This window comes from Paracoccus fontiphilus (assembly GCF_017356265.1).
Taxonomy (GTDB): domain Bacteria; phylum Pseudomonadota; class Alphaproteobacteria; order Rhodobacterales; family Rhodobacteraceae; genus Paracoccus; species Paracoccus fontiphilus.
In genome coordinates, this window is record NZ_JAFNAW010000013.1 from 1 (window position 1) to 55,887 (window position 55,887).

General features: G+C 62.6%; 54 protein-coding genes and 3 pseudogenes (1 of these 57 only partly in view). 19 read left to right on the top strand and 38 right to left on the bottom strand.

Annotated elements, in window-relative coordinates; translation table 11 throughout:
* Both J0F76_RS06780 and J0F76_RS06785 read left to right on the top strand, forming a co-directional pair.
* On the top strand, positions 1-1,043 hold a 1,043-nt coding region (locus J0F76_RS06780), incomplete at its 5' end, for an ISNCY family transposase (protein WP_207467134.1).
* 279 nt (positions 1,044-1,322) lie between these two features.
* Complete coding sequence (locus tag J0F76_RS06785) at positions 1,323-1,694, top strand: VanZ family protein (protein ID WP_207467136.1); 372 nt, start codon at positions 1,323-1,325, stop codon at positions 1,692-1,694.
* 41 nt (positions 1,695-1,735) lie between these two features.
* On the opposite strand, the gene J0F76_RS06790 is transcribed toward J0F76_RS06785, so the two are convergent.
* From J0F76_RS06790 to J0F76_RS06815, 6 genes are all read right to left on the bottom strand, one after another.
* The gene (locus tag J0F76_RS06790) at positions 1,736-2,005 is read right to left on the bottom strand and encodes a hypothetical protein (protein WP_207467253.1); all 270 of its coding nucleotides are present in this window, start codon (positions 2,003-2,005) and stop codon (positions 1,736-1,738) included.
* A 278-nt stretch (positions 2,006-2,283) separates the two neighbouring features.
* A complete protein-coding gene (locus tag J0F76_RS06795; protein WP_207467138.1) occupies positions 2,284-3,009 on the bottom strand; it encodes an aspartate/glutamate racemase family protein in 726 nt (241 codons plus the stop codon).
* Positions 3,010-3,027: 18 nt separating this feature from the next.
* Positions 3,028-4,275, bottom strand: a complete 1,248-nt coding sequence (locus tag J0F76_RS06800; RefSeq protein ID WP_207467140.1) for an NAD(P)/FAD-dependent oxidoreductase — start codon at positions 4,273-4,275, stop codon at positions 3,028-3,030.
* 65 nt (positions 4,276-4,340) lie between these two features.
* On the bottom strand, positions 4,341-5,279 hold the full coding sequence (locus J0F76_RS06805; RefSeq protein ID WP_207467142.1) for a Bug family tripartite tricarboxylate transporter substrate binding protein: 939 nt from the start codon (positions 5,277-5,279) through the stop codon (positions 4,341-4,343).
* A 22-nt stretch (positions 5,280-5,301) separates the two neighbouring features.
* Positions 5,302-6,819: a tripartite tricarboxylate transporter permease gene (locus tag J0F76_RS06810; protein WP_207467144.1), complete on the bottom strand. Its 1,518-nt coding sequence runs from the start codon at positions 6,817-6,819 to the stop codon at positions 5,302-5,304.
* Between the two features lie 7 nt (positions 6,820-6,826).
* Positions 6,827-7,291: a tripartite tricarboxylate transporter TctB family protein gene (locus J0F76_RS06815; RefSeq protein WP_207467146.1), complete on the bottom strand. Its 465-nt coding sequence runs from the start codon at positions 7,289-7,291 to the stop codon at positions 6,827-6,829.
* A 255-nt stretch (positions 7,292-7,546) separates the two neighbouring features.
* Between J0F76_RS06815 and J0F76_RS06820 the strand changes: the two genes are divergently transcribed.
* Positions 7,547-8,479 carry a LysR family transcriptional regulator gene (locus J0F76_RS06820; RefSeq protein ID WP_207467147.1) on the top strand — a complete coding sequence of 311 codons (933 nt, stop codon included), beginning with the start codon at positions 7,547-7,549 and terminating at the stop codon, positions 8,477-8,479.
* A gap of 660 nt (positions 8,480-9,139) precedes the next feature.
* Here the strand turns inward: J0F76_RS06820 and J0F76_RS21350 are convergent.
* The gene (locus J0F76_RS21350; protein ID WP_377707478.1) at positions 9,140-9,436 is read right to left on the bottom strand and encodes an aspartate/glutamate racemase family protein; all 297 of its coding nucleotides are present in this window, start codon (positions 9,434-9,436) and stop codon (positions 9,140-9,142) included.
* On the opposite strand from J0F76_RS21350, the gene tnpA reads away from it, so the two are divergent.
* From tnpA to J0F76_RS06840, 4 genes are read left to right on the top strand one after another with little or no spacing between them, the layout of a single operon-like run.
* Positions 9,368-9,772, top strand: a complete 405-nt coding sequence (gene tnpA, locus J0F76_RS06825; protein WP_207467149.1) for an IS66-like element accessory protein TnpA — start codon at positions 9,368-9,370, stop codon at positions 9,770-9,772. The two genes, J0F76_RS21350 and tnpA, sit on opposite strands and share 69 nt — an antisense overlap.
* Positions 9,769-10,119 (top strand): IS66 family insertion sequence element accessory protein TnpB, encoded by a 351-nt coding sequence (gene tnpB, locus J0F76_RS06830; RefSeq protein WP_035715275.1) that lies wholly within the window; start codon positions 9,769-9,771, stop codon positions 10,117-10,119. The genes tnpA and tnpB overlap by 4 nt, the downstream gene beginning before the upstream one ends.
* A 60-nt stretch (positions 10,120-10,179) precedes the next feature.
* A complete protein-coding gene (gene tnpC, locus J0F76_RS06835; protein ID WP_207467151.1) occupies positions 10,180-11,811 on the top strand; it encodes an IS66 family transposase in 1,632 nt (543 codons plus the stop codon).
* The gene (locus J0F76_RS06840; RefSeq protein ID WP_207467153.1) at positions 11,811-12,110 is read left to right on the top strand and encodes a hypothetical protein; all 300 of its coding nucleotides are present in this window, start codon (positions 11,811-11,813) and stop codon (positions 12,108-12,110) included. The genes tnpC and J0F76_RS06840 overlap by 1 nt, the downstream gene beginning before the upstream one ends.
* A 283-nt stretch (positions 12,111-12,393) precedes the next feature.
* On the opposite strand, the pseudogene J0F76_RS06845 reads toward J0F76_RS06840, so the two are convergent.
* Together J0F76_RS06845 and J0F76_RS06850 are read right to left on the bottom strand one after the other, a co-directional pair.
* Positions 12,394-13,596, bottom strand: a pseudogene (locus J0F76_RS06845) (amidase); the annotation flags it as partial.
* Between the two features lie 90 nt (positions 13,597-13,686).
* Positions 13,687-15,003, bottom strand: a pseudogene (locus J0F76_RS06850) (IS1634 family transposase); the annotation flags it as partial.
* Between the two features lie 101 nt (positions 15,004-15,104).
* Here J0F76_RS06850 and J0F76_RS06855 point away from each other — a divergent pair.
* Complete coding sequence (locus J0F76_RS06855; RefSeq protein ID WP_207467157.1) at positions 15,105-16,109, top strand: IS110 family RNA-guided transposase; 1,005 nt, start codon at positions 15,105-15,107, stop codon at positions 16,107-16,109.
* A gap of 286 nt (positions 16,110-16,395) precedes the next feature.
* Here the strand turns inward: J0F76_RS06855 and J0F76_RS06860 are convergent.
* A pseudogene (locus J0F76_RS06860) lies at positions 16,396-16,722 on the bottom strand (IS1634 family transposase); the annotation flags it as partial.
* A 439-nt stretch (positions 16,723-17,161) separates the two neighbouring features.
* Between J0F76_RS06860 and J0F76_RS06865 the strand changes: the two are divergent.
* Positions 17,162-18,169, top strand: a complete 1,008-nt coding sequence (locus tag J0F76_RS06865) for a bile acid:sodium symporter family protein (RefSeq protein ID WP_207467159.1) — start codon at positions 17,162-17,164, stop codon at positions 18,167-18,169.
* A 112-nt stretch (positions 18,170-18,281) separates the two neighbouring features.
* Positions 18,282-19,526 (top strand): amidohydrolase, encoded by a 1,245-nt coding sequence (locus J0F76_RS06870; protein ID WP_207467161.1) that lies wholly within the window; start codon positions 18,282-18,284, stop codon positions 19,524-19,526.
* On the opposite strand, the gene J0F76_RS06875 is transcribed toward J0F76_RS06870, so the two are convergent.
* Positions 19,476-20,432: a LysR family transcriptional regulator gene (locus J0F76_RS06875; protein WP_207467163.1), complete on the bottom strand. Its 957-nt coding sequence runs from the start codon at positions 20,430-20,432 to the stop codon at positions 19,476-19,478. The genes J0F76_RS06870 and J0F76_RS06875 overlap by 51 nt on opposite strands.
* Positions 20,433-20,537: 105 nt before the next feature.
* On the opposite strand from J0F76_RS06875, the gene J0F76_RS06880 reads away from it, so the two are divergent.
* Together J0F76_RS06880 and J0F76_RS06885 are read left to right on the top strand one after the other, a co-directional pair.
* Entirely contained in the window at positions 20,538-21,776 is a 1,239-nt protein-coding gene (locus tag J0F76_RS06880; RefSeq protein WP_207467165.1) for an aminopeptidase P family protein, read from the top strand.
* 132 nt (positions 21,777-21,908) lie between these two features.
* Positions 21,909-23,237, top strand: a complete 1,329-nt coding sequence (locus J0F76_RS06885) for an MFS transporter (RefSeq protein ID WP_242690040.1) — start codon at positions 21,909-21,911, stop codon at positions 23,235-23,237.
* Positions 23,238-23,302: 65 nt separating this feature from the next.
* Here J0F76_RS06885 and gdhA read toward each other — a convergent pair whose 3' ends face one another.
* The 4 genes from gdhA to J0F76_RS06905 all read right to left on the bottom strand — a co-directional run bounded on the left by gdhA (position 23,303) and on the right by J0F76_RS06905 (position 27,064).
* The gene (gene gdhA / locus J0F76_RS06890) at positions 23,303-24,664 is read right to left on the bottom strand and encodes an NADP-specific glutamate dehydrogenase (protein ID WP_207467167.1); all 1,362 of its coding nucleotides are present in this window, start codon (positions 24,662-24,664) and stop codon (positions 23,303-23,305) included.
* Positions 24,665-24,753: 89 nt separating this feature from the next.
* A complete protein-coding gene (locus tag J0F76_RS06895) occupies positions 24,754-25,263 on the bottom strand; it encodes an AmiS/UreI family transporter (protein ID WP_207467169.1) in 510 nt (169 codons plus the stop codon).
* A 48-nt stretch (positions 25,264-25,311) separates the two neighbouring features.
* Entirely contained in the window at positions 25,312-26,292 is a 981-nt protein-coding gene (locus tag J0F76_RS06900) for a BMP family protein (protein WP_207467171.1), read from the bottom strand.
* Positions 26,293-26,389: 97 nt separating this feature from the next.
* Positions 26,390-27,064 (bottom strand): FadR/GntR family transcriptional regulator, encoded by a 675-nt coding sequence (locus J0F76_RS06905; RefSeq protein WP_207467173.1) that lies wholly within the window; start codon positions 27,062-27,064, stop codon positions 26,390-26,392.
* An 81-nt stretch (positions 27,065-27,145) separates the two neighbouring features.
* Here J0F76_RS06905 and J0F76_RS06910 point away from each other — a divergent pair, with 81 nt between their 5' ends.
* Both J0F76_RS06910 and J0F76_RS06915 read left to right on the top strand, forming a co-directional pair.
* Complete coding sequence (locus tag J0F76_RS06910; protein WP_207467175.1) at positions 27,146-27,643, top strand: TSUP family transporter; 498 nt, start codon at positions 27,146-27,148, stop codon at positions 27,641-27,643.
* A 495-nt stretch (positions 27,644-28,138) separates the two neighbouring features.
* Positions 28,139-28,822, top strand: a complete 684-nt coding sequence (locus tag J0F76_RS06915; RefSeq protein ID WP_207467177.1) for a helix-turn-helix domain-containing protein — start codon at positions 28,139-28,141, stop codon at positions 28,820-28,822.
* Positions 28,823-28,836: 14 nt separating this feature from the next.
* On the opposite strand, the gene J0F76_RS06920 is transcribed toward J0F76_RS06915, so the two are convergent.
* Complete coding sequence (locus J0F76_RS06920) at positions 28,837-30,357, bottom strand: hypothetical protein (RefSeq protein ID WP_207467179.1); 1,521 nt, start codon at positions 30,355-30,357, stop codon at positions 28,837-28,839.
* Positions 30,358-30,382: 25 nt separating this feature from the next.
* Entirely contained in the window at positions 30,383-30,808 is a 426-nt protein-coding gene (locus J0F76_RS06925; protein ID WP_207467181.1) for a cupin domain-containing protein, read from the bottom strand.
* Between the two features lie 152 nt (positions 30,809-30,960).
* On the opposite strand from J0F76_RS06925, the gene J0F76_RS06930 reads away from it, so the two are divergent.
* Both J0F76_RS06930 and J0F76_RS06935 read left to right on the top strand, forming a co-directional pair.
* Positions 30,961-31,113, top strand: coding sequence for a hypothetical protein (locus J0F76_RS06930; protein WP_207467183.1), 153 nt, complete (start codon positions 30,961-30,963; stop codon positions 31,111-31,113).
* Positions 31,114-31,262: 149 nt separating this feature from the next.
* A complete protein-coding gene (locus tag J0F76_RS06935; protein WP_207467185.1) occupies positions 31,263-32,339 on the top strand; it encodes an ABC transporter substrate-binding protein in 1,077 nt (358 codons plus the stop codon).
* 43 nt (positions 32,340-32,382) lie between these two features.
* On the opposite strand, the gene J0F76_RS06940 is transcribed toward J0F76_RS06935, so the two are convergent.
* The 10 genes from J0F76_RS06940 to J0F76_RS06985 are packed head-to-tail and all read right to left on the bottom strand — an operon-like array spanning position 32,383 to position 40,614.
* The gene (locus J0F76_RS06940) at positions 32,383-33,471 is read right to left on the bottom strand and encodes an ornithine cyclodeaminase (protein WP_207467187.1); all 1,089 of its coding nucleotides are present in this window, start codon (positions 33,469-33,471) and stop codon (positions 32,383-32,385) included.
* Positions 33,472-33,480: 9 nt separating this feature from the next.
* Entirely contained in the window at positions 33,481-34,407 is a 927-nt protein-coding gene (rocF, locus tag J0F76_RS06945) for an arginase (protein ID WP_207467189.1), read from the bottom strand.
* A complete protein-coding gene (locus J0F76_RS06950; RefSeq protein WP_207467191.1) occupies positions 34,404-34,748 on the bottom strand; it encodes a RidA family protein in 345 nt (114 codons plus the stop codon). The genes rocF and J0F76_RS06950 overlap by 4 nt, the downstream gene beginning before the upstream one ends.
* A complete protein-coding gene (locus tag J0F76_RS06955; protein ID WP_207467193.1) occupies positions 34,745-35,506 on the bottom strand; it encodes an ABC transporter permease in 762 nt (253 codons plus the stop codon). Before J0F76_RS06955 ends, J0F76_RS06950 begins: the two co-directional genes overlap by 4 nt.
* A gap of 2 nt (positions 35,507-35,508) precedes the next feature.
* Positions 35,509-36,198: an ABC transporter permease gene (locus J0F76_RS06960; RefSeq protein ID WP_207467194.1), complete on the bottom strand. Its 690-nt coding sequence runs from the start codon at positions 36,196-36,198 to the stop codon at positions 35,509-35,511.
* A 48-nt stretch (positions 36,199-36,246) separates the two neighbouring features.
* The gene (locus J0F76_RS06965; protein ID WP_207467196.1) at positions 36,247-37,038 is read right to left on the bottom strand and encodes an ABC transporter substrate-binding protein; all 792 of its coding nucleotides are present in this window, start codon (positions 37,036-37,038) and stop codon (positions 36,247-36,249) included.
* A 22-nt stretch (positions 37,039-37,060) separates the two neighbouring features.
* A complete protein-coding gene (locus J0F76_RS06970; RefSeq protein WP_207467198.1) occupies positions 37,061-37,825 on the bottom strand; it encodes an ABC transporter ATP-binding protein in 765 nt (254 codons plus the stop codon).
* Complete coding sequence (locus J0F76_RS06975) at positions 37,822-39,201, bottom strand: FAD/NAD(P)-dependent oxidoreductase (RefSeq protein ID WP_207467200.1); 1,380 nt, start codon at positions 39,199-39,201, stop codon at positions 37,822-37,824. The genes J0F76_RS06970 and J0F76_RS06975 overlap by 4 nt, the downstream gene beginning before the upstream one ends.
* On the bottom strand, positions 39,198-39,515 hold the full coding sequence (locus J0F76_RS06980; protein WP_207467202.1) for a (2Fe-2S)-binding protein: 318 nt from the start codon (positions 39,513-39,515) through the stop codon (positions 39,198-39,200). Before J0F76_RS06980 ends, J0F76_RS06975 begins: the two co-directional genes overlap by 4 nt.
* Positions 39,490-40,614, bottom strand: coding sequence for an NAD(P)/FAD-dependent oxidoreductase (locus tag J0F76_RS06985; protein ID WP_207467204.1), 1,125 nt, complete (start codon positions 40,612-40,614; stop codon positions 39,490-39,492). Before J0F76_RS06985 ends, J0F76_RS06980 begins: the two co-directional genes overlap by 26 nt.
* A 78-nt stretch (positions 40,615-40,692) precedes the next feature.
* Here J0F76_RS06985 and J0F76_RS06990 point away from each other — a divergent pair, with 78 nt between their 5' ends.
* Positions 40,693-41,625, top strand: coding sequence for a LysR substrate-binding domain-containing protein (locus J0F76_RS06990; RefSeq protein WP_207467206.1), 933 nt, complete (start codon positions 40,693-40,695; stop codon positions 41,623-41,625).
* 43 nt (positions 41,626-41,668) lie between these two features.
* Here the strand turns inward: J0F76_RS06990 and purU are convergent, their stop codons facing one another.
* Positions 41,669-42,550, bottom strand: a complete 882-nt coding sequence (gene purU, locus J0F76_RS06995; RefSeq protein WP_207467251.1) for a formyltetrahydrofolate deformylase — start codon at positions 42,548-42,550, stop codon at positions 41,669-41,671.
* Between the two features lie 603 nt (positions 42,551-43,153).
* Here purU and J0F76_RS07000 point away from each other — a divergent pair.
* Positions 43,154-43,900 carry a sulfite exporter TauE/SafE family protein gene (locus tag J0F76_RS07000; protein ID WP_207467208.1) on the top strand — a complete coding sequence of 249 codons (747 nt, stop codon included), beginning with the start codon at positions 43,154-43,156 and terminating at the stop codon, positions 43,898-43,900.
* On the opposite strand, the gene pta is transcribed toward J0F76_RS07000, so the two are convergent.
* The 8 genes from pta to J0F76_RS07040 form a co-directional block, all read right to left on the bottom strand.
* A complete protein-coding gene (gene pta / locus J0F76_RS07005) occupies positions 43,897-44,856 on the bottom strand; it encodes a phosphate acetyltransferase (RefSeq protein ID WP_207467210.1) in 960 nt (319 codons plus the stop codon). The two genes, J0F76_RS07000 and pta, sit on opposite strands and share 4 nt — an antisense overlap.
* A 13-nt stretch (positions 44,857-44,869) precedes the next feature.
* Positions 44,870-45,889, bottom strand: a complete 1,020-nt coding sequence (locus J0F76_RS07010) for a YeiH family protein (RefSeq protein WP_207467212.1) — start codon at positions 45,887-45,889, stop codon at positions 44,870-44,872.
* A gap of 78 nt (positions 45,890-45,967) precedes the next feature.
* The gene (xsc, locus tag J0F76_RS07015; RefSeq protein WP_207467214.1) at positions 45,968-47,749 is read right to left on the bottom strand and encodes a sulfoacetaldehyde acetyltransferase; all 1,782 of its coding nucleotides are present in this window, start codon (positions 47,747-47,749) and stop codon (positions 45,968-45,970) included.
* Positions 47,750-47,761: 12 nt separating this feature from the next.
* Positions 47,762-49,150 (bottom strand): NAD(P)/FAD-dependent oxidoreductase, encoded by a 1,389-nt coding sequence (locus J0F76_RS07020; RefSeq protein ID WP_207467217.1) that lies wholly within the window; start codon positions 49,148-49,150, stop codon positions 47,762-47,764.
* Between the two features lie 5 nt (positions 49,151-49,155).
* Complete coding sequence (locus J0F76_RS07025; protein WP_207467219.1) at positions 49,156-49,551, bottom strand: nuclear transport factor 2 family protein; 396 nt, start codon at positions 49,549-49,551, stop codon at positions 49,156-49,158.
* 15 nt (positions 49,552-49,566) lie between these two features.
* Positions 49,567-50,907 carry a TRAP transporter large permease gene (locus J0F76_RS07030; protein WP_207467221.1) on the bottom strand — a complete coding sequence of 447 codons (1,341 nt, stop codon included), beginning with the start codon at positions 50,905-50,907 and terminating at the stop codon, positions 49,567-49,569.
* Entirely contained in the window at positions 50,904-51,464 is a 561-nt protein-coding gene (locus tag J0F76_RS07035; RefSeq protein WP_207467223.1) for a TRAP transporter small permease, read from the bottom strand. Before J0F76_RS07035 ends, J0F76_RS07030 begins: the two co-directional genes overlap by 4 nt.
* 78 nt (positions 51,465-51,542) lie before the next feature.
* Positions 51,543-52,544 carry a TRAP transporter substrate-binding protein gene (locus J0F76_RS07040; RefSeq protein WP_207467225.1) on the bottom strand — a complete coding sequence of 334 codons (1,002 nt, stop codon included), beginning with the start codon at positions 52,542-52,544 and terminating at the stop codon, positions 51,543-51,545.
* Positions 52,545-52,655: 111 nt separating this feature from the next.
* On the opposite strand from J0F76_RS07040, the gene pdxR reads away from it, so the two are divergent.
* Entirely contained in the window at positions 52,656-54,128 is a 1,473-nt protein-coding gene (gene pdxR / locus J0F76_RS07045) for a MocR-like pyridoxine biosynthesis transcription factor PdxR (RefSeq protein ID WP_207467227.1), read from the top strand.
* Between the two features lie 50 nt (positions 54,129-54,178).
* On the opposite strand, the gene J0F76_RS07050 is transcribed toward pdxR, so the two are convergent.
* Positions 54,179-54,592 carry a cytochrome C-552 gene (locus tag J0F76_RS07050; RefSeq protein ID WP_207467229.1) on the bottom strand — a complete coding sequence of 138 codons (414 nt, stop codon included), beginning with the start codon at positions 54,590-54,592 and terminating at the stop codon, positions 54,179-54,181.
* 16 nt (positions 54,593-54,608) lie between these two features.
* A protein-coding gene (locus J0F76_RS07055; protein ID WP_207467231.1) for a sulfite oxidase crosses the window boundary here: on the bottom strand, positions 54,609-55,887 show its 3' portion. The gene runs 5 nt beyond the window's last position; 1,279 of the gene's 1,284 nt are visible here — the last part of the coding sequence; the start codon falls outside the window, past its right edge; its stop codon occupies positions 54,609-54,611.

Genomic DNA, 55,887 nt, shown 5'->3' on the forward strand with positions numbered 1-55,887 from the left:
GCGAGACCTTGCGCAAGTGGATGCAGGATGCGGGTTTGTGGCTGTCGCGCAAGCAGCGCCGAACATTCCACCAGCCGCGCCTGCGCCGCGAGTGCCTTGGCGAGCTGATCCAGATCGACGGCTCGGATCATCGCTGGTTCGAGGATCGCGGTCCGGTTTGCACCTTGTTGGTGTTCATCGATGACGCCACCAGCACCCTGATGCACCTGGAATTCGTCAGCTCCGAGAGCACCTTCAGCTATTTCGGAGCTTTGGAGCGATACCTGACACTCCATGGCCGTCCCGTTGCCTTTTACTCCGACAAGCACACCGTGTTCCGGGTGCCCAAGCAAGATGCCAAGACAGGCTATGGAATGACCCAGTTCGGCCGGGCCCTGAACGAGCTGAACATCGAGATCCTGTGCGCCAACTCCTCGCAAGCAAAAGGTCGCGTCGAGCGCGCCAACCGCACTCTTCAGGACCGTCTGGTCAAGGAGTTGCGGCTGGCCGGCATCTCCGACATGGAGACTGCCAATGCCTTTCTTCCCGGCTTCATGGCGCGCCACAACGCACAGTTTGCCAAGCTGCCCCGCCGTTCGGACAACCTGCATCGGCCACTGAATGTCGAACCGGATCGGCTGCGTGACATTCTGTGCCATCGCGACGAACGCTATGTCAGCAATCAACTGGCCTTTTCCTACGACCGGCTGCGGATCATCCTGGCGGAGAACGAGATCACCCGCGATCTGCCAGGCAAATACGTGGACAGCTATGAGTTCGCGGACGGCCAGCTGGAGTTCCGCTGGAAAGGTGTCTCGCTGCCCTACTCCGTCTTCGACAAGGATCAGCGGGTGACCCATGCGGCCATTACCGAGAACAAGCATCTGAGCGCGGTCCTGGAATACATCAAGGCCGAGCAGGACAAGGCTCCGCCGAAGGTGCACCGGGTCGGCAAGCAACGCACCCGCTACACGCCCACGGGGCGCCGCAACAACGGCTGGAACGCGCTGGCAGACCGCAAGCGCAAGGCAGCCGGCGCAGCCAGCCAGGGCTCTGATGCCTGAGGTCTCCGCCCTGTCAGGCTGCGCCCTGGTGCCCCTGCTGTGACATTCCTACTTTGCGCAGCCGAGGACATTTCAACTTGGTGACAACAGGCGACCTGCGCGGCATGACCCGCGCCTTCCGCAAGGCCAGCTCAACCTCATGGGCAGCCTGATCGGCCTCAGTGAGCGAAAGAGACAGGATCAGACATTGTGATCATGTGGCTCGCTCTGCTGGTGGTCCTAGGCCTTGCTTCGCCCGCTGCCTTGGCGCAAGGAAAGCGCATGCCGACACAATCCAAATTGGCCATCGGCCTGTCGCTCCTGGTGGCAGCCGTGATCTCGGTCCTGACGCTGACGCCCATTTCAGCGCCGCCACTTGGGCCGATCTCGCATTCGGACAAGATTTATCATGCGCTTGCTTTCGCAGGGCTGGCCCTGCCCTTGTCTTTCTTCCGTCCAGGCTGGCTGTTTGTAACCGTCTCTGTTTACGCGGGCTTTGGTGGCATCATTGAGATCCTGCAGCCCTTTGTCGAGCGAGAGGGTGACATCGCTGACTGGATTGCCGACCTCATGGGGATTGGCATCGGCGTTCTTGCTGGTCGCGTCGCGGCTCGTGGCGCGACTTCGGTCGCAGCCCTGCTCCGGAAACCGCACCTCGGGCAGGCACAGTGAGATCCGTCCTGCCGCCGAATTATTTATAATCAAAGGGTTCGTCATTCTGCCGAGGCGTAGAGCAGGGCGATGTCCCGGTGATGAAGGGCGCATGCCCCCGTCTCCGACTTCACCACCGCACGCCGCGGCTCCAGCATAACGACGCAGCCGCTCTTGAAGCTGTAATGCCGGTCGCCATTGGCCAGGGTCATCTGAACGGGGATCTCGTCCATGGGCCGCTCCGGCTCAGTGGAGGCAGGTGCCGTTTCCGTCGGGGCTTGGCAGGCAGCAACCAGCATGATGGCGGTCAGTGGGGCAATCAGCGCTTTCATGGTCAACCTCTGGGACATACCTTCTACTAACGCACCAGCAGCAGGAAGAGGTGCGCGTTCCGCGACGCTCGCGCGGCACTGTCGGACTATGTCGAGAAACTGAGCCTGGCACCCCGCTCAGAGCATGCCGGCCTGCGTGGTGTGCCGGAACCTCAGCAACGTAAAATTCTGTGTGAACGTCGATATGCTGCTGGGACGGTATCAGGAGCGGCCGACACGTTGCCGTTGCGTGGGACGCGCTTAGCAAACACCTTGGCCTAGCACCGCTGAACCCACGATCAGCAGAAGCCGTGATAATGCCGCTGCCTGACCGTGGTTTCAATCATCGTAGTCAAAGTAATCAGGTCAAAGACCGGCAGACCGAAGGTCTGTTGCAGGCTAAAGGCATAAGGCGGCAGATCAGTGCATTCTAGCACAAGGGCCTGAATATCGGGGGCGCGCGCCAGAAGGGTCGTGGTGGCGCCGTGTAATTCGGCCTGGATCTTGTCCAGATCCATGTCGTCTCGTTCGTTGCGCAGGATGACCGCGCCGAATTCCTCGCAATCCTGCAGGCCTTGCACAACGATGGGTACATCCTGCGCGCCGACGCCTTCCAGATGCCGATCAGTCAGGGCAGGTGCGCTGGCCGTCAGGACGCCGACAGGTGCGCGTGTCACTTGATAGACAAGCGGCAATTGGATCAGCGCCGAGAGAAAGACCGGGACCGAAACGGCTTCAGCGATCTCACGTTGAAAAAGGGCCAAAAACCCGCATGATCCGGTGATCGCGCGTACGCCCTGTCGCTCCAAATTGCGCGCTGCATCGCAAAGCCGGCCGATCATGGCATCGCTGGGGCGATTCAATAATTCGGGAACAGTGATCCCTTCAAGGATTTCATAGCAGGTCGTAAACGGCAGGCTGGAGGGGTTCTTGATATGGCCCGGAGGCTTTGGAAAATAGCTCTCCAGCGACAAAACTCCGACAGAGACGCCGCAGATGTTCCGGCCACCTTTCGTAATTGCCATGAGTTGCGCCTTTCTTGGTCAGAACCGGTCCAACCGGAACGGGGTCAGATCTATGGAGGTCGGTCGACCCGCCGCAAGCTGGGCGATCAACCGTCCTGTTGGCGCTCCGCCCGACAGGCCCAGATGGCTGTGACCGAAGGCCAGTAATACATTGCGATGCCCTGGAGCGCGCCCGATCACCGGCAGCGAATCCGGCAGCGAGGGGCGATGCCCCATCCATTCGCCCGCCTCGCCCACGCGCAGAGCGGGGAACATCTCACGTCCCAAGGTCGCGAGGTTTTTCGCGCGGCGGTAATCCGGGGCTGGCTTCAGTCCGGCCAGCTCGACCGTTCCTGCTAGCCTCAAGCCCCCTTCCATGGTTGAGGCAACGACCATTCGCCCCGCCTCCATCAAGGTGTTGTTAATGGTCACGCCAGGGTCGCGGATGGTCAGGTGATAGCCTCGCTCGGTCTCTAGCGGGACATGCAAGCCCATGGTCCTCAACAGCTGCGCCGACCATGCTCCGGCGGCAATCACTGCCCGACGAAAGCGTCGCGTGCCATCGCTGCAATACAGGTCCACGCCATCGGGATCGGGGCGGATCCCCCGGGTGTCGGCACGGTGGAGTACGCCTCCCTGTCGCAGAACCCGCTCTGTCAACAGGCTTAGAAGACGTTGCGGTTCGGTGGTGCGCCCCTGCCCGTGAATCAGGATAGCGGCCTGATAATCGTGCGACAGGTCGGGTTCGATCTCGCGTAACTCACCGGCACCGATCTTGCGTAATTTTGCGCCCCGGTCGCGTCGCAAACGCCATCCAAGAGCGCCCAGATCGGCCTGGGCTTCATCGCGATAAAGCGTCACATAAACGCAGCGACGGATCAGATCCAACTGGCCGGTCGGGCGCAACAGATCCTCGTAAAGATCGACAACTGGGGCATATAGAGAACGCAGCGCATCGGCTTGCCGTTCGACCCGGCCGATGCGGCCCGCGGCCAAGAACCGCAGCAGCCAGGGCACCGCGACAGGTAGATGCGCTGCCTTGACCGCCATCGGCCCCAAGGGATCGATCAGCCAGCCCGGCACCGACTTCCACAGACCTGGAATGGATTCCGGCACGCAGGACCAAGGCGATAGATTGCCCGCATTGCCGTAAGAAGCGCGTTGATCGTCACCGCCCGCACGGTCGATGATCTCCACCCGGAAGCCCTTTTCCTGCAGATACAGCGCGCAGCATATACCAATGATCCCACCGCCGATGATTGCGGTGACGTTGTCGTCCCGTGACATGTCTTTTCCCGAAGATGTTCTTCTGACCGAGGGTGCGGGCACCCTATTGAGGCGCCCGCGTCAGATCAGTCCGACATTTTTGCCGCAGCATCCGTCATAATGCCGTAGGTCTGGCGCATGTCATCGACCCATTCTTGACCGTGACGGAAATCGACCGTTGCGCCAATATTGCCAAAAGCCTCGATCACCTTGGGATCCTGCATTGCCTTGGTCGAAGCCTCGATCAGCGTGTCGACGACTTCCTGCGGGACATCTTTGGGGGCGAAGATACCCGACCAACCCTCGAAATCTCCCCTGATGCCCAGATCGGCAAAGCTGGGCACTTCCGGGTATGCGTCCGAGGCCGTGTTCACGGCAAGCAACCGCGCCGCGCCCGATTTCAGATGCGGCTCGAAGGCGGGAGGAAAGGACACTGCGCTGTCAATATGTCCGCCGATCAGCGACACCATCGACTCCGCCGTCGTATTGGCGTGGACGTAGTTCACCTGATAATCGGCCTGATCGGCGATGATGCTGGCCAAAATGGTTCCCGACGATGCCGCCCCCCATGACCCTTGAGTTAACGTGTGCTCCTTGGCACCTGCCACAAAACCGGCGAAGTCCTGATATGGGCTGTCCGCCTTGACCAGCAGTCCCAGTGGGACTGAGGACAGCTTCACAATTGGAGTAAAGCTGTTAAAATCATAAGGCACCTGCGCGAAATTTGGCGTGACCTGCACATTGCTGAGGCCGGCGTTCAGCAGGGTATAGCCGTCTGGTTTGGCATTCGCGACTTCGGTCGTGCCGACAACTCCTGTGCCGCCGACCTTGTTGATGACGGCGACGGGCACGCCCAGCACCTCTTCCATCGCATCGGCCCACACGCGAGTGGTCAGATCGGAATCCCCGCCCGCACCCCAGGGCACGATCACCTTGATCGGCTTTTCGGGATATTCGGCTAACGCGGGGGTCGCCAGCATGGTCAACGCGGTCGTACCGGCTGCGAGCAGTTTCAGCAAGGTCATGAAAGTCACTCCTGTTGGGTTGTTATTCAGCAGCGGCAAAGGCCGCCATTCTTCGGCGTCCGCGCCGGTTCGACCGGATGGCCGAGACCACCGACAGCACCGATAGCCCGATGAAAATCCAGCCGATGGGAGAGGACAGCATCCGCAGGTAGTCGCCGCCCACGATCGAGACCGCCTGATCCAGGTTTTGTTCCAACAGCGGCATCAGAATGAAGCCGATAATAAAAGCTGCTGGGTTCAGTCCGACCAGCCGCATCCCATAACCCAGCAGCGTGAAAACCATCAGGATCATCACATCAGTCAGGCTTTGATTTGCGGTAAAGGCTCCCACGACTGCAAAGACCGTGACGCAGGGGAATATGAAATAAGGCGGAACCGAAGCGACGCGCATCCACAGCGGAAAACCGAACCGCGCAATGACCAGCAGGAACAGGTCGACCAACAGGAAGCCCGCGAAGATCGCATAGATCACATCGGTATGTTCATAAAAGATCGTCGGTCCCGGCGTAATCCCGTGGATCAGAAACGCGCCCATGAGTAGCGCGGTTACATCATCGCCCGGAATGCTCAGTGTAAGCATCGGGATCATGCTGGATCCACAGACCGCATTATTTGAAGATTCCGCCGCAGCGATACCATGCAGTGAGCCTTTTCCGAATTCCTCAGGCGCTTTCGAACTGCGCTTGGCCTCGCCATAGGCCAAGAATGCCGCCGCACTGGAACCCAGACCCGGCAGCGCGCCAACAACCGTCCCAATCCCCGAAGATTTGATAATCGTCCCCAGCACCGAACGGTATTCGCGCAGGCTAACGCGGTTGTCGGCAGGCTGGTCGGACACCTTCAGAACCAGATCCTGATGCGGCGTTTTGCGGCGGCGCACGGCGTCGATTACCTCGGGCATGACCAAGACGCCGATCAAAACGGGCAGAAAGGTGAAGCCGCTCATCAGATCGGGGATGCCAAAGGTCAGCCGAACCGCACCGGTCAGCGACGACATACCTACCATCGCGAACATCATCCCAAGGCAGCAGGACAGCAGCCCCCGTGGTACGGATTCCCCGGTCATTGAGCCAACAACGGTGAATGCAAAGACTAGCAACCAGACTTTTTCAATCGGCCCTGCCTGCAGCGAGATTAGTGAAATCGGCGCCGCCACGAAAATCAGCACTAGCGTGGCCAGCATCTCACCGGTGACAGATGCGTAAAGCGCCATGCAGAGCGCTTTACCTGCTTTTCCGCTTCTTGCCAGCGCGTGGCCATCGAGCGAGGTCAAGAAGGACGCTGCCGCCCCTGGTGTGTTTATCAGAATAGCCGAGATCGATCCGCCATAGATTCCTGCCTTGTAGACCGCCAGCAGCATGGTGATCCCGACGATCGGATCGACATAAAAGGTCAGCGGTAGGATGATCGCGATGGCCATGATTGCCGAAATGCCGGGAATGGCGCCGAACACGATGCCGACACAGACACCCAGCATAATCCCAAGTAGCGGTCCGACGGATAGGACAGTTACAAAGCCTTGAAAAATATTGCTGAACATCACGTCCTCAGAATGACCATTCGGGCAGGTAGACGCGGATCAGTTCGCGGCAGCCATAGAAGATGACAGTTGGCGTGATCAGCGACATGGAGAGCATCGGCAACCACGACCGCCCGCCCAGCAGTACCGCCACCGCAAAAATCACGGCAGGCGTCGCCACCAGAAAACCGAGGATCGGTAGCGCCCACCAATAGGCAGTGAAGATCACGATATAAATCATGACGCCGTCCAGCCCCTCGGTCTCGATCACTTCGGTCGGTAGCAACGGGCGATCCTGCAGAAGCCCGCGCAGCGAGGGAAGCCCGATCATCAGCGAAAACAGGATGATCAGCGTCGCCACCACGCGCGGCATCAGCATTGACCCCAACTGTGTTTCAACCCCGCCCAGTGCCAGGCCGTCCAGCGTCAAGATCAGGACCGAAGCCAAGATCAGAGCCGAACATAGGATCACATCCAGATGCCGGCGAGTCATGACCCGCACCGCAATCTGCAGGCACCGATTGGGCATGGACCGATAGGATGCAGAAACAGCATCCCAGTTAGCATGTGTGCGACCATCATTCCTCGACGCCTGTCGCGCCGCCCCTGTTGTTCAGCTTTGTCATTGGTCGACGCTGTGTTTGTTCAAGGGTGACCAAGGCAAAACATAAAATCAAATTTTAAATATTTTGCTTTCCAACAATTTTTCTTATGGGGACATGTAGAAGCAAGTATCCAGAGGATTCGCATGAACAGCAAGCAGCTGACCGTCTTTCACGAGGTGATGCGTTGTGGGTCCTTCAGCGAGGCCGCCCGTAACCTGAACCGTACCCAGCCCGCGATCAGCGCCATGGTCGCCAATCTGGAGCAAGAGTTGGGCTACAAGCTGTTCATCCGCCGCACCGGACAACTTCTGCCTGTCCCCGAGGCGCATTATCTATATGCCGAAACCCAGGATCTCATGGACCGAATGCGCACGGTCGAGATGAACATGAAGCGCGTCGGCGATTTGGAGCAGGGACAGCTGCGCATGGTCTCAATGCCCGGCCCTTCGGTCGTCCTGATTCCGCGGATGCTGGCTCATTTCGCAAGAACGCGGGCGAGATTAAGTGTCGCTCTGCTGACGCGCAGTTCGTCGCAAGTGTGCCATCTGATCGCGACCCAGCAGTTTGATGTGGGTCTTGCGGATTGGGCAGAAAACCAGATGCCTGACAGCAGTCTCTTAAGGCATGACTTGGTGACGACAGACTGCCTCTGCGCTCTACCAACCGGCGACCCTCTGACCGCAAACGCCATCATTGATCCCACCGATCTTCGTGGGCGCGATCTAGCGGCGCTGTTTCCAAGCCATGTCACCTATCGCCTAACAGCAGATGCCTTTGCCCAAGCGGGCGTATGTTTCAAGCCTCGATTTGAAACACAGTACTTTTATCCGCTTTTGTCCTTTGTCGGAGCCGGTCTGGCCTGTGCCGTTGTCGACCCACTGACGGCGGAAAGTTATCGTCTGACTCATCAGGAAAATCCAAAGGTGGTGTTTCGCCCCTTCGCGCCGGTTGTTCCTTTTTCGGTGGCTATCGTCACGCCCATGCATCGTCCGTTGTCTCTGATATCGCAGGCCTTTACCGCCACGCTGAAGCAAGAATTACAGCGCTACACCGCTCCGCAATTCGATGGCCAGTAGGTCGACATCGGAGACCGTTGGCTTGTCGCTTGGGGACGGTATCCAACGCCGCCTCTGCCTCCGCGCCGGCGTTTGGTCAAGCGGCAGGCGCAACGGAAACGACGGCGATACACTCGTTTATCCCCGCCCTCAGGGCCCGGTGGTAGGCACGCTGTGCTGCCTGCATGTCCCGCACAATTGCTCTGAACACCCCCCAACCAAAACCCTTCTCGTTGTCTAGAGCAGCACAATGAAGCGCATAAGATCTGCGTTGGACCAGAACGGCAGATCAACAACCTGCTCGTAAAGGGATGGTCCATCAGACGCCTTGGTGTGCTGTAGCAACGGCCCATATCGTCGATTATCAGCCCCGGAGGCACCGCGGCATGACCCGCACGTTCCGGCAAGGCCGACCTGACCGACGGCTGTTGATTATGTGAGGCCGGCAAGCGCGAAACTTTGCCAGAGCGTTGCCTCGAAGGCGTCGACAAGTTTAATATCTGGCGACGCTGTCAGCATGGAGGCCCGGCCAGAAAGTGGACCTCCGCCGACTATCATAACATTGGCCCCACCCAAGCCCATGTCCTTAGCGATCGTATCCGAAAGCGCCGGACGCCAGATCGCTTCGTCCTCAGACAGCACGGCGTCCGGTACAGCGGTGACACGGACGATCCGTCCCGTTTACCCGTAGACATCTAGAAGATCCTCGATTTGCGCAGGCCAATCGCGTCCAGAAGTGAGGATCGACACGCGGCGACCCAGTTGCAGGACTGTGTGGACTGAGGCTTCAACCATTCCGGTAACGGGCATTGGCAGCATATCGCGCAGTGCCAGTAGGCCCGGCTCTCCAGTATTCCTCCGGTGAAGGCCGCCTGACGGGTTTAGCGCTTGAGTGATAGCTCCGACCTTATGCGCGACCTTAAATTCGAACCCCCGATTGAAGTTTTGTCCGCGGCGGACGGTGTCCGCCGGCGACATTGGAGCGATGCGGACAAGGTCCGGATCGTCGAGGAGAGTTTGACCGGAAAGCGGCAGGTGAGTGCCACGGCAAGACGGCATGACATTTCGCGGTCTCTGCTCACGGTCTGGCGCCGACAATACCGCACCGGGGAGCTTGGTGGCGACCGTTTGCCCTCCTTTATGCCACTGACGGTTTCTGCCGAGTTGCCAGGCACGATGTCCCCAAGGCCTGTGCCCCCGAACCCGGAAGCCCGGGTAGAGATTGCCCTGAGGAATGGACGCCAGCTTGTTGTGCCGGCCAACGTGGACCCGGAGGCGCTGGCCCAGCTCCTTTCCGTGGTAGATGGCCGATGATCGCGTTTCCGGCGGGAGTGACTGTCTGGATCGCGGGCGGCGTCACCGACATGCGGCGAGGCATGAACACGCTGGCGCTGCAGGTTCAGCAAGGGCTCGGGCGGGATCCGCATGCGGGCGAGATATTCTGCTTCCGAGGGCGCCGTGGCGATCTGGTGAAATTGATATGGCATGACGGCGTCGGAATGTCGCTCTATATGAAGCGGCTAGAGGCAGGGAAGTTTATCTGGCCATCGAGCGGATCGGGCGAAGCGGTTCAGGTATCAGCGGCGCAGCTCGCCTATCTTCTCGAAGGCATTGACTGGCGAAATCCACGTTGGACACAAAGACCCGCAAAGGCAGGATAATACAGCTTTATTTGCAGTTTTTGCGTAGGCCTGCCCCCGTCGGCGTGGTAAGGTCCTGCCATGTCTGGGACCGCCTCCGAGCTCGAACAACTGCGCGCCGCGCTCGCCGCTGCCGAGGGGCGCGCTGCAGCTGCCGAGGCTGATCTCGCACAGGCCCGTGCGGTGGTCTCGACCTCGGAAGCGATGATCGCGGGGCTCAAGCTCGAGATCGCGCTGCTCCGCCGCGACAAGTACGGCCGGAGCGCGGAACGCACTGCCCGGCTCATCGACCAGCTGGAATTGCAGCTCGAGGAACTGGTGGCCAACGCCGCAGAGGACAACGCCCGGGCCGAACAGGCAGTGGGGCAGACACAGGTCGCGGGCTTTGAGCGACGCAAGCCGGTGAAGAAACCCTTCCCCGACCACCTGTCGCGCGAACGGGTGGTGGTCGAGCCGCCGACCGCCTGCAGCTGCTGTGGTTCCGGTCGCATCGTGAAGATGGGCGAGGACATCACCGAGACGCTGGAGGTCATCCCTCGGCAATGGAAGGTGATCCAGACGGTCCGCGAGAAGTTCACATGTCGGGCTTGTGAGAAGATCAGCCAGCCCCCGGCGCCGTTCCACCCCGTTCCGCGGGGATGGGCCGGACCCAGCCTTCTGGCAATGATCATCTTCGAAAAGTACGGCCAGCATCAGCCCCTGAACCGTCAGGCAGAGCGGTATGCCCGGGAAGGCGTGGAGCTAAGCCTCTCGACGCTGGCCGACCAGGTCGGCGCCGTGACCGCATTGCTGGAACCTTTGCAGGCACTGATCGAGGCGCATGTCCTGGCCGCCGAACGCCTTCATGGAGATGATACAACGGTACCGCTTCTTGCCCGCGGCGGAACAAAGACCGCGCGGCTCTGGACCTATGTTCGCGATGACCGCCCCTTCTCCGGGACCGCCCCGCCGGCCGTTGTCTTCAAGTTCTCCCGCGATCGGGCGGGCGAACATCCACTTGGGCATTTGAAGGGCTGGCAAGGCATCCTGCAGGCCGACGCCTATGCCGGATACAACCAGCTCTACCAGGGTAATCGCAAGCCGGGCCCTGTTCTGCCCGCGCTATGCTGGTCGCATGCGCGCCGCAAGTTCTTCGAGCTTGCCGATGTCGAGGGCAACATCCGCAAAGGCAAGTCGCCTGAAGACATCTCGCCGATCGCCTTTGAAGCGGTGAAGCGGATCGACAGGCTGTTCGAAATCGAGCGCGAGATCAGCGGCCTTGATGCCGCTGCCCGTCTGGAGGCGCGCCAGCGTCTGTCGGCGCCACTGGTGGGCGAACTGGAAGCATGGCTGCGGTCCGAACGGGCGCGGCTCTCGAAACATGCCAAAGTCGCCAAAGCGATCGATTACCTTCTGTCGACTGCGCACTGGCCCGGGTTCACCCGATTCCTTAAGGACGGCCGGGTTTGCCTCAGCAACAATTGCGCGGAGCGTTCACTGCGTGGCGTGGCTCTCGGCAGGAAATCATGGCTCTTCGCTGGCTCCGAGCGCGGTGGCCACCGCGCCGCCGCCATGTACACGCTGATCGGCTCGGCGAAGCTGAACGGCATCGACCCGCAGGCCTGGCTTGCCGATGTCATCGCTCGCATTGCCGACCTGCCGGTCTCGCGGCTGCCTGAATTGCTTCCATGGAACTGGAACCTGCCGGAAGGCCGGTCAGCCGAGGCCGCCTGATGGCCCGCGTCACGCATCTCCTTGCTCTCGATGAAGTCGCCAGGAGGATCGGCGAGAACAGCGAGCTCATCGAGATTGTCAGCGCCAATTCCGACAACATCGACTACGGCGAGATGATCTGGGTCGACAACGGTACCGAGGAAGGGATCAAGGCCTTCACAGACCGCGGCATCGAATGCCTGCAGGAGCTTATCGCAGACATCCGCACCTGGGAGGGCGGGGTCCGCGAGTTCCTGCGTGACGAGCAATGCGAGCCCGACGTCATCGAACGCATCATGGCCGACGAGAGCAGGTGCTGAGGCAAGACGGTCCTCGGCGTAGCCTTACGCTCTCCAAAACACGCCAACATTATCACATTGGGGGTCGGCTTTGCGGCTTCGGAAACGCGCCGATGCACAGCCCTCAGAATTGCGCTGGCTGCATGAGCTGCTTCTGCCCTACTCGACACGAAGGGCGGCGCCTGTGCGATGGTCATCTGCTCAACATCCATCATGGCACCCAACTTCTCGCGGGCAAGCCGTGCCATCCGCTCGGTTAGCGCCTCATGGCTGTTTCCGTTGACGAGAAGGACCAGGGGGCGCGTCATCTGTTAGCATGCACGATGGGTGCGAAACGATGGTTAAAGCTTGCTGCTTCCAACCGCATAGCCGCGCCCCAAAGAAGCGCTTCGCCGCCTGGCCGAGCAACGATCTGCAAGCCAAAGGGCAAATCGCCTTCGTCCGTCGGCGCGGGAAGAGACAAGCAGGGAAAACCAATCAGGGAGATCAGAAAGGTGCAGGCAAGATAGTCGATGATCGACTCGCTTGACGTTTCGCCAATCTGTATCACTTCTCCACCGTTGTTCCTGAAAGGTGGAACCGATGCCGCAGGTAGCACGAGCAGATCGTAGCTATCAAAGAACCGCCAAGCGTTACGTTGCATAACTGTACGTGTGGCCTCTGCGGCAAGATAGGCTTCCGCAGAAATCGTCCGTCCCTGCCGCACATTCCAGACATAGGAAGGCGACAAATCGGCCTCATGCTGGTCAACCATCGCTCCGAACTTGAACCAGGATTCTGCCGCGCGCAAGGTTTTGAAGGCCTGTACGCCGTCTCGCAGATCCGGCGCAACAAGCGTCACAGGCCCAAGCACTGCCCCGACCTCCTCACAGGCGAGCGCAAACCGTTTACGTACCCAAGGATCAATTGGAAACGCTCCGCTTAGATCGGCGGAGGCAGCGAGACGCGGCACGGTTTCCGGGTCCGGCTCAGGCGGCAGCGGAACCCGGCGCGATACTGGATCAAGCGGGTGGGGACCGGCCATCGCGCGCAGCATCAGAAGTCCGTCCTCGATCGATCGCGCCAGGACACCTTGCGTCGCCAGCCGTGCCTCGCCTAGCGCGCGCTCCGGTTCCGCAATCGTGCCGGGTGTGGGGCGCAACCCGACAGCGCCGCAAAACGGCGCTGGTGTGCGCACGGAGCCGCCAAAATCTGTGCCTTGCGCTAAAGGAACCATCTCGGTCGCCACCGCGACTGCGGATCCGCCGCTGGAGCCACCGGAACTTAGATCAAGATCCCAAGGGTTCGCAGTCGGCCCGCACAGCGCGTTCGTACAAACTGCCCCGAAGGCGAATTCGGGCGTATTCGTCTTGCCCAGGATAATCGCTCCCGCTTTTCTCAGCTTTGCAACGGAAGTGGCGTCCTTTTCCGGTATCGTCTCGGCATGGATACGGGAGCCTTGTGTCGTGCGTAGACCTCGGGTTGCGGTGACATCCTTAACCGCCACTGGAAGCCCGTGGAGTAAGGGAAGGTTGTTGCCAGCCCAACTTCGACAGTTAAAAACTTAAGTCATTGATCTTGTTGTCGCTGATTAGTGGATTTACCACAACACGAGGGTTCAGGCGGGTTTTTTGATGTCGAGTGCGTCGAAGAGACTCAATTGTTCCGGCTGGGATTTCGAGATCCCTGTGAAGGTCTGTGCTCCAATGTGGGTTACGTGTTTTTGGATGCGCGCCAGGAGATCCAGCGCGGTTCTGGGGCTTGCGGTGTGCCCCTTCGCCTTCAGGCGGATGCGCATGACCCGGTAGAGAACGAGGGCGAGGAAACAGATCAGGGCGTGGGCCCGGATTCGGTCCGGCAAGCGATGGTGGACGGGGGCGATCTCGATGTCGGATTTGAGGACGCGGAAGCCGCGCTCAATATCGCTCAAAGCCTTGTCGCGGGCGACGGCGTCAGCGGGCGTGAGGTCGGGCGCGTTGGTGATCAGCGCCAGCCTGCCATCGAAAAGTTCGGCCGCCGCCAGCGCAGTCTCGTCGAGGGCCCAGCTGAAGCGGTCGGCGTTGAGATCGGCCTTGATGAAGCGGCTGAGCTCGGCCTCGGCGACGGCGCGGGTAAAGCGCCCATAGGCGCCACGATCAGAAGCCCGGCGACCTCGGGGGGTCTTGCCGGCATCCTGCGCGTCGAGGCGGGTCACCATCTTCTCGGCCATGGCCTCGAGCTCGGCAATCCGGGCGCGGCGGCGGGCTGTCTGCTCCTCGGCGCGCAAAGGATCATGGGCGACGATCAGGCGATGGCCGGCGAAGTGGCTCTCGGCCAGGCCAGCCTCGGAGAGGGTCAGTCTGCGGAAGGTTTCGGCCAGTTCCGTGTAGCGCCGCGCCGGAACCGCCAGGATGAACTCGAGCTTTCGCCCGCCCCGTTTGGCGAGCGCGGTCAGCTCGCCGATATTCTCCAGGCTCAGCAGCCCGCGATCGGCAACCAGAACGACACGCTGGACGGGAAAGCGCTGCAGCACGGTCTTCAGCATCGCCTGAAGGGTTCTGGTCTCGGCCATGTTGCCTGGATGAACGGTGTGCATCAGCGGCAGCCCCTCCGCCGTCTGCACGAGGCCGAGAACGAATTGCCGAGCGATGCTGCCGGTTTCCTTGTTCATGCCGAAGGCGCGCAAATCATCAGCGACCTCGCCCTCGCCATGGATCCGCACCGTCGTGAGGTCATAGAAAACCACCGCCAGGTCGTGATCCACGAGGGGGCGGATCTGACGGGCAAGCTCGGCCTCGACAAGCTCGGCATGATCCATCAACGCGTCCATCACCCGCAGCAGATGCTGATGGGTGATCGCCTCGGGCATGCCGCGCATGGCCACGGTCTCGAGCCAGCGCAGGCAGCCGAGCTTGCTGTCAGGGGCGCAGAGACGGTTGAAGACCATGGCGCGGAGTTGCCATTGGAGCGCCATTGATGGAGTGGATGGCTCCCGCTCCCGGCATCGCAATGTGCCACATTGGGTGCTGTCACAGTGACCAATGAAGGGAGCCATCCATGAAGGAGATTACCACGGTCGGGCTGGATCTGGCCAAGAACGTGTTCCAGGTTCATGCCGTTGATGCGGACGGCGCTGTCCTTGTGCGGCGGCAGGTCAGGCGGGCACAGGTCCTGCTGTTCTTCTCACGCTTGCACCCCTGTCTCATTGGCATTGAAGCCTGCGCGGGAGCTCATTACTGGGCCCGGGAATTGGCAAAGCTTGGCCATGAGGTGCGATTGATCCCGCCCTCTTATGTCAAACCCTTTGTCAAGCGGGGCAAGACTGATGCGGCCGATGCAGAGGCCATCTGTGAAGCCGTCACACGTCCGAACATGCGCTTTGTGCCGCTCAAGACCGAGAAGCAGCAGGCGGTGCTGATGCAGCACCGGGCACGTGATTTCCTGGTCCGTCAGCTGACACAACTCGCCAACGCGATCCGGGCGCATTTGGGCGAGTTCGGCATTGTCGTTCCGAAGGGCGTTCATAACATGGGTCGCCTCATCGCCGAGGCTGAGGGAGCCGATCTGCCGGCAGAGGCACGGATGCCACTAGACCTGCTTGCCGGCCAGTTCCGCGACACCAAGCAGCGCATCGATGTCATGACAGCCCAGATCAAATCCGATGCGGAAGTGGACGAGACAGCCCGTCGGCTCCAGACAATGCCCGGTATCGGCCCCATTACCGCCAGCGTTCTGGCTGCAACGCTGCCCGATGTGTCGAGCTTCCGGTCGGCCCGTGATCTGCCTGCCTGGCTGGGGCTCACGCCCAAGCCCCATTCGAGCGGAGGCAAGGAACGGCTGGGCTCAATTTCCAAGATGGGCAACCGGTATATCCGACGGCTGCTTTATCTTGGCGCCATGGGCGTGATCTCCGCTCGCAGGCTTTCTGAACCTGGCACCGATTGGCTGGGGCGATTGATCGCGACAAAGCCGCTCAAGGTCGCAGCCATAGCTTTGGCCAATCGCATGGCACGGGCGATCTGGGCCATGCTGAAAAGGGGCGAAGCTTGGCGACCGGCATGAGCGGATAGAACTACAGGTCGCTGCTGCTGGCCTGAACGAGATGGCGAGGGCAGAGTGAGATGATGGCAAACTGACGGACATGAGGCAGGGACACCCCGTTCGGACCGGAGCGCCTCGAGCGCGTGCCATTGATAGGGACCCAGGCCTCAGGCGGACGTTCATCAGGGCGCGCGGGATCACCGCAGATCAGACGCCGAATACATGGCCGCACCCGACCAGTTGCCGAAGATCACAAGCCTCTTGCCACGCGGGAGCCATCCATACATGGTCCGAGCGACAATGGCGACGCCTCGGCATCCATCTGGCGGCGGCCGGAACGCAAAGCACGATTGAGGGCGCGGTCGAAGCCAAGGTCTTCCCAGAGTTCGTGCAGGGCGAAGACGTCGCCATAGGACCTGGCGCTTTCCGAGACGACCTCGCTGGAGGTGTTGGGCGCCCGCCCTATCACCCGGTTGAGCCCGTTGATCAAGGGATCAAGCTTTTGCGGCGTGAGATCATCGATCCGGCCAAGATTTGCGACGACACGATGCCGGACCTTTCCACCCTCGTCGCGGAAGCCTTCAACAAGCTGGAGATAGCGGCGCCCGCCAGACCGGGTGATCTTCGTATACATGCCGCAACGGTATCGCGACAATCGCCAGCAAATCAACAGCGGAAAACGCTCGACGTGCCACAACAAGAAACGTGGAGAACGCTTCGTTCTCGACCGCTAACTCATTGTTTCCACATATGCGAGACGTTCAACCAGGATCAAAATCCCGCCGGAACTGTCGAAGTTCGGTGCCAGCCCTTCGATGTGCGTCAGCGGCGCGTGCGGCCTCGAGAGCAGCCTCGGCGGTTTTGGGGATCACGTCGACTTGCCTTGCCTGGTCAGCTTCTGATGGTGCTGCAGGAATGTGGTCAACTGCAGCGCCTTGAGAGCGTGGGCGAGCAAGGTATCCACACTACAGGTGCCGCGTTCTCCCAAACGCCGAGAGCAGCCGAACTTGCAAAAACAGACCAATTTGCAGGCCAATCCGCTTCTCTCGTAAGCGTGCCAGCCAGTCAGGAAGTTGTTCTGTAGGGCAAAGGCCATAATTATGAAAATTGACCCTTTTCTGCTGTTGATGATTGCCGCGGTCGTTCTGGCTACTTTTGCTCCGGCTACGAATGCGGCGGCCGTTTCTGTTGACGGCTTGGGAACAGCAGCCGTTGCCATGCTGTTCTTTCTCCATGGGGCCGCCTTGTCGCCCCGCACCATCCTGGACGGCTTGAAGCAGTGGAAGCTGCACCTGTTCATTCTGGCAACGACGTTCGTCGTCTTTCCTACAATTGTCCTGCCTTTGCGGCTGTTGCCGGATCTGGTCCTGCCGGCAGACCTTGCCTTGGGCTTCATCTATCTGGGCGTGCTGCCTTCGGCGGTTTCGTCCTCGATCGCCTATACGGCGATGGCAAAGGGCAACGTGCCAGCGGCAGTGTGCAATTCGGCGGGATCGAATGTGTTTGGCCTGCTGCTGACACCCCTGCTGATGAGCATGCTGATCGGACCGGCAGCAAGTGGGACGATGGATCTGGGCCAGACCCTGCATGATGTGTGCCTGCAGCTGCTGCTGCCTTTCGGATTGGGCCAGCTTGCCCACAGCTTGATCGGTCCTGTCCTGCAGCGCAACGGCAGATGGCTTTCGAACTATGACCAGTGGGTGATCGTGCTGATCATCTATTCGGCCTTTTCGCAGTCGGTCACTGCGGGACTGTGGCAGGTTCTGCCGATCAGCGGCCTGCTGCTGACGGGCGGGCTGTGTCTTCTGATCCTGCTTGTCGTGATCGGCTTTACCACCAGGGGCGCACGCTATCTAGGCCTGTCCCGTGCAGACGAGATTGCAGCGGTTTTCTGCGGCTCGAAGAAAAGCCTGGCCTCGGGGCTGCCGCTGGCGCAGGTGTTGTTTGCGGGCGCCCCCGGCTTCGGCATGATCGTCCTTCCAATCATGCTCTATAACCAGATCCAGATCATGGTGGGTGCGGTTCTGGCGCGGCGATATGCAGACCGCATCGCCTCGTCTCCGCTGGATCAGGCGGCCTGATCCAACATGGACACCAAAATGCCGTGTTGCTTGTGTCCTTGAGGTCGTGACCCAGGTAAGTGGACAGCATGCAAGTGATCGTGCTTCATGCCGGACGTGTGGAGGCGTCCTGATGACCAGAACTGCGGATTTCCCATTGCTCTCGAGTACCGACGTTGCAGAACTGATCGAATGGCGGCGCAACCTGCACAGCCATCCCGAGCTTTCGGGACAAGAGAAGCGCACGGCCGCATCGGTTGCAGAGTTCCTGGCGAAAACCGGGCCGGACCGCATCATCACGGGCATCGGGGGGCATGGCGTCGCCGTGATCTATGACAGCGGCACGCCCGGACCGCGGGTGCTGCTGCGTTGCGAACTGGACGGCCTGCCGATCGAGGATCTGGCTGATGTGCCCCACCGATCCACCTCGCCGGGCAAGGGGCATCAGTGTGGGCATGACGGCCACATGGCCATTCTTGCCGGAATGGCCCGTATCTTGGGACAACGGCGCCCCGCCTCTGGTGCGGTGGTCCTGATGTTCCAACCCGCCGAGGAGGACGGCTCGGGCGCGCTTGCGGTGATGAACGACCCGGCCTTTGACGCCCTGGCAACGGATTACGCCTTCGCGATCCACAACATGCCGGGCATTCCCTTCGGTCAGGTGTTGATCAAGGACGGTCCGGTCTGCTGCGCCTCGCGCGGGATGACGCTGCGCCTCACGGGCAGGACCGCTCACGCCTCTCAGCCGGAAGCGGGGCTCTCGCCAATGGCGGCGATCTCTCGCATCATGCCGGGGTTGACCGCACTGGGCAGCCCGGCCGGCACCCCCACCGGCCATCCTGGTTTTTCGCTGGTGACGGTGACCCATGCACAGATGGGTGCGCCCGCCTTCGGTGTTTCCCCCGGCGCCGCCACGCTGTTTGCCACCTTGAGGACGCTGACCGACGCCGCGATGTCCAGCCTGGTTGAACGGGCCGAGGCCTTGGCCCGGGACGTCGCACATCGGGAAGGGCTGGATCTGGAGATCGGCTACGCCGACGTCTTCGCCACCACCGAAAACGATCCGGACGCCACCGCCCTTGTCCGCAAGGCAATGGATGAAGCAGCAGTCTCGTGCAGCACGGGACTGCTGCCCATGCGGGCATCCGAGGATTTCGGCCAGTTTGGTCGCAGCGCCAAGGCGGCGATCATGCTGCTTGGCGCAGGTGAGAACAGGCCGGCCCTTCACAATCCGAACTACGATTTCCCCGACGAACTGATCCCCATAGGAGTGAAGATCTACGCTGCCATCCTGAAACAGCTGATCGGGCCGGAACGGGCTGCCCCCCTAGCCGTCTGGCATGAGGCTGCGTTCCCCATCCCGTCGGATGCGCTCTGAGATGGCCGGCGCGCGGGCCTGTTCCTGCCTGATCCAGGACAGGAACGCCTCGCGTGCCTTGCGCCGCCCCGCGTCGCGCGGGGTAAGGCTGGACTGAATCAGGTAATAGTCATACTCCTCCAGAACCGACATGTCCGACAACTGCACCAGGCGTCCTTCGGCTAGGTCCGGCCCGATCATCGCCAGCGAGCACAGCGCCACCCCCTGCCCGGCCAGGGCTGCGGCGCGCAGCAGGTTGAAATCCTCGAAGATTGCCCCAGGCAGCCGGTCGGGAACATCCGACCCCGCACGCCCCAGCCAAGTTTGCCAGCCCGACAGGTCAGTGTCGTGCAACAGCCCCGTTCGCAGCAGCCACGGGGCTGAAAGTTCGACCGAAGCCGTGCCGACAAGGACGGGGCTGGCGACCGGAACGCTGCGCCCGGACAGAAACGGTTCGGTCAAGGTGCCCTCCGATAGAGGAGGCGCGTCGGCGAAGATGAACGCCACGTCGGTTGTTGCGACGTCGATCTCGTGGCCGTGGTGGGCATAGATCACCCGCAGTTGGATCTCTGGGTGCAAGGCCCGGAAGCGCGGCAGGCGGGGAATCAGCCAGCAGACCGCCACGGACGGAATGGCCGCCACCACCACCGCTCCATCATAGGATGAAGGCCGCGCGCGGCGGCAGGCGCCGTCTATGCCGTCGAATGCTGTCGTCAGGTCGCGCGCCAGGGCGGCACCCCGCGGCAAAAGCCTCGGAGCCCGCCCGTTACGATCGAACAAGGACACGCCCAGCCAGTCTTCCAGGTGCTTGATCTGGTGGCTGACCGCGGATTGCGTGACGCACAGGCTTTCGGCCGCCGCCCGAAAGCTGCCAGTGCGGGCGACCGCCTCGAAGACGCGTAGGGCATTCAGGGGTGGCTGGGACATCGGTCGCCTTACATGAGAAAACCTAATATATCCTTTATAATTGCTCTTTTGACCGCCGGAAACCCTGCGTGCATGTTTCAGGAAATATCATATCAGGAGGAATCGATGACTGAGCGCGAACGACTTCAGGACTTCGTCAACAACGGCGACAAGGCCAAGGGCACCTTCTCGGACGCCGAAATGCAGCGGCGGCTAGCTGCGATCCGCAAGCACATGGCCGACACCAATGTCGATGCGGCGCTGTTCACGTCCTATCACAACATCAACTATTATGCCGACTTCATGTATTGCCAGTTCGGCCGACGCTATGGCTTCTTTGTCGACCAGGACCACGCCACCTCGATCAGCGCCGGCATCGATGGCGGCCAGCCGTGGCGCCGGACCTTCGGCGGGCGCAACCTGACCTATACGGACTGGCAGAAGGACAACTACTTCCACGCCATCCGCCAGATCATCGGCAAGGCGCGTCGCATCGGGATCGAGTTCGACCATGTCAGCATCGACCTGCTGGCCCTGCTGAAGTCCGAGTTCCCTGCCGTCGAGTTCGTGGACATCGCCGCCCCCGCCATGCGCCTGCGCATGATCAAGTCGGCCGAGGAGATCGCCCATATCACCGAGATGGCCCGCATCGCCGATGTCGGCGGCGCGGCCTGCGTGGAGGCCACCGCCGTGGGCGTGCCCGAGCACGAGGTGGCGCTGCACTCCACCGCCACGATGGTGCGCGAGATCGCCCGGACCTGGCCCGAGGCCGAACTGCTGGACACCTGGACCTGGTTCCAGTCCGGCATCAACACCGACGGCGCCCACAACCCCGTCACCTCGCGCAGGATCCAGCGCGGCGACATCCTGTCGCTGAACTGCTTCCCGATGGTCGCGGGCTATTACGTCGCCCTTGAACGCACCCTGTTCGCCGAGGAAGCCAGCGACGAACACATCCGCCTGTGGCAGTTCAACTGCGATGTGCATGACCGCGGCAAGGAACTGCTGGTGCCCGGCGCGAAATGTTCGGACATCGCCGCCGAACTGAACGAGATGTATGCCGCCGCCGACCTGCTGCAATACCGCAGCTTCGGCTACGGCCACAGCTTCGGCGTCCTGTCGCATTACTATGGCCGCGAGGCTGGCCTGGAACTGCGGGAGGATTGCGACACGGTGCTGGAGCCGGGCATGGTCGTCAGCATGGAGCCGATGATCACCATCCCCGAGGGCCAGCCCGGTGCCGGCGGCTATCGCGAACACGACATCCTGGTGATCGAGGACAGCGGCAACCGCAACATCACCGGCTTCCCCTACGGGCCGGAACACCTGATCGTCAAGAACACGGGCAAGGCTAAGGCGGCCTGACAGGAACAAACCGGCGGGGTGCAAATCCCGCCGGTTTCGCTTTTGGCGACATGCGAAAGCCGTCCGGCGGACCGGGAGGGTCAGGCCGGCAACGATGACACATGCCATCATCGGTCCACATGGGAGGAAACCATGACCGCCATGACCATCCCCGCCGCGGCGGGTCCGGACACCCTGGCAGATGACGGGGCCACGCCCGCCGTCCTGCGCAGGGTCCTGACCGCCAGCTTCATCGGCAATTTCGTCGAATGGTTCGACTACGCGTCCTACGGCTATTTCGCTACCGTGATCGCGGTGGTGTTCTTCCCCGAGATTGCTCCGTCCGCCGCGCTTCTGGCGACCTTTGCGGTCTTCGCGATTTCCTTCATCATCCGTCCGATCGGAGGGATCGTCTGGGGCAGCATCGGCGATCGCATCGGTCGGAAAACTGCCTTGTCCTGGTCCATCCTGATCATGTCGGGCGCAACGACCCTGATCGCGTTTCTTCCCGGCTATGCGCAGATTGGGTTCGCCGCGCCGATCCTGCTGCTGGTCCTGCGCATGGTGCAGGGCTTTTCCGCATCCGGTGAATATGCGGGGGCGGCATCATTCCTGGCCGAATACGCCCCGCCCGAAAAGCGCGGCTTCTACACCAGCATGGTCCCTGCCAGCACCGCCGCAGGCCTGCTGGCGGGATCGCTGATCTCGGCCCTGCTGTTTTCGCTGCTGGATACCGCGCAACTGCAAAGTTGGGGCTGGCGCCTGCCGCTGCTTCTGGCGTTCCCGATGGGTCTTGTGGGTCTTTATATCCGCCTGAAGCTGGAGGACACGCCCAAGTTCCGCGAACTGGAATCGCAACACCACGTCGAGGCGACCCCGACACGGGAACTATTCACCACCTATCGCAAGCCGGTCATCCGCGCCTTCGGCGTGACCTGCCTCAACGCCGTCGGCTTCTACCTGATCCTCAGCTATATGCCGACCTATCTGATCACTGAAATGGGAATGAATGAGTCCGCCTCGTTCCTGGCCAACAGCATCGCGCTGTTCGCCTATATCTTCCTGATCTTCCTGATGGGCACGCTTTCTGACCGCTTCGGGCGCAAGACGGCACTGATTACTGCTTCGGTCCTGTTCATGGTCCTGACGGTGCCGCTGTTCGGCATGCTTGACGGCGCGACCTTCTGGATGATCGTGCTGATCCAGGTGATCTTCGGCGCCCTGCTGACCGTGAACGACGGCACCCTGCCCTGCTTCTTGACCGAGATCTTCCCGACGCGCGTGCGTTACTCCGGCTTTGCCTTCAGCTTCAACACAGCCAACGCCCTGTTCGGCGGCACCGCGCCTTTTATCGCCACCTGGCTGATTTCGGTCACAGGCAGCAAAGCCGCACCCGCCTGGTTCCTGGTAGCGGCGGCGGTTGTCGGCTTGATCGCCATGCTGTCCTGCCGTGAAACCGCTGGCAGACCATTGGAAGACTGAGCCGACCCTTATTCCACGCATAAGGCGGCCCCAAGGCCGCCTTTTTTGTCTGCTGCGCCGTAGTGTCAGATCACTCCAAAGGCCCGCATCGGCTCGGCCACACGAATAAAGCCCGCGATGTTGGCGCCCGTGACGTAATCGCCCGGTACGCCGTACTCCTCGGCCGTTTCGTGGCAGCTGTCGTGGATGTCCCGCATGATTTCGGCAAGCTTGGCCTCGGTCTTCTCGAACGTCCAGCGGTCGCGAGAGGCGTTCTGCTGCATCTCAAGCGCCGAGGTCGCGACCCCGCCCGCATTGGCGGCCTTGCCCGGCCCAAACTTGACGCCTGCCTGCTGGAAGGCTCGGATCGCCTCGGGGGTCGAGGGCATGTTGGCGCCTTCGCCGACCGCCTGCACGCCGTTCCTGATCAACGTCTTGGCGTCCTTGCCGGTCAGTTCGTTCTGCGTGGCCGACGGCATGGCGACCTGGCAGGGCACGTCCCAGATCGACCCTTCGCCCGCCTTGACAAAGTAAACGCCGTTGCCATCGCCCTTCAGGCGCAGGTATTCCGAAACGCGGCCGCGCCGGACTTCCTTGATCTCCTTGATCAGGTCGAGGTCCAGCCCGCTCTCATCCACGACATAGCCGCTGCTGTCGGAACAGGCGACAACCTTGCCGCCATAGGATTGCACCTTCTCGATGGAATAGATCGCCACGTTGCCCGAACCCGACACGACCACCGTCTTGCCGTCGAAATCCTCGCTCCCGGTCTGCAGCATGGCGCGGGTGAAATAGGTGTTGCCATAGCCAGTGGCCTCCTTGCGGGCCAGCGATCCGCCGTAGAACAGCCCCTTGCCGGTCAGCACGCCGGCCTCGTAGCGGTTGGTCAGCCGCTTGTACTGTCCGAACATATAGCCGATCTCGCGGGCTCCAACGCCGATATCGCCTGCGGGCACGTCGGTGTATTCGCCCAGATGCCGGTAGAGTTCGGTCATGAAGCTTTGGCAAAAGCGCATCACCTCGGCGTCCGAGCGGCCCTTGGGGTCGAAATCCGAACCACCCTTGCCGCCGCCGATGGGCAGGCCGGTCAGGGCGTTCTTGAAGGTCTGCTCGAAGCCCAGGAACTTGATGATCCCGACATTCACCGACGGGTGGAACCGCAACCCGCCCTTGTAGGGCCCCATAGCCGAGTTGAACTGCACGCGGAAACCGCGGTTGATATTGACCTGATTGTTGTCGTCCGTCCACGGCACGCGGAAGATGATCTGGCGTTCGGGTTCGCAGATGCGTTCGATCAGCGCCTTGTCGAGGTATTCGGGATGCTTCGCCACCACGCGGCCTAGGCTTTCCAGCACCTCGCGCACGGCCTGATGAAACTCGGCCTCGCCAGTGTTGCGGCGGATCACCTCGTCGAAGATACCTTCAAGCTTGTCGTCGATCTGTCCCATTATTCTTGCTCTCCGCTTGTCTTGCAGGCATGGATAGTCTGTTGAAAAGGCATATGAAAGGGATGCTGCCCAAATCGTGTGCAATAACCTTACGCTGCGTCGTACAGCATCGTCAGGGCAGGCATCCATGCAGTGAGGATGCCGCTTGCCAAGGTGGCGATAGCAGTTGCGCGCTCCAGCGGCCTTTCCAGAGCAAGCACCAGAAAGTTCAGAGACCACAGGCCCGCCCAGCACGCCCAGCAGCAGCCCAGCCAGACGGTCATCGCGTCCGGGGCATGGCGCAGCGTTGCCACGGCTTCCGGCAGGACCGAAATGGCCACGAACAGGCTGAACCAGCCAAGCCCCCGCCCGTCCGATCCCGTCAGCCGGTTCACCGCGACCCAAAGGTAGGTAAGGGTGAACAGCAGCGTCAGCGCCGCAGCCTTGACACTCACTGGCGTGCTGGCCTCGGCCATGCCCATCAGGGCCACGGTCCCGGTGATGACGGCCACGGCAAGGTTGATGATCACGATCTCCTTGTCCGAGATGCGCTTCAGCATCCACAGGCCGTTGAGCGTCAGGACCGCGCCGACGAAAAGAAGTGAAAGGGGCAGCAACATGGATCTTTGGGAAAGAGGTTGAAGGAAAACATGGGCCAGACCCGGTGATCACGGAGCCAGTTCGGGCCCGTCGTAATCCGTGGCGACCGTGATGCGGTCCGCAACAATCTGGTCGCGCAAGCCGTCGATTTCGGCCCGCACATCCGCTGGAACGTCGGGCGACAGGGCCAGCGACACCGCCGCCGGGTTTTCCAGGCCGATCGCCTTGACCGTGCCGGCCTGCCATTGGCCATCGGCAAGGTCGCGCACGGCCTCGACGCCGGGGATGCCCACATCGGCCAGGGCCGAGGCCACGAAGATGCCCGGCTCGACGGCGGTCCAGTCGATCACGTTGCCGATCTGGCGGGTCTTCGTGCCACGCATCGCCTCGGTCGCACCGCTGCGACCGGCGTTCAGCATGGTGAAGATGATGTCAGCGCCTTCTTCGATCTGGGCGGTGGCGACGCGCTGAGACAGGGCGTTGTCGTCCTGGTCGCCCGCAAAGATCGTCAGAAACCGCGCTTCAGGATTGGTATGCATCAGCCCGTGATAGAACGCCCCGCGTCCCTTCAGCCCCGGCGCCACCCGGATGCCCGAGATATGGCCCACCACGTCAGTTTCGGTCAACAGGCCCGCCGCGGCGCCAGCCAGCCAAGCGCTTTCCTCCTGCAGGACTTCATAGCTGGACAGGTTCGGGCCGGTGACATGGCCCTGGACGACGACAAAGCGGATATCGGAATATTCCGCCGCGACGATCTGGGCCGCCTCGCTGTTCTGGCCGCCATGGGCGATGACCATGTCGGGCTTGCGTTCCGCCAGTTCGCGCAAGGCTGCGGCCAAAAGGTCACGCTCGGGCTTGATGCCGTCAACATGGGAAATCTTGGCGCCGAACTCCCTCTGGATGCGTAGCAGGCCGTTGTAGCCCGCCTCCATGAAGCCGTTGTCGTCGATCCTGCCGGGCAGCAGCATGGCGATATCCAGATCGCCGCCTTGCGCGAATGCGGCACCGCCCGTCATCAGCAGGAGGCAGAGTGTTGCGGACTTGTGCATGGCATTTCCCTCGGTTGCCCTTGAGTAAGGCAAAGCGTCTGGCGGGGTTATCCAGAACTTGCCCATGCTGAATATTCGGGCAGTTTAAAATCGCGTGCTACAAAGACAGTGTCTGGAACGCGGTCCCGATTTCCTCCAGATGCCGGGTCATCGCATCAAAGGCAACGGTGTCGTGACCGGCTGCGATTGCGTCCACGATCCGCTGGTGCTGATCGCTGTGAGCGGTCTGGAACGTTGCCGCCGCAAGCCGGCGATAGCTGCGATCCCAACCCCGCTGCCATGGGGCATGGCGACGCGCGTCCGTCAGCCAGGCCATCACCCCGACCACGGCAGGATTGCGCGTCATGCGCGCGATCGCATGGTGAAAGTCGCTGTCCACCCGTTCGCAATCGGCGATGCGCTGCGCGCGGCGGCCGGCCTGAACCAGCCGGTGCAGATCGGCGATGTCCGTGGCATCCGCGCGCCTGGCGGCCTCGGCGGCTATGAGGGGTTCCACAAGCAGGCGGGCGCGGATCAGATCGGCAGGCGAAGCATCGGCGGGAAGCATTGCGCCCCGCGCCGCCCGGCCGCGCGGCGCCGGTCCGGCAAAGGTGCCTTGCCCGACATGGCGCCAGATCAGCCCGTCGCGTTGCAGCGCCGCAAGGCCTGCTCGCAGGGTCTGCCTGCTGCACCCAAGATCGCGGGCCAGGTCGCGTTCGGCGGGCAGGCGGTCGCCGGGCAACAGCGCGCCGACCATGTCGTCAAGGGCCGCCCTGATCTCTGCCTGACGCATCCGTTCCTTCCGGGTGCAGACCAATTTGTGGACCAATGCCCGCTTGTGCCATGCGCCGCCCATCATGGAAAGGGGCGCATCATGGTTGAACTGTTGCTGCTGATCGTGACGCCGGGCGACACGTTTCTGGCCATAGTGCCCTGGCTCCTGCTGGCGTCCACCGTGCTGTTCGCGGCCGGTCCCGCCCTCATGGCGGCGATCCGCAAGCGCGGGGTCGGGGCCGCCGGGCAGGGACTGTCGGCGACCGTGATCCTAGCCGTGTCGATCTATGGCGGCTATTTCAACGGCGGTCTGGGGATCATGCTGCTGGCCGCCTTCAGGCTGATCGGATATACCAACCTGCACAGCATGAACGGGTTGAAGAATGTGCTATCGGCGCTGCTGTCGCTGGTGTCGTCCGCAGCCTTCGTTGTGGCGGGGCTGATCGCTTGGCAGCAGGCGGCGGTTCTGGCGACCAGTGCTGCGGCCGGCGGCTATGCCGGGGCGCGGATCAGCCGCCGGATCAGCCGGATCGACCTGCTGCGCCTGTTCATCACCGTTATCTGCGCCGCCATAACGATGGCCTTCTTCCTACGCTGACGCCGCACGGCGGCACCGCCTGCAACTGTCCGAAAAGACGACTTGCCGGTCGCTCAAGGCCGTCGTTCCCTTGCGGGGATTGATGGATGCACGGGCCACTCTGCCGGGCAGGACGAAAAGTCAGCGATGGCTTGTATCCATTGTGCGGCATGACGATATGCGTCCTGGATCCTGCGGGGACCGGCCCGTCATCCGTTCCGGAAAACAGGAGGGCGGATGCGGGCAGAGCCGGCGCTTGATCCAGCGGCCCGACGCGCGATAGGATCGCTTCATTGCGCCGACCGCTTCAGCCGCCGTCACGCTGGCATTGTAACAAAGCAGACCATCCCCAGTCAGCAGGTTTTCACGGGCAACGTAAACCCAGCCAGGCAGCAAGGTTGATACGCGATGGAGAACTTTCTTTCCCACCCTCCTTCCCGCAAGCTTCTCAAAAAGACCTTCCTGGATGGTTTCCGGCGGGACCGACGGCCTTCGGAAATGAATTGCGTTGCGCACATGATCCTGGACATGGAGGATCCGGCCGCCGTCACGGCCGTCGCGCTGGATTACCTGATTGACACCATCCAGGTCTGCAGGGCGGATTTCGGCTTCGCCGCGCCCTCGGACGAGACATACACTCCCCTGCTGGTCAACTACAATCAGTCCACCGATCCGCCCCGGTGCAATGACGCCCGGTATTCCAACAGGGCTGCCGTGTTCCGCAAGGCCTGGAGCTGCAGGAAACCCGTCACCTGTGATGCGGTCGATCTTGATCCGAAACTTCGCGACGTGAGGGAGGAGTTCACCTCGATCGAAAGCAAGTCGATCCTGTTCCAGCAACTGGACTTCCTGGGCCGGCCCGTCGGCATGATGTGCCTGGATTTCACGACCCACCCTCATGTCTGGTCGGCATCCGAACAGGAAAAGACATTCTTGTTCGCGAAGGACTTCTTCGGACCGATCGTGATGCTCAGCAAGCATTGGAGCGATCGGTCCCGGTCGCTGGCCGATATGCGGCGGCCGAGCGATTCGGAACTGGACGTCATCCGCCTTGTGGCGGACGGCCTTGACTATCACGAGATCGCCGAGGCCTTGGGCAAGTCGCCCAGGACGGTCGAGAACCAGTTGCGCAATGCCCGGTTGTCGCTTCAGGCGGCCAACCGGGCGGAACTGATCAGGAAGTGCGAAGTCTGGCTTTGATGCCGCCTGCCTTTTCAGCTGGGGATGGGCCGGCAGGACGTGCTGGGCGTCGGCTCCATCCGCGCCGTGGCCGGGTGCTGCCGTGCGGGATCTTCGAACGTGACCGCAGGTTCCGCAGTCGTGTAGGTCAAAGTGACTTCCGCAGGAACGGCCATCGCGTCAGGATTGGCCCAACCCCGCGCGACATTGTACGGATCCCGGAATTCGCCATAGTTCCCCGGCATCACGGTGTATGTGCGCTGCCGCGACCCCGTTCCCGCATTGGCAAGGTACTTGGCGGGATCGTTCCAGTCGCGGTTGTCAAGATTGGCATAGAACTTGATGTCAACCAGCACCGCGTCGCACATCGGCGTGACCTCCTCATAGTTGGTGGGCCAGCCCGCGCCCCCGCTCGGGTCGGGATAGCGGCCCCAGTCGCCGCCCTTCAGCGGGCAGGCACCCCCTGCGCCATAGGCCGTGCGATTGGGATGGTGGACCCCGTACAGGGGCAGTCCGACCGCCTTCGCCTCGATGTCCTGCGCCAGATGAAAGCGCGGCTGCCGCGTCACCGTGGTCTTCAGGCTCGCCTGCCGTTCCTTCAGGCTGTCCCAGTAGGGTCCTTCGGGGCGGACATAGCTCAGATCGTCATTGTCCCGGTTGTCGAAGACCGCGGTCACGAACAGATAGGGCTTGTTGAAGAAGGGCCGTTCGACCAGGTAGTATTCGACATCCGTGCGGCTTGTATCCACCGGCTGCCAGTCGACATGCAAGGCATCCTTGCCCTCGACGCCCCTGTTGACCCAGGATCGCGCATCCGGAAAATGGGTCAGCCGCAGGGCATTGGTATAGTTTTCCCGAATGTCCAGACCGGCACGCTTGCCCAACGGCCCGATCCGGTTCGCACCCTTTTGGGCAAAGGCGAAGTCCATTGCCATGACCGCATAGGGATAATCGTTCTCGGACATCGTGCAGTAGAAATGGGGCAGGTCGATGGGATCGTGCTTCTGGTATTTTCCCTGATACTTGGGATGGGAAATGGGTAGGTCGATGAAGGCAAGCCGCCCCTGGTCGTCAACCTTCTGATCGGGATAGCGATAGCCGTCCCATCCCGCTTCCGGGATGAAGGCGGCGTAATCCTCGGTCACGACCGACAGGTTTTCCGGCGACAGCGGGTCATCGCCATCCGCAAGGCCACCAGCGTCCGGTTTCAGGTATTCTCGGATGGTGCCGTTTTCCTGAACCCGCCAAAGACCATGCTTGCCTTCGCCGATCATCGTGAAGACCTGTTCGGCGATGGTGACGAACCGATAGGTGTAGTTGGTGTTCATGTAGCCCATGAAGACCGGCAGATGCGGCATGCCGGAATGGGTCCGGCCGGGACGCCCCGTCCCAAGCATCTGCTTCTGCCCGTCGTCGTCCTTGATGTCCTGGTCCGACGTATAGAACATCGGATCGCCCAGCGTCAGGTCATGCAGGTTCGGCAGTTCATCCGCGCTTGCGAAATTACCCGCAGCGAGGATGGCAAGCGCCGATATCGAACTTGCCATCTTCCTCATCTTCATCCCCTCCCCTATCCCGGTATCAAGCCGAGTCGCGCACCCTCGCGCCGCAAACGAATGCCATCCCCTCGGTTTCGGTCGTGAAGGTGATGTGCGCGCCTTTCGGCAGGAGCAGCACATCACCCTTCTTGGCAGTGACCGTCTTGGTGCCGTCGTTGACCGTGATCTCGCCGTCGAGAACGATCTTCGCCTCGTCGTAGTCGTAGTCGTAGATCAGTGGCTCGTCGGACTTCTGGATGCGGAAGAACCCGCAGGTCAGCGGCTTGTCCTCGTTTTCGGCCGAAACCGCGTCCTGCAACCAGGCATTGACACCCGGCACATCCATGGGCGCGATGTCACGGGCCTGGGCGCCCTCGACATGGGTGACCTCGGCGCCGTCTGCGAGGGCTGCTCCTGCGAACATTCCTCCAAACGCCGCAATCAGCAAGGTCTTGGATAGTGCAGTCATTCATGCTCTCCTGTTCCGGCAACGGCCGGTATGCTGCCAGCAGTTTACCGCAAGCTGCACGGTGCGCATGACAGCAATCCCCTAGCGAACCCGCCCCTGACGATTTTCGAGACGTCCGCCCTCACGCGGCAAATTCGTTTCAGACATGGCCGTTGGACGGCCTGAAGCGTGAGGAACCCGGCAAAGGCCGCACATGTCCGTTCCCGCCGCGACTGGAGGATGTCGATGCTGGCGTACACGCACGCCAGCTGTTCACCTTGCTGGTGGTCGAACTGTTCCCGCATAAAAAGACGGCTTTCCCATGACGGCATGAGATTTTGTCATCGGAGGATGAAAAATGGTCCTTTGACTTGCAAGGGCGCCGAGGGTTGAGTTTGCGAAAAAACACAATCGCTGAGATTCCCATACCGATCAAACCCGCCAGCGAAACCATTCACCAACATCGGAGACCCGCATGAACAAATCTCTTGTCCTGAGCACTGCTCTGGCGCTGATCGCCACCGCCGGAATGGCCGAACAGATCACGGTTATGTCCTGGGGCGGCACCTACAGCCAGAGTCAGGTCGAGGCCTATCAAAAGCCCTTCACCGCCGATACCGGCATCACCGTCGTGTCGGTCGACAGCGACAATCCGGCCATCCCGATCAAGGCGCAGGTCGAGGCCGGGAACGTCACCGTCGACGTGGTGGACATCGAATATGCCGATGCCATCCGCCTGTGCGATGAAGGCCTACTGGAGGAGATCGACCCCGCCATGCTGCCCCCTGCCCCGGACGGCACTCCCGCGAGCGAGGACTTTCTCCCTCAGGGTCTCAGCGATTGCGCCGTGGGATCGATCGTCTTCTCGACCGTTTATGCCTATGACCGCACCCGCTTTCCGGACAGCCCGCCCACAACCATCGTCGATTTCTTCGATACGGCGAAGTTTCCCGGCAAGCGCGGCCTGAAGAAGGCGCCCAAGGCGCTGCTGGAGATGGCGCTGATGGGCGACGGCGTTCCGGCGGATCAGGTCTACGACCTGCTGTCCACGCCCGAGGGTGTGGACCGCGCCTTCGCCAAGCTGGACACGATCAAGGATGACGTGGTCTGGTGGGAAACCGGGGCGCAGGCGCCACAGCTTCTGGCCGACGGCGAGGTGGTGCTGTCCACCGCCTATAATGGCCGGATCTTCAACGCCGCCGTGTCGGAGGGCCGCCCCTTCGACATGGTCTGGGACGGGCAGGTTTATGAATACAACCTGTTCGCCATCCCCAAAGGCGCGCCCAACAAGGACGCGGCACTGGAATACATCGCCTTTGCCACCGGCACGCAGCGGCTGGCCAATCAGGCGAAGTGGATCAGCTATGGCCCGGCCCGCAAATCGTCGGCGCCATTGGTCGGTCTTTATCAGGACGGCAAAACCGAGATGGCCCCGAACATGCCGACAAACCCAGACAACATGAAGAACGCGCTGGCGTCGTCCTATGACTTCTGGGTGGACCACGAGGCCGAGCTGACGGAGCGCTTCAACGCCTGGCTTTCGGCAAGCTGACGGCGGGACGGATCGCGCAAGGCCCATGCCTTGCGCGATGATGTCAAAGCGTGGCGCCTTCGTGCTGCATTCCCGCGGATGAGGCGCCCGCCCGGGTCAGCATCCCGAACAAGTCGCGCGGATCGTCTGGATCGGCGATGATGTCGAGGCTCTGGAAAAAGCCGGTGCCTTCCAGCCGGTCGCGCACATAGCGCAGCGCCGAAAAGTCCTCGATGGCAAAGCCCACGCCGTCGAACAACGTAATCTGGCGGTCGGACGTGCGGCCGGGCGCAGCGCTCGCGATGACCTGCCACATCTCGGTCACGGGGAAATCGGCGGGCATCTGCTGGATCTCGCCCTCGACCCGGGTCTGGGGGGTGTATTCCACGAATACGTCCGATCGGCGCAGGATGTCGCCGTGCAGTTCGGTCTTTCCGGGGCAGTCGCCGCCGATGGCGTTGATGTGGACGCCCGCGCCCACCATGTTGTCGGTCAGGATCGTCGCATACTGCTTGTCGGCGGTGCAGGTGGTGATGACCTGCGCGCCCTCGATGGCTTCCTGCGCGGTCTTGCAGGCGGTCAGATCGAAGCCCAGGCCGGACAGGTTGCGCACCAGCTTCGCCGTCGCAGCCGGATCGATGTCGTAAAGCCGCAGCCGATCGATCCCGCAGATCGCGCGCATGGCCAGGGCTTGGAACTCCGACTGCGCGCCGTTGCCGATCATGGCCATGGTGGTGGCGCATTTCGGCGCCAGATGGCGGGCGACCATGGCGCTTGTGGCGGCGGTGCGCAGCGCGGTCAGCAGCGTCATCTCCGTCAGCAGTTCGGGATAGCCGGTGTCCACGCGCGCCAAAAGGCCGAAGGCGGTTACGGTCTGCAGGCCAGATTTCGTGTTCTTGGGGTGGCCGTTGACATACTTGAACCCATAGCTGACGCCGTCCGATGTGGGCATCAGTTCGATCACGCCATCTTCGGAATGAGCGGCCACGCGCGGGGTCTTGTCGAACAGATCCCAGCGGCGGAAATCGTCCTCGATGTAGCGGGCAAGGTCCTTCAGCACGGTCTCGACGCCGATGCTGTGGACCAGCCGCATCATGTTTTCCACGCTGACGAAGCGGATAAAGGCCAGTTCAGAGGGCTCGGGGGCAGGCATGATGATCCTTCAGGAATAGCTGCGGGTGGGGCGGTCGAAGACGCGGCGTCCGAACAGTGAGGCGGTCAGCTCGACTATCAGCGACGCGGTGCGTCCGCGTTCGTCCAGAAACGGGTTCAATTCGACCAGATCAAGCGAGGTGACAAGGCCGCTGTCGTGCAGCATCTCCATCACCAGATGCGCCTCGCGGAAGGTGGCGCCGCCCGGCACGGTGGTGCCGACGGCGGGGGCGATAGAGGGGTCAAGGAAGTCAACGTCCAGCGACAGGTGAAGCATGCCATCTGCCGCGCGCACCTCCTCGATGAACTCGGCCAGGGGAGCGGCGATGCCGCGTTCGTCGATCTGGCGCATGTCGATGGCGCGCATCCCCGCCGCTTGAATGGCCGCGCGTTCCGGGCCATCGACCGATCGCAAGCCGATGAAGCAGATGTTCTGCGGCGGCACGGGGTTCGCCACAAGGGGAAAGCCGTCGAAACCGGCCTGTCCGGTGACATAGCCGATGGGCGTGCCATGCAGGTTACCCGAGGCGGTGGTGTCGGGGTTGTGGATGTCGGGATGGGCGTCCAGCCACAGCACGAACAGCGGGCGCCCCTGCCCCGCCGCGTGATCGGCCACGCCCGACACGGTGCCCAGGGACAGTGCGTGATCGCCGCCCATGAAGATCGGAAAGCCGTCAGGTTTTGCCTTGCGCGCCGCATCCGCCAGGAGGCGGGTCCATTCGGCAGTCTCCGCGCGGGCATGGACCTGCCCGGGAGTCGAGGGTTGCGGCGCCTTGGGGCCGGGCACGTCGCCCCGATCCTCGACGGACCAGCCAAGATTGGCCAGGGTCGCGGCAAGGCCCGCCACGCGGTATGCTTCCGGGCCCATGGAACAGCCGCGCCGGCGCTTGCCGCAGTCAAGGCCCGCGCCGATCAGGATGCAGGTCTTGCCCTTCATGCCGACACCGCCGCCGTCACGACCACCTCGACCAGCAGGTCGGAACCAGCCAGCCGCGCCTCGCCGCAGGCGCGGGCGGGCGCGCAGCCTTCGGGCATCCAATTGTCCCAGACCGCGTTCATGGCGTCGTAATCGGCCATGTGCGCCAGCCAGACAGTGGCGGCCAGGATGTCACGGCGCGACGATCCGGCCTCCGTCAACAGGGCATCGACGCGCGATAGGCAATCGCGGGTCTGTTCCGCGACGGTCGCGCCCTCGCCCACCTGGCCGCACAGATAGACGGTGCCATTGTGGCGGACGATGCGGCTCATCCGCTGGTTGGTGTGGAAACGTTCGATCATTTGACCCCCATGGGTGGCGCGATGTTGCGGGCGATGGGTTCGCGGCGGCGGTTCAGATGGCGCAGATAGCGCCGCTCCAACCAGCGAAAGACCCGCGTGATTGCAAAGACGATGATGAAGTACAGGACAGCCGCGGTGATCAGGCCTTCGTAGGCGAGATAGTATCGTCCGTTAAGCCAGCGTCCGACCCCCAGAATGTCCTGCAGCGTAATGGTGCTGGCCACAACCGAGCCGTGGAGCATGAAGATCACCTCGTTCGAATAGGCCGGAATGGCGCGGCGAAAGGCCGAGGGCAGCACGATGCGGCTCAGTCGACCGCGCTTTGAAATTCCGGTGGCGATGGCGGCCTCGACCTCGCCCTTGGGCGTGTCCGCGATGGCACCGCGCAAAAGCTCGGTGGTATAGGCGCCTGTGTTCAGCGTGAAGGCGATCAGGGCGCACCACCACGCCTGCGACAGCACCGGATCCCAGAGCCAGCTGTTGCGGACGAACTCGAACTGCCCTGCGCCGTAATACAGCAGATAGGTCTGCACCAGCAGCGGCGTGCCCCGGAAGACATAGGTGTAGACCCAGACCACCGGGTTCAGAACCCGGTGGCAGGACGCGCGCACGACGGCCAGCGGCACCGCCATCGCGCCGCCCAAGGCCAGCGACAGGAAGGTCAGGCCCAACGTGACCCCAACCCCGTAAAGGAAGCGGTCGAAGTTTTCGGCAATCAATGCCAAGTCGAGAGGAAACCAGGAGAGCAGATTTTCCATCTTCACGCCCTCGCCACGCCGCGACTGTAGCGGCGTTCCAGCGCGCGCAGCCCCAGATCGGATACTGCTGTCAACGCCAGATAGATCACGAAGGCCGCCGCCATGAAGGTGAACAGCGCCCCCGTGGACCGGCCCGCCGCAAAGGCGTTGTAGACCAGATCCTGCAAGCCGATCACCGACACCAGAGCCGTTGTCTTCAGCTGCACCAGCCAGTTATTGCCGAAACCCGGCAGCGCATAGCGCACCATCTGCGGCCAAATGATGCGGCGGAACAGCAGCGGACCGGACATGCCGGTGCTGATCCCCGCCTCGATCTGTCCGCGCGGGATGGCCAGGATTGCTCCCCGGAAGGTTTCGGTGAAATAAGCTCCAAAGATGATGCCGATGGTCAGCGCGCCGGCGGCGAACTGGCTGATCTCGACATAGTTCCACAGGCCGGTGGCCGCGCCGATGCGGTTGACGGTCACCTGACCGCCGAAGAAGACCAGCATGATCAGCACCAGGTCGGGCACGCCGCGCACCACCGTCGTATAGGCGCCTGCCACGGCATTGGCGGCGCGGCTGGCCGACAGCTTGGCCCATGCGCCTAAAAGCCCCATCGTCACGGACAGCACCAGAGAGGCAAGGGCAAGCTGGACCGTGGTGACAAGCCCGGCCAGAAGCTGTTCGCGATATTCCAGAAGAAGATCCATCCTCGCCTCGCTGGTTGGAGGGGGCGCGGGATGCGTCCCCGGCTGCCGTTACATTCCCTCGGGGCGGCCGCCGTAGATATCGAAGGGAAAGTACGTGTCGTTGATGGTCTTGTAGGTGCCGTTGTCGCGGATTGCGGTGATCGCCGCACTGAAGGCATTGCGCAGTTCGTCATCGCCCTTGCGCACGGCCACGCCCACGCCTTCGCCATAGCATTCGACATCGGTGTGATCACCTGGCAGGAAGGCATAGTCCGCGCCCTCGGGCTTGGACAGGAAACCCTCCTGCGCGATCAGCGAATCCGACAGCTGCGCGTCGATGCGGCCCAAGGTCAGATCACGGAACACCTCGTCCTGGGTGCCGTAAAGGACGATCTCGGCATCGGGGAAGTTCGCCTCGGCATAGCACTGGTGGGTGGAGCCGCGCTGCACGCCCAACCGCTTGCCCGCCAGCCCCTCGGCGGTGCCCTGGAGGCCCGAGTCCTTGGGGGCCACGACGCGGGCCGGGGTCTTGTAGTATTTGTCAGAGAAGTCGATCTGGCGCTTGCGTTCCTCGGTGATCGACATGGATGCCACGATGGCGTCGAACTTGCGCGCCTTGAGTGCCGGGATCATGCCGTCCCATTCCTGTTCGACCAACTCGCACTCGCGTTTCATTTGCGCGCACAGCACCTTGGCGATCTCGATGTCGAAGCCCGCAAGGCTGCCGTCGGCCTCCTTGTACGAAAACGGGGGATAGGCGCCTTCGACCCCGATGCGCAGGGTGTCCTGGGCAAGGGCGCCGGTGGCAAGGGCTGCAAGGGCTGCAAGGGCGGCGGCGGCAAGAAGGGTTCGTCTGATCATGGTGGTCTCCTCCACTGGTTTGTCAGTTCATCCGGGACAGAAAGGCCTGGAATTGCTCGGTCTGCGGATTGCGGAACAGGTCGGCGGGCGCGCCTTGTTCGCAGATCTCGCCCTTGTTCAGGAACACCGTCTTCGATGACACGTCGCGGGCGAATGCCATTTCATGCGTGACGACCAGCATGGTGCGGCCCTCGTCGGCCAGGGCGCGCATCACGGCCAGAACCTCGCCCACAAGTTCAGGATCCAACGCCGAGGTCGGCTCGTCGAACAGCATCACGTCGGGCTCCATGGCCAGGGCGCGGGCGATCGCCACGCGTTGCTGCTGGCCGCCCGACAGATGGGCGGGATAATACTCGGCACGGTCGGACAGTCCGACCTTGGCCAGCAGGGCGGCGGCCTTGTCCCGCGCCTCGCGCCGGGGCGTTCCGAGGACATGGACGGGGCCTTCGATGATGTTTTCCATCACCGTCATGTGCGACCACAGGTTGAAGCCCTGGAACACCATCGCCAGCTTGGACCTCATCCGTTCGACCTGCCGGTGATCGACGGGACGGCGTTCGCCCCGATGGCTGGTCATGCGCATCTCCTCGCCCTTAAGCCAGACGGTGCCGTCGGTGGGTGTTTCCAGCAGATTGATGCAACGCAGAAAAGTGCTTTTGCCCGACCCGGAGGCGCCAAGGATCGCCACCACGTCGCCCTTTTCGGCGGTCATGGAGATGCCTTTCAGCACCTCGTGGTCGCCAAAGCTCTTGCGGATGTTTTCTACGCGGAGGGCGGGATCAGTCATACTGGTTTCTCTGGCTGGCGGCCGAGCGCGGCGATCTCGGCCAGGGTGACGGGCTTGACGGGAGTGCGGACGCGGCCTGGTCCGATGGTCGACGGATGGCGGCCAGTTGTTTGGGCAATCAGTCCGGTGACAGTGACCTCGCACATGCGGCCCTGGCACGGCCCCATGCCGGTGCGCAGGGCGGTGCGCATCAGGCGCAGGCCATGAGCGCCGTCTTCCGCCGCCTCGCGGATGGTGCGGGCGGTGACTTCCTCGCAACGACAGACGATCGTATCGTCCGGCGGGGCTAGAAAGGCGGGTGGGACGGGATAGGCCGCGTCCAGAAACGGGCGCACCGACAGGCTGCGCGACAGGGCGCGCTGCTGCGGCCGGGCACGCGCGTCACGTTCCGCCCTATTCATCAGGCCGGCACGATGCAGGATCACCAGTGCGGCCAACGCGCCCTGCGCCCTTGCAACATCTGCGCCGCCAATGCCGCCGCCGTCGCCTGCCACAAAGACATGATCAAGCGACGATTGGCCCAGAGCATCCAACTTGGGGCGCCATGCCTGCTGAGCAGGGTCATACTCGTGTTCAAGACCCATCGAACGCGTCAGATGGGTTTGGGGAATGACCCCCAGATGCGTCAGCAGCAGGCCGCATTCCAGCTCCTGCCCGCCTTTGCGCGTGGTGAAGCTGAACGTGATCCGACCCTCGTCGGTCTGCACCGCACGGAAGTTCGTTGCGCTGTGGTGGCGCGCGATGCCTGCCGCGCGAATGCGTTGGATCAGGCCTAGACCCTTGACCAGCGTCATGGCGCCCGGCATCGCTTGCGGCAGCCTGGGCAAGGCGCGCAACAGGTCGGAGCCTGTCTCGACCAAAGCCTGCGGCGGCGATCCGGCGGCGATCATCTGCGCCGCGACCAGATAGAGCAGCGGCCCCGCCCCGGCAAGAATGGCGTCACGAGGAAGCATTCCCGACTGCTTCATCAGGATCTGCGCGGCGCCCACGGGCATGACCCCGGGCAGGGTCCAGCCGGGGAACGGCACCGGACGTTCCTGCGCGCCGGTGGCGATCAGAAGATGAGGGGCATAGGTGATGTGGCTTTGTCCATCGCGCGACCAGATCACGCCCTGCTGCGGGTCGAGGCGCCAAACCATCGCGCGCGGCTCATAGGCAATCAAAGGATGATCCAGCCCCCGGACGAGATCGGCGCCTTTGGCGTAATCCGCGCCCAGCCAGTCCCGTCCTGTGGCGTTCGCGACATTACGATAGATCTGGCCCCCGACGCGATCCTGTTCGTCCAGCAGCGTGACCCGCAACCCTCCGTCGGCCGCGATGCGTGCGGCGGCCATGCCGGCGGGACCGGCGCCGATGATGACAAGATCTGCGGTCATCGCACATCCCCGATTCGGCGGGCGCCGGTCTGGCGGTGAATGACCATACCGTCGCTCGCCGGGGTCATGCAGGCCTGAATGTTGTAGCGGCCGTCGATGGTCACAAGGCAGTCGAAACAAACCCCCATCATGCAAAAAGGTGTGCGCCCTGCCCCGGTGATGGGCGTGATGCGGGTGGCGCCGCCATCTTGAGCCAGCAACGCAGCGGCGACGCTTTCGCCGGGGCGGGCCAGAACCTGTTCGCCGTCGAACGTCATGCGGATGGTGCGCGGGATTGCGTCCGGCGCGTCACGAAAGCGCGAAGCGGCGTTCATCGAAAGCCTCCAGATCAGGGGCCGCGGGATCGCCGTCGATCCAATCGGCCAGTCGCGTCGCGTGCAGCGGCGCCAGCGTGACCCCGCTGTGGCAGGTGACAAGAAATGCGCCGGGGTGATCGGCCGAGCGCTGATAGATCGGATAGCCGTCGGGCGTCATCACCCGCAGCGCCGCCCAGGACCGCAGCACGCGGATGTCGGCCAACCGGGGCCAGACCTGCATGGCGTGACGCGCCAGCCTGGCCATCTGGTCAGTAGACTCGATATCGACGTCGGCGTCGGCCTTCGTGCCGCCGATCTGCAATCCGCCCTCGTCGACCTGCCGGATTGTGCTGGACAGGAATGGCAGGCGGTCGGCAACACGCTCGGTGATCAGCAGCTCGCCCCGCTGCGCGCGGATCGGCGCACGGAAGCCCAGTTGCGGACCAAGCTGCGCGGCCCCCAGACCGGCGCAGAGGATGACCCGGTCTGCATGGATCGTCTTGGTGTTTTCACAAAGAATACTGAAACCGCTAGTCGCCGGCTGCACCGCCGCCACGCTGGCATCGCCGGTAAAGCGAACGCCGCTGGCAAGACATGCCTTGCGCAGTGCGACATGCAGCCGCAGCGGGTTCACATGGCCGTCCAACGGGCAGAAAGTCGCGCCGACAACCTGTTGGCCGATGCCCGGAAGCCGGTGCGCCAGATCGCTGTGGCCTAGGCATTCGAATGAAAATTCGTTGCCCAGCGTGTCAGCCTGGCGGTGCAGATCTTGACAGAACTGTTCAAACTCCTGCCGGTCAGTGAAAAACTCGTATCCGCCATCTTGACACAGCGCCAGATCAATCCCCGACTGCGATGACAGCCGCTCGGCGAAACCGGCCCAAGCCCGCGCCGCTTGACATGACCAACGGGCATAAGGGGCGCAGCCCGCTCCCTTCCCCTGCAGCCAGACCAGGCCGAAATTGCCTTGCGAAGCGCGCATGTCTCGGTCACGGCCATCCAGCACCAGCACGTCCTGCCCGCGCGCGGCCAGACCCAAGGCCACGCACAGCCCCACGATGCCGCCGCCGATGATTGCTGTGCCTGCGTCTGCCGACATGATCCGATCTCCCCGCATCGTTAGATGCCAGATGCAGATACCATGTGTAAAATCTGAAATATTATGCTATTCATGCGTAAATGCTATGGAACATGTATGAAGCTGACGCATCGCCAGATCGAAGCCTTCCGCGCCATCGTTGAAAGTGGCTCGGTTACGGCGGCCGCCGACCTGCTGTTCCTAACCCAGCCTTCGGTCAGCCGCCTTCTCGCCGATCTCGAGGCGGAACTGGGTTTCGCGCTGTTCGCCCGGACCGGCCGCAGCCTGGTGCCCACCCCCGAAGCCAACGCGCTCTATGAGGAAGTGCGGCGGTCCTTTGTCGGGCTTGGCGAAATCTCGCGTGTGGCCGACGACATTCGCCAATACCGCAGCGGCAGCTTGAAGATTGCGGCCATGCCGGCATTGGGTTTGCAGTTCCTGCCTGCGGCCATCGCAGGTTTCGTCAGCGACAAACCAGGTATCACGGTGTCATTGCGGGTGCGCAGTTCGCATGCCGTGATCCAGCATCTGAGTTCGCAGCAGTTCGACATGGGGTTCAGCGCGCTGGAGATCGATCTGCCGCAGGTCCGGCGCGAGCCTTTGGGAACCATGCCAATGCTGGCGGTGCTGCCGCCCGGCCACGTCTTGTGCGACAAGCCGGTCCTTGAACCCGAGGATTTTCATCGGCAGCCGTTCATCGCCTTGGGAAGCGAGATCAGCACGCGATCGGACACCGATCAGTTCTTTTCCGCGCGCAAGGTCCAACCCCGCGTCGTGGCCGAAGCGCAACTCTCCTTTGCAATCTGCGCGATGGTGGCTGCCGGGACGGGCGTCTCGATCATCGAACCGATCACTGCGCTGCATTGCGCCGAACTTGGAATGATTCGCATCCGTCCGATCCTGCCGGAGCAGCCTTTCACTTACGACATCCTGACACCAGCCCTCGGGCCATCGTCACGGCTGGTCCACGATCTTGCCGACCGCGTCCGAGAACGGTTCGAGGAGTTGAAAAACAGCGGCGTGGCGCTGAACAATGTGACGACTGGATAATCCACGTGTCCGTACGCAAGGCGCGGCATCACCGTTTTCATGTCTATCCCATTCGCTCCGAGACGAATGATCCCGGTGAGGGTGGAAACACAATCGTCCTCTGCCCGTTCAGGAACACGCGATGGGTGGCGTGGGCGTGGACGGCGCGTGCCAGCACCATCGCCTCCACATCGCGGCCCAGGGACACGAAGTCACCCATACTTTGCGCATGAGTCACCCGCACCACGTCCTGTTCGATGATCGGACCTTCATCCAGATCCTCGGTGACGTAATGCGCCGTGGCTCCAATCAGCTTCACGCCTTTTTCATGCGCCTGCTGATAGGGCACGGCGCCCTTGAAGCTTGGCAGGAAGGAATGGTGAATGTTGATGATCCGCCCCGACATCTCGTGGCACATCTCGGCAGAAAGCACCTGCATGTAGCGCGCCAGCACGACAAGTTCGATACCGCAGTCACGCAGCACCTGCATCTGTCGCCGTTCCGCAGCCGCCTTGTCGTCCTTGACCGGGATGTGATGAAACGCCAAGCCCTGTTCACGCACGGTATCGCCATAAAGGTCGTGGTTCGAGATCACGCAGGCGATCTCGACAGGCAGGGCACCGATGCGGCTTCGATACAGAAGATCGTTTAGGCAATGGCCAAAGCGCGACACCATCACAGCGATGCGTGACTTGCGGGCGGCATCATGGACCTGCGCCTGCAAACACAGCGGCGCGGCTGCGGCATCAAAGGCTGCGGACAGGTTGTGGGGCCCGACCGCGGCTTCATCCCGCAGCAGCATGCGCAGGAAAAACCGGTTGCTTTCGGTATCGACAAACTGCGCGCTGTCGAGAATGTTGCACGACTGTGCTGCGGCCGCCGTGGCCAGCCCGGCGACAAGGCCTCGACCGGACGGTCCTTCGGCAGTCAGAACATATTGTGTCATGCAACACTCCCAGATAGATGACCTTGCCGCTGCTGACGTGAAATACATCAGAATGCCAGCGGCGCAGACTTGGTCGAACTGCGCAGGGGAATGTCCACCCATGCCCTTTCGCTGCGACGTTGACAGAAACGCATCTAGGTTCGCTGGATTCTCACGACAGTGGGTTGGCATATTTGCGTCATGCCCGTGCAGCTCTCACAGTACCGCATGAATCGGTTCAGCACCGCTCGCAGGATCAGTCGCCTCACCACGGCCAGATTATTGCAACGCATCACAACTGGTCCGGGTGTTCCGCGGCATAATGGCGGTGCGAGGAAACAGCGGCTAGTATGCTTTCGGATTGCAGTTGTTCAAACGTGCCTTGGAGCGGCGCGCTCGACAGTCGGCTTGCCTGCCGCAGATGAGCGGATATGTTTTGATATGGGCGTTTTGCTGATGGTGCGCCGGACGCCGCCATGATACCCGGAAAGAACGGCAGAAGCGTTTGCTCACTGCCGAACGGACAAGGGTGACGGCACCTCTCCAAGGGACTTTCGAGAGAAGGGCCGCATGACGGATCGGCAAGATGCAAATCCTATATGCCTCCGCTCTTCAGGGGTGACCATGCCAGCGTTGGTCACCGATCTTGCGCTCATAGCAGGCGCAGTTTTTGCTGCGGCGGTCCTACGCGGCATAACCGGCTTCGGCTTTGCGCTGGCCGCGGTTCCGCTGATCAGTCTTGTCACGCCGCCGGTTCAGGGCGTGGCAATTGCCATCCTATTGCAGTGCATGATCGGGATTGGCGATGTTGTCGCGGTTCGCCACCTGATCGACCGCTCGACGCTGGCATTCATGTCGGCGGGGGCGGTGATCGGAACGCCCGCAGGTCTGATGACGTTGCGGCTGCTGTCCGCCGATGCCATGCGCATCGTTATCGCCCTTGTTGTTCTTGTGGGACTGGCGGGCCTGATCGCGAAGGTTCGCCTGCCATCAGGTCCGAAACAGGCTGCCGGGGCCGGCATCCTGGCAGGCTTGTTTTCGGGACTAGCCGCAATGCCCGGCCCGCCTGCCGTGGCGTATGTGCTGGGCACAGCCACACCCGCCATCCAGGCCCGAGCGACGCTTATGGCCTTCTTCTTTGTAACGTCGCTCATCACTTTGCCCGGCCTGCTTGCGCAGGGGATCGTGGGATTGCCCACCATTCTGGCGGCGGCAGCCTCGCTGCCGCCTCTTGTCATCGGCACACACCTTGGCGGTTGGGTGTTTCGCAGGCTGAATGACGCCGGATACCAAAAAGCCGCCATCGCCACCCTGGCAGCAACGGCACTGGTGGCTGCAAGCCGGGGCGCCTGGGGTCTTCTGAACGGCTAGGCTTCGGCCTGCATTGCGGTGATGGCGACGGCATTGACGATGTCGTCGGTTGTGCATCCGCGCGAGAGGTCGTTGGCGGGCTTGGCGAGGCCCTGCAGGATAGGTCCGATGGCGGTCAGGCCGCCGAGACGCTGGGCAATCTTGTAGCCGATATTGCCCGAGGCGAGGTCGGGGAAGACGAAGATGTTGGGTCGTGCGGTCAAGGAACTGTTCGGTGCCTTCCTGGCACGGATGGCATCATCCAGGGCCGCGTCGAACTGGATTTCTCCATCGATCTCGAGATCGGGTTCGGCGGCACGGACCAGGGACAGCGCCTCGCGGATCTTCATCAAACTCGGATGATCGGCGGAACCCGCCGTGGAGAAGGACAGCATTGCTACTCGCGGAGTTTCGCCCAGAAGCCTGCGGCAACTGTCGGCCGAGGCGCGGGCGATGGCGGCAAGGCCTTCGGCGTCAGGATCGACCACCAGGCCGCAATCGGCGAAGATCATGCCGCCCTTGATCGGCGTGCCGCCGTCGCAGGCGAGCATCAGAAAGAAGCTCGACACGATCGGCGCCTCAGGCGCGCGGCCGATGATCTGCAGGGCGGCGCGCACCGTATCGGCGGTGGTCGCAACCGCGCCTGCCACCGTGCCGTCGGCCTGTCCCAGCCGGACCCGCATCGCGGCCTGGCGGATGGGGTCACGCATCTCGATCACCGCTTGTTTGGCGGTCATTCCCTTTGCCATCCGCATCCGGTGCCAGTGACCGGCCAAGTGGTCGAGATCCGGTGCCTCGGACGGGATGATCATGGCCACGCCGTCGATCTGCGGCCCGTTCATCAGGCTGACGCGGGCCAGGCCTTCGCCGGTCAGGCGCCTTGCGGCCTCTGCCACACGGGGATCGCGGCCTTCGGGCAGGATGATGTGGCGCGGGTTGGCGCGTGCCGCGGCGAGGATGCGGTCCAGCGGTTTCATGGCGGAATGCCTTTCAGCTGAGGAAGTGGAGACCGGCGACGACAAAGACGCCCAGGAAGATGGTTTCGGCGACGATCAGGCCGATGGCCACGCCGCCGACGTCGAGCATCCGCTTGAGCGAAGTCTTGATGCCCACGGCGGCGATGGCGATCAGCAGCGCCCAGCGGCTGAGAACGCCCGCCCAGTCCGCCAGGACCGCCGGGATCACGCCGACCGAGTTCAGCGCCGCCAGCACCAGAAAGCCCAGAACAAAGCCCGGCAGCAGCGGCGGGCGCTTGCCGCCCTCCTGGTCCGCTAGCCCGCGCGCGCGGATCACCAGCGAGAAGCACAGCACCACGGGGGCCAGCATCGACACGCGGATCAGCTTGACCAGCGTCGCCGTTTCGCCCGTCTCGGGGCCGATGGAAAAGCCCGCGCCGACCACCTGCGCCACGTCATGGATGGTGCCGCCCAGAAACACCCCGCTGTCGCGCGGCGTGAAGCCGAACAGGCCCGACAGCATCGGGTAAAGCACCATCGCCACCGTGGACAGCACCGTCACCGACAGCACCGTGAAGGCCAGATCGCGTTCGGAGCGTTCATGGCGCGGCAGCACCGCGGCGATCGCCATGGCGGCCGAGGCCCCGCAGATCGCCACCGAGCCGCCGGTCAGCAGCGCAAAGCGCCAGTCGCGATTCACAAAGCGGGCGGCCACCAGCCCGAACAGGATGGTCAGCACCACGCCCGCCACGACCAGAGCGATCGCCGGACCGCCCAGGCCTGCCAGCATGTCCACGCTGATGCGCGCCCCCAGAAGCGCCACCCCCAGCCGCAGCACCGTGCGCGCGGTCAGCGCCACGCCCGGCGCGGTCCGGGTGCCGTCCTCGGCCAGGAAGTTCAGCGCCAAGCCCAGCAGCAGCGCCAAGAGCATCGCCGGCGCGCCGTAATGCTCGGACAGGAACTGCGCCGTCGCCGCCACCAGGACCGACACCGCAAAGCCGGGAAAGGCGTCCGAGATCGTCTGGCGGGCAGGAAGCAGGTCGATGCTGGTCATGGCGTTTTCCTTGAGTGCAGGGGACCACCCGGCGCGGAGGGTCCGCGCCGGGTGGTCAGGTTTGCAAAGCGGTTGGGATCAGGCCGCGCCGCGCTGCGGGCGCATGTCGGCCTTGTCGATCCCGGCCACGGGAACAGGCTTCTTCATCGCGTCGCGGCGGAAGGGCTCGCCCAGTTCCTGGTTCAGCAGGACCTCGATGAAGGTGGTTTCCTTGTTCTTCATCTGGCGCTCGACCGCGTCGTGCAGGGCATGGGTCAGGTCCTCGGCGCTGCGCACCTGAACGCCATGGACGCCGCAAGCCTTGGCAATACCGGCATAGGTGGTGTCGCGGTCAAGCTCGGTCCCCACGAAGTTGTTGGCATACCACAGCGTCGTGTTGCGCTTTTCCGCACCCCACTGGTAGTTGCGGAAGATCACCATGGTGATTGCGGGCCAGTCCTCGCGGCCCACCGACACCATCTCGTTCATCGAGATGCCGAAGGCGCCATCCCCCGCAAAGCCGATCACCGGGGTGTCGGGGTTGCCGATCTTGGCGCCGAGGATCGCCGGGAAGCCATAGCCGCAGGGGCCGAACAGGCCCGGCGCCAGATACTTCCGGCCCCCCTCGAAGGTCGGGTAGGCGTTGCCAATGGCGCAGTTGTTGCCGATGTCGGAGGACACGATGGCATCCTGCGGCACTGCCTGCATGATTGCGCGCCAGGCTTGGCGCGGGCTCATCAGGTCGCTGTCGCGCTTGCGCGCTTCCTCGTTCCATTCGGTGCCGGGATCGTCCTGTTCGTGATCAAGGCTGGACAGCTCCTGCGCCCAACGCGACTTGGTCTGCGCGACCAGATCCTTGCGCTCCTTGCGCCCGGCGTCGCCGGCGGTATCGGACAGCTGCGCCAGGATGCCGCGCGCCACCTTGCCCGCATCGCCCTGGATGCCCACCGTGACCTTCTTGGTCAGGCCGATCCGGTCGGCGTTGATGTCGACCTGGATGATCTTGGCGTCCTTCGGCCAGTAGTCGATGCCGTAGCCCGGAAGCGTCGAGAACGGGTTCAAGCGCGTGCCCAGTGCCAGAACGACATCGGCCTTGGCGATCAGCTCCATCGCCGCCTTTGAGCCGTTATAGCCCAGCGGGCCGACCGCCAGCGGGTGCGACCCGGGGAAGCTGTCGTTGTGCTGGTAGTTCGAGGCCACCGGCGCATCCAGACGCTCGGCCAGCTTGATGAGGTCCGGGATCGCGCCTCCCAGCACCACACCCGCCCCCGACAGGATCACCGGGAACTTGGCCTCGGACAGCAGCTTCGCCGCTTCCTTCACGGCTTCCTCGCCGCCTGCCGGACGCTCGAAGGCCACCACCTGCGGCAGCTCGACATCGATCACCTGGGTCCACATGTCGCGCGGGATGTTCATCTGCGCGGGCGCCGAGTTGCGCCAGGCCTGCATGATGACGCGGTTCAGGACCTCGGGAATGCGGGACGGGTCGCGCACCTCCTCCTGGTAGCACACGCAGTCGGCAAAGAGCCGCATCTGCTCCATCTCCTGGAAGCCGCCCTGCCCGATCGTCTTGTTGGCGGCCTGCGGCGTGACCAGCAGCAGCGGCGTGTGGTTCCAGTAGGCGGTCTTGACCGGCGTCACAAACCCGGTCACGCCCGGCCCGTTCTGCGCGATCATCATCGACATCTTGCCGGTCGAGCGCGTGAACCCATCCGCCATCAAACCCGCATTCGTCTCGTGCGCAGTGTCCCAGAAGGTGATCCCCGCCTTGGGAAACAGATCCGACACAGGCATCATCGCCGAGCCGATGATCCCGAACGCATGCTCGATCCCGTGCATCTGCAGGACTTTGACAAAGGCTTCTTCGGTGGTCATTTTCATGGCGGTGGCTCCTTATGTCCGCTCGTCGCGATAGTGGTAAAGGTGATAGAGACCCCATTGGCCCAACCGCCGGAACGGCGTCTTCCAGCCTTCATGGGGAAGTTCGGTGTTGAAGATCGGCAGGTCGGGGACGGTTTCGCCGACCACCAGTTGCGCCAGGCGCCGGCCGGCCATGGCCGAATACATGACGCCGTTGCCGCCGTAGCCTAGCGAATAGAACAGCCCCGGCGTATCCGGCAGCCCGGTGATGCGCGGCATCATGTCGTGGCTCACATCGACCCAGCCCCACCAGCTGTAGTCCAACTCGATCCCGCGCAGGGCCGGGAACTTGCGGGCCATGCCTTCGCGCAACCCATTCAGGTGGGCTGGATTTGCCGCGTCGCGCCCGGTGATCGCCGCGCGCGATCCGATCTGCAACCGATTGTCTGGGAGCAGGCGGTAATAATGACGCAGCGTGCGGGTATCCGTCAGCGGCGACATGGTCCGGATGCCTACGGCTTCCAATTCCGATGGAGTCAGGACACGCGTGACGATGCTGTTCGACATGATGGGCATCAGGCGGTCGCGAAGGCGGCCGTGCAGGCTGCGGGTGGCATAGGCGGCGGTGGCCACGGCAACCCGCCGGGCGCGCACGATGCCACCCGGCGTGCGCAGGTGATGAACGCCGTTCTTCAGCTCCCATCCCTGCACGGGACTGTCGGGATGCACGGTGGCCCCGAGTTCGCGGGCCACGCGCAGATAGCCGAAGGCCAGCTTTGCGGCGTGGATGCTGACGCCGTCGGCTTCCCACATCGCACCATGCGCTTCCTGGTCGCGCACCGCGTTGGCGAACAGCTCGTTCCGCGACAGCATCCGGGCATCATAGCCGAAGGTGTCGCGCAACAGATTCGCCTCGGCCTCCAGGGTCGGCATGACGCTGGCCTTGTGGGCGATGTAGTAGTGGCCGCCATCCTGCGGATCGCACTGGATGTCGTGGTCGCGCAGCAAGCCGCGGAACAGGGCGAATGCCTCGACCATCTCGTTGTGCATGCCGCGCGCGACATCCAAGCCCCAGCGGTCGATCCACTGGCTGCGCTTGAGCCGCCCGGCGCTGATCTGCGCCTGCCCGCCATTCCGGGTGGAACAACCGTAGGCGACGCCATTCGCCTCCAGCACGGTGGCCTTGATGCCGTGTTCCTTGGCCAAGTGGATGGCCGTGGACAGCCCCGTATAGCCCGAGCCGATCACAGCGACATCCACGTCCATGTCGCGCGTCACCGGGCCGTCGCCATCGGGCGCGGGACCGGCCGTGCCGATCCAGTAGGTCGGGGCGTAATCGCTGCCCGGACCCAGGGCGCGCGCCGTCATGGGGTCGTAATGGGGGTCGAACGGCACCGACCCGCGTTTGTCGATGGGCTGCATGGCGGTCACTTGGCGGCGCTGTTGGGACGCTGTTTGCGGATCGCCTGTTTTTCCACGATCTTGCCGTCCTTGATGCGGAATAGGTCGGCGCCCTGCACCTCGGTCCGGGTTCCGTCCGGATTGGTGGCGCGGAAGGTCCACTGACTAACGCCGCGGCTGCCGTCGGCGGACATGAAGTGTTCGTGGTCGGCCCACTGGACGTCCGGCATGGCGGTCCAGACGCCTTCGAAAGCCTTGGCGATGGCGTCACGGCCTTCGATCCTGTTGCCGTATTCGTTGTCGCCTGCGACCGTGTAGAACACGCAGTCGTCGCCGAAGTGGGTCATGACACCGTCGATGTCGTGGCGGTTGAAGGCGTCGAAAGTGTCCTTCAGGTCGGCGGCAGTCAGGGTGCGGGTCATGGAAGAACTCCTTGGTCAGTAGCCCAGCATGGCGGGAAGCCACAGGACGATTTGCGGGAAAAGGGCGATAACGAAGATCGCGACAGTCGAGGCGACGGCGAAGGGAAGGGCGGTCACGCTGATCCGTTCGATGCTTTCGCCCGAGATGCCCGAGGCGATGAACAGGTTCTCGCCCAAGGGTGGGGTCTGGAAGCCCACGGACAGCGTGCAGATCATCACGATGCCGAAGTGGATCGGGTCGATGCCGACCATGTAGGCCACAGGCAGCATCACCGGGACAAGGATCATGATCGCGGCCAACGTTTCCATGAACATGCCGATGATCAGCAGCATGCCGATGATCAGCGCCCAGATGGCATAGGGATTGGTGGTCAGGCCCAGGATGCCGCCCGCGATGATGCCGGGGACGTTGTTTTCCACCAAGATGCGGCCGAAGATCGTCGCGGCGAACAGCACCAGAAGCACCCGCCCGGCCAGCCAGGTCGTCGCCTCCAGCGCCTTGCACACTTCGGCCACATCTATCTCGCGATAGATGAAGATGCCGACGAACAGGGTATAGAAGATGGCGACGATGGCGGCCTCGGTGGGCGTAAACAGGCCCGAATAGATGCCGCCCAGGATCACGATCGGGGCCATCAGCGCCCAGAAGCCCTGGTAGCAGGCGCAGGCGACCTTGCGCAGCGACAGCGGTTCGGACGATCCGTGATAGCCCCGGCCCTTGCAGCGGATCCAGTTCATCAGCAGCAGGCCGCCCGCCATGACCGCGCCGGGCAGGAAGCCCGCGATGAACATCTTGGAGATGGACACCGACTGGAATTGGCCGTGCGCCTCGACCGCGGCGGGATCGGGAGCGATCCCCATGGCCGAGATGCCGAAGATGATCATCGGGATCGAGGGCGGAATGACGATGCCCAAGCCCCCCGCCGCCGCCGTGGCAGAGGCGGCATATTCACGGCTGTAGCCGTTGCGGATCATGCCGGGGATCATCAGCATTCCCACGGCCGCCGTGGTCGCAGGCCCCGAACCCGAGATCGCGCCGAAGAACAGACAGGCGACGATGGTGGCGGCCGACAGGCCGCCGGTGAAGGGACCGGCCAAGCTTTCGGCGACATTGATCAGGCGCCGCGACAGCCCGGCGGCCTCCATCAGCGCCCCTGCCAGGATAAAGGATGGCAGAGCCATGAGCGGGAATGAACCGACCGAGGACCAGGCCATCTGCACCATCTTGATCGGGTTATCGCCCAGATACAGCATCGCGGCCAGGGCTGCGACACCAAGCGCCACGGTGATTGGCGCACCCAGCACCATCAGCAGGGCAAAGGTGCCGAACAGGACTTCTACGACATAGTCGTTCATTTCGCGTGCTCCCGCTGAAACGCGCGCTGCTCGTCCTCGGCCAGTTCCAGCGCCTGCTCGACCTCGACCTTGTCGGGATCGCGCGGGTCGACGCCCTTGACCAGCTTGAGGTAGTTCACCTGAAGGATGCGGATCGTCATCAGCGCGAAGGCTATGGGCAGCGCCATGTAGACCCAGCGCATTTCCCAACCCAGGGTCTGGGCTTTCACGAAGGGCTTGAGGCGGGAGATGAACTGGATCGCCTGCCAGATGAAGACGACGTTGAAGGCGATCCAGAAAAGGTCGCCGATGGCCTCCAGGATGCGCGCCGCCTTGCGCGGCATCATGTTCAGGTGGAACGTCACCCGGTTGTGCGCCGCCATCCGCGCGGCATAGGAAGCGCCGAAATAGGCGAACCAGACGAACAGGATGACCGACAGTTCCTCAATCCAGGTGATCGAGAAGCCAAACACCTGGCGGGCGACGATCTGAACGAACAGCAATGTGACGAAGACCGCCAGAAGCGTTCGGCAGATGTAGCTTTCAAGGTGATCGAGATGCTTCCAGAATGCAGACATGCATGGCCTCCGGCAAGGGGCGGGTCAGGACGGCATGAAGGTGAAAGCGGCGGGCAGTCCCGCCGCGCGCGGTGTCCGTTACTGAACCGGGTCGCGGCCCAACGAGGCGAGAACACCGTTCAGAACCTCGACCCCACCGATCTGGTCATAGAACTTGGGCCAGACATTCGTAGTCGCCAGGTCGATGAATTCCTTCTCGTCATCGGCCGGTTTGGTGATCTCCATGCCGCGGCCAACCAGTTCCTCGCGGATCTTGCTTTCCTGCTCACGCAGGAAGGCGGCAGATGCCTGCGTGGCGGCTTCTCCGGCAGCCAGAACATGCTGCTGCTCGTCCTCGGACAGGCTTTCGAACAGCGCCTCGCTGACGATCAGCGGCTCGATCGAGAAGATGTAGCGCAGGTCGGTAATGTACTTCTGGACCTCGTAGAACTTCATCGCGTTCACGGTCATGTAGGGGTTGTCCTGACCGTCCACGACCTTCTGCTGAAGGGCCGCAAAGGTTTCACCCCAAGCCATCGGCGTCGGATTGATGCCCCAGCTCTTGTAGGTCTCGATCATGATCTCGTTCTTGGGAACGCGCACAACCAGACCCTGCAGGTCGGCCACCGTCGATACCGGCTTTTTCGAGTTGGTCAGCACCCGGAAACCGGAATAGCCCCAGCCGATGATGCGCACGCCCGCATCCTCGATGGTCTGCTCGACCATCTGCTGGCCGATCTCGCCCTGCGTGACCTTTTCGGCGTCGTCCTGGCTGAGGATGACATAGGGCAGCGTCAGCGTACCGACCGAGGGCGAGAACGGCGTGATGTTGTTGATCGCCAGGATCGAGAAATCCAGCGTTCCGGTGGCAGCGGCAGTGACGGTGTCCTGTTCGTCGCCAAGCTGGCCATTCACGAACAGCTTGCCGGTCATCGCGCCGCCGCTTTCCTTTTCCAGAGCCTCGACAAACGCCTTGCCAAGTGCTTCCTGCGTGCCGCCTGCACCGTCGCCCACGGCAATGCGATATTCCGTGGCAAACGCTGGAAAGCTGGTCATCAGGCAGATCGCGGTTCCGGCCAGCAGCTTGATTGTCGTCTTCATCGGGCTCCCCTCCCATTCAGCGACCTAATTTGGCAGGTCGCTCCTCGGTGGATAATATTGCCGCAGAGAAGGCTTAGTGATATGTCCAGTTTACGGCGAATATAGGTCCAGATGCCCGGCGTCCTTCCAATCGATGCGATCTTTCTGCGCGATGATGCATTGACACTGCAGGGCCGGCTTGCCGCCGCCATTGTTCGCGCCATTTTGGAGACGCGGGCAAGTCCCGGGGTAAGGCTCCCGTCCAGCCGCAAGCTGGCCCAGGCGATGGGCATTTCGCGCATGACGGTCACGCTTGTCTATCAGGATCTCGTCAGCCAAGGCTATTTGGAAGCCCTGCCCCGGTCCGGAATCGCCATCGCCGCGACGGTGCCGCATCGACGTGTGAATGTCGCCGCCACCGCAGGCGTTCGCACGTTGGACTGGAACGAGTGGCTGTCGGACCAAGCGCTGCCACGGCGCGTTATCCGCAAGCCCAGCAACTGGCGGGAATTCAGATATCCGTTCATTTTTGGTCAGGCAGACCCGACCCTGTTCGATCACAACGCATGGCGCGACTGCGCCCGTCGCGCTTTGGGAACGCGCGACTTTTCCGAGCTGGCTGCCGACAGATACGGTGCGGACGATCCGCTGTTGATCGATTACATCTGCTCGAACACGTTGCCGCGGCGCGGATTTCACGCACAACCCGATGAAGTTCTGGTCACCCTTGGCGCACAGAACGCACTGTTTCTTGCAACCGAACTGCTTGCGCGCGTTGATCGGCTGGCGGTCACAGAGGAACCGGGTTATCCCGATTTCGCCGAGACCTTGCGACGAGCGCGCAGCCCCACCACCTTTTTGCCCGTGGATTCGATCGGGCTGGATCCGGCAATGCTGCCGGCCAATACCCGGCTGATCATCATAACGCCCAGCCATCACATCCCCACGGGAGCGACGATGCCGCTGTCCCGTCGGAGAGAGCTGCTTCTCCGCGCGAACGAGACGGATGCCTTGATCATCGAGGATGATTACGATTTCGAGATGTCCTATCTGGCACCGCCCGCACCCGCGCTGAAGTCATTGGACGGATCCGGCAGGGTTATCTATATCGGCAGCTTTTCAAAGTCACTGTTTCCAGGATTGCGTATCGGATACATGGTCGCCCCTGCCCCATTTATCGCGCGGGCCCGGGCCCTGCGAGCGATCATGCTGCGCCATCCGCCCAGTCACCTGCAACGGATCACGGCCTATTTCTTGGCTTTAGGGCATTATGATGCGCACATCGTCCGCTTGCGCCAGACACTCAAGGAACGGCGGCGGGTTCTCGAAGAAGCGATTGCCATGACCTCGTTGCAGATCGAGGGTGCGGCGACACAGGGCGGTTCCAGCATGTGGCTGAGTGCGCGGGGGACCGACAGCGCTGATCTGGCTGCCAGGTTGCAGGAGAAAAGTGTTCTGATCGAACCAGGCGCAGTGTTCTTTGAAGAGCCGCCGTCGCCCTGCCCTGTGTTTAGACTTGGCTACGCTTCCATCGCAGCAGACCTGATCCCGGAAGGAGTGACCAGAATCGACAGGATGGCGCGGAAGATGGCGCAGGCAGACTGATGATCGAGCGGCACAGTCGGTGCCGGGCGCATGGCCCGGCACCTTCGGCTCTACCGCTCGGATGAGAAATTGGTCTTCAGATAGGTCAGGATGACCTTCTTGGTTTCCTCATCGGGTTCGGCCATGCCCTGCTTTTCGACCATCCAGGTCCAAAGCTCATCCCAGCGGTGATCGGTCACGCGCTGCTGCTTGATGATCTCGGTCGAATGGCAGGCGACACATTGGTAAAAGGTGTCCTCGGCGCCCGGACCATCCGGCAGGCCACCTAACTCCACGTTACCTTCGCCGCCCGTCCCTTCCTCGGGGCGCGCCATCAAGGCCGTCATCGGGTCCAGCGGATCGGCGCCGGCGGGCCTCCCCGCAAGGGCCGTCATCGGATCGGGTTCCGGCGCGGCCAGGGCCAGCCCGGCGCCAAGCGCCAGGACCGCAACAGCACCCGTCCCCATGGCAAATAGATGTTTCATCTCTGCACCCCTTAAGTCAGGCCGTTGCCACAAGCGCGATGCGGTGCTGGATGTTGTTGGCATACCCGCGCGGGTTCCATACCGGCGAGAGGGGCGGCTGACTGATACCGTCGCCGTCGGTGGCACGCGCCCAGACCTCGTAGTAGCCGTGCTGCGGCAGGGTCACGTTCGCGCGCCAGCGTTGCCAGGCAAAGCGGTTGGCGGCAGGTTCCAGCGTGGCTTCCTGCCAGGTCTGACCGAAATCGACCGAGACATGCATGGTTGCGACATTTCCCTTGCCACACCAGGCATGGCCGCGCACCTCGACCTGTTCGCGGGCCTTCACCTCCGTTCCGGTTTCGGGGAAAGTGACAATGGACTTGATCGGCATGTTTGTCAGCACCACCATGTCGCTTTCGGGAACCTCGGTTCCTGGCGCTACGGGATAGGCTGGCAAGCGGTACGAATCGCCAGTCATCTTGGCGCCGTCATGTTCCTTGTCGCGGATCCAGATCCGGTTGAGATATTTCTGAGAGGCCGAGGCCGGATAGCCCGGCACGATCACCCGGAGCGGAAATCCGTGCAAGGCGGACAGCGGCTCTCCGTTCATGGCCCAGGCGATGATCGTATCGCCCTCCATCACCTTCGCGATGGGCGCCCCGCGCGAGATGACTTCCTTTTCCTCGTCTCCGCTCAGGTGAACATCGTTGCTGTAATGGCCGGTATAGACCGCCGTCTTCTTCAGGCCCGCTTCCTTCAGCACGTCGGACAGACGCACACCGGTCCATTCGGGGCAACCAACTGCGCCGACCGTCCATTGGTTGCCCGAGGTTCCGGGTTGGAAGAAGGCGCGGCCGTTGCCGCCGCATTCGATGACCAGACGGCTGGTGACGTTTTCAAAACGCGATTTCAGATCATCAATCGTCAGTTCCAGCGGGTTTTCGACCTCTCCGTCGATGGTCAATGTCCAGTTTTCGGCGTTCTGGTCCAGGGCGGTCTGTGGCACCAGCCCGTTCATGCGAACGAACAGATGTTCGTAGGGGGTGATGTCGTCGTCCAGCAGATGGGCCGGCACTTCCGCATTCAGCGGACGGTCCCCCAAGACAACAAGTCCCTTCTTGCCGGACATCAGATCCATCCCTGTGTCCTGAGCCAAGGCTACTGGAATGATGCCGGCTGGCAGGTTTCGTTCGAACGGAACGGCCATTCCTAGCAGCGCACCCAATGCCGTCAGCCCGGTTGTTTTCATGAATGCACGGCGCGAACTCGAATATTGGTCGCCTCTGCTCTGAGGGTCGGTGGGGTTGGGATCGACG

Excerpts from the sequence above, each read along its gene's own strand:
- J0F76_RS06895 (WP_207467169.1), bottom strand. The coding sequence starts at position 25,263 with ATGTTGCTGCCCCTTTCACTTCTTTTCGTCGGCGCGGTCCTGACGCTC.
- J0F76_RS07030 (WP_207467221.1), bottom strand. The coding sequence starts at position 50,907 with ATGAACGACTATGTCGTAGAAGTCCTGTTCGGCACCTTTGCCCTGCTG.
- J0F76_RS06805 (WP_207467142.1), bottom strand. The coding sequence starts at position 5,279 with ATGACCTTGCTGAAACTGCTCGCAGCCGGTACGACCGCGTTGACCATG.
- J0F76_RS06940 (WP_207467187.1), bottom strand. The coding sequence starts at position 33,471 with ATGCCTGCCCCCGAGCCCTCTGAACTGGCCTTTATCCGCTTCGTCAGC.
- J0F76_RS07040 (WP_207467225.1), bottom strand. The coding sequence starts at position 52,544 with ATGAAGACGACAATCAAGCTGCTGGCCGGAACCGCGATCTGCCTGATG.
- J0F76_RS07020 (WP_207467217.1), bottom strand. The coding sequence starts at position 49,150 with ATGCAGCCCATCGACAAACGCGGGTCGGTGCCGTTCGACCCCCATTAC.
- purU (WP_207467251.1), bottom strand. The coding sequence starts at position 42,550 with ATGACACAATATGTTCTGACTGCCGAAGGACCGTCCGGTCGAGGCCTT.
- J0F76_RS06920 (WP_207467179.1), bottom strand. The coding sequence starts at position 30,357 with ATGAGGAAGATGGCAAGTTCGATATCGGCGCTTGCCATCCTCGCTGCG.
- pdxR (WP_207467227.1), top strand. The coding sequence starts at position 52,656 with ATGCCCGGCGTCCTTCCAATCGATGCGATCTTTCTGCGCGATGATGCA.
- rocF (WP_207467189.1), bottom strand. The coding sequence starts at position 34,407 with ATGAAGGGCAAGACCTGCATCCTGATCGGCGCGGGCCTTGACTGCGGC.
- J0F76_RS06985 (WP_207467204.1), bottom strand. The coding sequence starts at position 40,614 with ATGCGGGGAGATCGGATCATGTCGGCAGACGCAGGCACAGCAATCATC.
- J0F76_RS06855 (WP_207467157.1), top strand. The coding sequence starts at position 15,105 with ATGAAGGAGATTACCACGGTCGGGCTGGATCTGGCCAAGAACGTGTTC.
- J0F76_RS06810 (WP_207467144.1), bottom strand. The coding sequence starts at position 6,819 with ATGTTCAGCAATATTTTTCAAGGCTTTGTAACTGTCCTATCCGTCGGA.
- J0F76_RS06935 (WP_207467185.1), top strand. The coding sequence starts at position 31,263 with ATGAACAAATCTCTTGTCCTGAGCACTGCTCTGGCGCTGATCGCCACC.
- J0F76_RS06800 (WP_207467140.1), bottom strand. The coding sequence starts at position 4,275 with ATGTCACGGGACGACAACGTCACCGCAATCATCGGCGGTGGGATCATT.
- xsc (WP_207467214.1), bottom strand. The coding sequence starts at position 47,749 with ATGAAAATGACCACCGAAGAAGCCTTTGTCAAAGTCCTGCAGATGCAC.
- J0F76_RS07010 (WP_207467212.1), bottom strand. The coding sequence starts at position 45,889 with ATGACCAGCATCGACCTGCTTCCTGCCCGCCAGACGATCTCGGACGCC.
- J0F76_RS06820 (WP_207467147.1), top strand. The coding sequence starts at position 7,547 with ATGAACAGCAAGCAGCTGACCGTCTTTCACGAGGTGATGCGTTGTGGG.
- J0F76_RS21350 (WP_377707478.1), bottom strand. The coding sequence starts at position 9,436 with ATGTCGCCGGCGGACACCGTCCGCCGCGGACAAAACTTCAATCGGGGG.
- J0F76_RS06915 (WP_207467177.1), top strand. The coding sequence starts at position 28,139 with ATGATCCTGGACATGGAGGATCCGGCCGCCGTCACGGCCGTCGCGCTG.
- J0F76_RS06795 (WP_207467138.1), bottom strand. The coding sequence starts at position 3,009 with ATGGCAATTACGAAAGGTGGCCGGAACATCTGCGGCGTCTCTGTCGGA.
- J0F76_RS06950 (WP_207467191.1), bottom strand. The coding sequence starts at position 34,748 with ATGATCGAACGTTTCCACACCAACCAGCGGATGAGCCGCATCGTCCGC.
- J0F76_RS06900 (WP_207467171.1), bottom strand. The coding sequence starts at position 26,292 with ATGCACAAGTCCGCAACACTCTGCCTCCTGCTGATGACGGGCGGTGCC.
- J0F76_RS06880 (WP_207467165.1), top strand. The coding sequence starts at position 20,538 with ATGACTGAGCGCGAACGACTTCAGGACTTCGTCAACAACGGCGACAAG.
- J0F76_RS07025 (WP_207467219.1), bottom strand. The coding sequence starts at position 49,551 with ATGACCCGCACCCTGACTGCCGCCGACCTGAAGGACACTTTCGACGCC.
- J0F76_RS06925 (WP_207467181.1), bottom strand. The coding sequence starts at position 30,808 with ATGACTGCACTATCCAAGACCTTGCTGATTGCGGCGTTTGGAGGAATG.
- J0F76_RS07035 (WP_207467223.1), bottom strand. The coding sequence starts at position 51,464 with ATGTCTGCATTCTGGAAGCATCTCGATCACCTTGAAAGCTACATCTGC.
- tnpC (WP_207467151.1), top strand. The coding sequence starts at position 10,180 with ATGTCTGGGACCGCCTCCGAGCTCGAACAACTGCGCGCCGCGCTCGCC.
- J0F76_RS06980 (WP_207467202.1), bottom strand. The coding sequence starts at position 39,515 with ATGAACGCCGCTTCGCGCTTTCGTGACGCGCCGGACGCAATCCCGCGC.
- J0F76_RS06905 (WP_207467173.1), bottom strand. The coding sequence starts at position 27,064 with ATGCGTCAGGCAGAGATCAGGGCGGCCCTTGACGACATGGTCGGCGCG.
- J0F76_RS06975 (WP_207467200.1), bottom strand. The coding sequence starts at position 39,201 with ATGACCGCAGATCTTGTCATCATCGGCGCCGGTCCCGCCGGCATGGCC.
- J0F76_RS06965 (WP_207467196.1), bottom strand. The coding sequence starts at position 37,038 with ATGATCAGACGAACCCTTCTTGCCGCCGCCGCCCTTGCAGCCCTTGCA.
- J0F76_RS06955 (WP_207467193.1), bottom strand. The coding sequence starts at position 35,506 with ATGGAAAATCTGCTCTCCTGGTTTCCTCTCGACTTGGCATTGATTGCC.
- tnpB (WP_035715275.1), top strand. The coding sequence starts at position 9,769 with ATGATCGCGTTTCCGGCGGGAGTGACTGTCTGGATCGCGGGCGGCGTC.
- J0F76_RS06885 (WP_242690040.1), top strand. The coding sequence starts at position 21,909 with ATGACCGCCATGACCATCCCCGCCGCGGCGGGTCCGGACACCCTGGCA.
- J0F76_RS06815 (WP_207467146.1), bottom strand. The coding sequence starts at position 7,291 with ATGACTCGCCGGCATCTGGATGTGATCCTATGTTCGGCTCTGATCTTG.
- J0F76_RS06970 (WP_207467198.1), bottom strand. The coding sequence starts at position 37,825 with ATGACTGATCCCGCCCTCCGCGTAGAAAACATCCGCAAGAGCTTTGGC.
- J0F76_RS06840 (WP_207467153.1), top strand. The coding sequence starts at position 11,811 with ATGGCCCGCGTCACGCATCTCCTTGCTCTCGATGAAGTCGCCAGGAGG.
- J0F76_RS06870 (WP_207467161.1), top strand. The coding sequence starts at position 18,282 with ATGACCAGAACTGCGGATTTCCCATTGCTCTCGAGTACCGACGTTGCA.
- J0F76_RS06990 (WP_207467206.1), top strand. The coding sequence starts at position 40,693 with ATGAAGCTGACGCATCGCCAGATCGAAGCCTTCCGCGCCATCGTTGAA.
- J0F76_RS07050 (WP_207467229.1), bottom strand. The coding sequence starts at position 54,592 with ATGAAACATCTATTTGCCATGGGGACGGGTGCTGTTGCGGTCCTGGCG.
- J0F76_RS07000 (WP_207467208.1), top strand. The coding sequence starts at position 43,154 with ATGCCAGCGTTGGTCACCGATCTTGCGCTCATAGCAGGCGCAGTTTTT.
- pta (WP_207467210.1), bottom strand. The coding sequence starts at position 44,856 with ATGAAACCGCTGGACCGCATCCTCGCCGCGGCACGCGCCAACCCGCGC.
- J0F76_RS06910 (WP_207467175.1), top strand. The coding sequence starts at position 27,146 with ATGGTTGAACTGTTGCTGCTGATCGTGACGCCGGGCGACACGTTTCTG.
- J0F76_RS06960 (WP_207467194.1), bottom strand. The coding sequence starts at position 36,198 with ATGGATCTTCTTCTGGAATATCGCGAACAGCTTCTGGCCGGGCTTGTC.
- J0F76_RS06790 (WP_207467253.1), bottom strand. The coding sequence starts at position 2,005 with ATGAAAGCGCTGATTGCCCCACTGACCGCCATCATGCTGGTTGCTGCC.
- tnpA (WP_207467149.1), top strand. The coding sequence starts at position 9,368 with ATGCGCGACCTTAAATTCGAACCCCCGATTGAAGTTTTGTCCGCGGCG.
- gdhA (WP_207467167.1), bottom strand. The coding sequence starts at position 24,664 with ATGGGACAGATCGACGACAAGCTTGAAGGTATCTTCGACGAGGTGATC.
- J0F76_RS06875 (WP_207467163.1), bottom strand. The coding sequence starts at position 20,432 with ATGTCCCAGCCACCCCTGAATGCCCTACGCGTCTTCGAGGCGGTCGCC.